The sequence below is a fragment of the Streptomyces sp. NPDC056835 genome (assembly GCF_042789485.1).
Lineage (GTDB): Bacteria > Actinomycetota > Actinomycetes > Streptomycetales > Streptomycetaceae > Streptomyces.
The window spans coordinates 1-57,671 of record NZ_JBHUBB010000032.1 but is presented as its reverse complement, the minus strand read 5'-3'; the positions used below and the strand labels follow the sequence as shown (position 1 = coordinate 57,671).

At 71.2% G+C, this 57,671-nt stretch carries 36 protein-coding genes (1 of these 36 running past the window's edge); 24 read left to right on the top strand and 12 right to left on the bottom strand.

Annotation, left to right across the window (positions count from 1 at the left end):
* Together ACFRMN_RS30185 and ACFRMN_RS30180 are read left to right on the top strand one after the other, a co-directional pair.
* Nucleotides 1–659: the 3' portion of a response regulator transcription factor gene (locus tag ACFRMN_RS30185; RefSeq protein WP_383025304.1), read on the top strand. 55 nt of this gene lie to the left of the window's left edge; 659 of the gene's 714 nt are visible here — the last part of the coding sequence; its start codon lies off the left edge, out of view; the stop codon is at nucleotides 657–659.
* A 6-nt stretch (nucleotides 660–665) separates the two neighbouring features.
* Nucleotides 666–2,057 carry a sensor histidine kinase gene (locus ACFRMN_RS30180; RefSeq protein ID WP_383025301.1) on the top strand — a complete coding sequence of 464 codons (1,392 nt, stop codon included), beginning with the start codon at nucleotides 666–668 and terminating at the stop codon, nucleotides 2,055–2,057.
* Between the two features lie 24 nt (nucleotides 2,058–2,081).
* On the opposite strand, the gene ACFRMN_RS30175 is transcribed toward ACFRMN_RS30180, so the two are convergent.
* Complete coding sequence (locus ACFRMN_RS30175) at nucleotides 2,082–3,083, bottom strand: TAXI family TRAP transporter solute-binding subunit (RefSeq protein WP_383025298.1); 1,002 nt, start codon at nucleotides 3,081–3,083, stop codon at nucleotides 2,082–2,084.
* A 136-nt stretch (nucleotides 3,084–3,219) separates the two neighbouring features.
* Between ACFRMN_RS30175 and miaB the strand changes: the two genes are divergently transcribed.
* Complete coding sequence (miaB, locus tag ACFRMN_RS30170; protein ID WP_383025295.1) at nucleotides 3,220–4,707, top strand: tRNA (N6-isopentenyl adenosine(37)-C2)-methylthiotransferase MiaB; 1,488 nt, start codon at nucleotides 3,220–3,222, stop codon at nucleotides 4,705–4,707.
* Nucleotides 4,708–4,804: 97 nt separating this feature from the next.
* Entirely contained in the window at nucleotides 4,805–5,539 is a 735-nt protein-coding gene (locus ACFRMN_RS30165; protein ID WP_383025291.1) for a hypothetical protein, read from the top strand.
* 150 nt (nucleotides 5,540–5,689) lie between these two features.
* Here the strand turns inward: ACFRMN_RS30165 and ACFRMN_RS30160 are convergent, their stop codons facing one another.
* Both ACFRMN_RS30160 and ACFRMN_RS30155 read right to left on the bottom strand, forming a co-directional pair.
* Nucleotides 5,690–5,935, bottom strand: a complete 246-nt coding sequence (locus ACFRMN_RS30160; RefSeq protein ID WP_365751150.1) for an antitoxin — start codon at nucleotides 5,933–5,935, stop codon at nucleotides 5,690–5,692.
* A gap of 41 nt (nucleotides 5,936–5,976) precedes the next feature.
* Nucleotides 5,977–6,138, bottom strand: a complete 162-nt coding sequence (locus ACFRMN_RS30155) for a gliding motility protein (protein ID WP_383025288.1) — start codon at nucleotides 6,136–6,138, stop codon at nucleotides 5,977–5,979.
* A 293-nt stretch (nucleotides 6,139–6,431) separates the two neighbouring features.
* Here ACFRMN_RS30155 and miaA point away from each other — a divergent pair, with 293 nt between their 5' ends.
* The 6 genes from miaA to hflX all read left to right on the top strand — a co-directional run bounded on the left by miaA (nucleotide 6,432) and on the right by hflX (nucleotide 14,461).
* The gene (miaA, locus tag ACFRMN_RS30150) at nucleotides 6,432–7,370 is read left to right on the top strand and encodes a tRNA (adenosine(37)-N6)-dimethylallyltransferase MiaA (RefSeq protein WP_383025285.1); all 939 of its coding nucleotides are present in this window, start codon (nucleotides 6,432–6,434) and stop codon (nucleotides 7,368–7,370) included.
* Between the two features lie 125 nt (nucleotides 7,371–7,495).
* On the top strand, nucleotides 7,496–7,933 hold the full coding sequence (locus ACFRMN_RS30145; protein ID WP_383025369.1) for a hypothetical protein: 438 nt from the start codon (nucleotides 7,496–7,498) through the stop codon (nucleotides 7,931–7,933).
* A gap of 34 nt (nucleotides 7,934–7,967) precedes the next feature.
* Entirely contained in the window at nucleotides 7,968–8,900 is a 933-nt protein-coding gene (gene dapF, locus ACFRMN_RS30140) for a diaminopimelate epimerase (RefSeq protein WP_383025282.1), read from the top strand.
* Between the two features lie 136 nt (nucleotides 8,901–9,036).
* Entirely contained in the window at nucleotides 9,037–11,187 is a 2,151-nt protein-coding gene (locus ACFRMN_RS30135; RefSeq protein WP_383025279.1) for a RelA/SpoT family protein, read from the top strand.
* Nucleotides 11,188–11,322: 135 nt separating this feature from the next.
* Nucleotides 11,323–12,858 carry a M1 family metallopeptidase gene (locus tag ACFRMN_RS30130; RefSeq protein WP_383025277.1) on the top strand — a complete coding sequence of 512 codons (1,536 nt, stop codon included), beginning with the start codon at nucleotides 11,323–11,325 and terminating at the stop codon, nucleotides 12,856–12,858.
* Between the two features lie 112 nt (nucleotides 12,859–12,970).
* The gene (gene hflX / locus ACFRMN_RS30125; protein ID WP_383025274.1) at nucleotides 12,971–14,461 is read left to right on the top strand and encodes a GTPase HflX; all 1,491 of its coding nucleotides are present in this window, start codon (nucleotides 12,971–12,973) and stop codon (nucleotides 14,459–14,461) included.
* Between the two features lie 117 nt (nucleotides 14,462–14,578).
* Here the strand turns inward: hflX and ACFRMN_RS30120 are convergent, their stop codons facing one another.
* Entirely contained in the window at nucleotides 14,579–15,805 is a 1,227-nt protein-coding gene (locus tag ACFRMN_RS30120) for a trypsin-like serine peptidase (RefSeq protein WP_383025272.1), read from the bottom strand.
* A 314-nt stretch (nucleotides 15,806–16,119) separates the two neighbouring features.
* Between ACFRMN_RS30120 and ACFRMN_RS30115 the strand changes: the two genes are divergently transcribed.
* From ACFRMN_RS30115 to ACFRMN_RS30095, 5 genes are all read left to right on the top strand, one after another.
* Nucleotides 16,120–17,478, top strand: a complete 1,359-nt coding sequence (locus ACFRMN_RS30115; protein WP_383025269.1) for a diaminobutyrate--2-oxoglutarate transaminase family protein — start codon at nucleotides 16,120–16,122, stop codon at nucleotides 17,476–17,478.
* Between the two features lie 38 nt (nucleotides 17,479–17,516).
* Entirely contained in the window at nucleotides 17,517–19,430 is a 1,914-nt protein-coding gene (locus ACFRMN_RS30110; RefSeq protein WP_383025266.1) for an IucA/IucC family protein, read from the top strand.
* Between the two features lie 41 nt (nucleotides 19,431–19,471).
* Nucleotides 19,472–20,209 (top strand): GNAT family N-acetyltransferase, encoded by a 738-nt coding sequence (locus ACFRMN_RS30105; protein ID WP_383025263.1) that lies wholly within the window; start codon nucleotides 19,472–19,474, stop codon nucleotides 20,207–20,209.
* 85 nt (nucleotides 20,210–20,294) lie between these two features.
* Nucleotides 20,295–22,199: an IucA/IucC family protein gene (locus tag ACFRMN_RS30100; protein WP_383025261.1), complete on the top strand. Its 1,905-nt coding sequence runs from the start codon at nucleotides 20,295–20,297 to the stop codon at nucleotides 22,197–22,199.
* 38 nt (nucleotides 22,200–22,237) lie between these two features.
* The gene (locus ACFRMN_RS30095) at nucleotides 22,238–24,208 is read left to right on the top strand and encodes an ATP-dependent DNA helicase (protein ID WP_383025258.1); all 1,971 of its coding nucleotides are present in this window, start codon (nucleotides 22,238–22,240) and stop codon (nucleotides 24,206–24,208) included.
* Nucleotides 24,209–24,351: 143 nt separating this feature from the next.
* Here ACFRMN_RS30095 and lexA read toward each other — a convergent pair whose 3' ends face one another.
* Nucleotides 24,352–25,140: a transcriptional repressor LexA gene (gene lexA / locus ACFRMN_RS30090; protein ID WP_383025256.1), complete on the bottom strand. Its 789-nt coding sequence runs from the start codon at nucleotides 25,138–25,140 to the stop codon at nucleotides 24,352–24,354.
* Between the two features lie 501 nt (nucleotides 25,141–25,641).
* On the opposite strand from lexA, the gene nrdR reads away from it, so the two are divergent.
* Both nrdR and ACFRMN_RS30080 read left to right on the top strand, forming a co-directional pair.
* Nucleotides 25,642–26,151 (top strand): transcriptional regulator NrdR, encoded by a 510-nt coding sequence (gene nrdR, locus ACFRMN_RS30085; protein ID WP_383025254.1) that lies wholly within the window; start codon nucleotides 25,642–25,644, stop codon nucleotides 26,149–26,151.
* 146 nt (nucleotides 26,152–26,297) lie between these two features.
* Nucleotides 26,298–29,195, top strand: a complete 2,898-nt coding sequence (locus ACFRMN_RS30080) for a vitamin B12-dependent ribonucleotide reductase (protein WP_383025251.1) — start codon at nucleotides 26,298–26,300, stop codon at nucleotides 29,193–29,195.
* 117 nt (nucleotides 29,196–29,312) lie between these two features.
* On the opposite strand, the gene ACFRMN_RS30075 is transcribed toward ACFRMN_RS30080, so the two are convergent.
* Complete coding sequence (locus ACFRMN_RS30075) at nucleotides 29,313–29,837, bottom strand: TerD family protein (protein WP_383025249.1); 525 nt, start codon at nucleotides 29,835–29,837, stop codon at nucleotides 29,313–29,315.
* Between the two features lie 202 nt (nucleotides 29,838–30,039).
* On the opposite strand from ACFRMN_RS30075, the gene ACFRMN_RS30070 reads away from it, so the two are divergent.
* The 6 genes from ACFRMN_RS30070 (at nucleotide 30,040) to ACFRMN_RS30045 (ending at nucleotide 35,800) form a co-directional block, all read left to right on the top strand.
* Entirely contained in the window at nucleotides 30,040–30,645 is a 606-nt protein-coding gene (locus tag ACFRMN_RS30070) for a YdbC family protein (RefSeq protein ID WP_030350129.1), read from the top strand.
* Nucleotides 30,646–30,725: 80 nt separating this feature from the next.
* Nucleotides 30,726–31,385 carry a histidine phosphatase family protein gene (locus ACFRMN_RS30065; protein ID WP_383025246.1) on the top strand — a complete coding sequence of 220 codons (660 nt, stop codon included), beginning with the start codon at nucleotides 30,726–30,728 and terminating at the stop codon, nucleotides 31,383–31,385.
* A 12-nt stretch (nucleotides 31,386–31,397) separates the two neighbouring features.
* Nucleotides 31,398–32,375, top strand: a complete 978-nt coding sequence (locus ACFRMN_RS30060) for an ADP-ribosylglycohydrolase family protein (protein ID WP_383025243.1) — start codon at nucleotides 31,398–31,400, stop codon at nucleotides 32,373–32,375.
* Between the two features lie 170 nt (nucleotides 32,376–32,545).
* Nucleotides 32,546–34,222 carry a DUF4153 domain-containing protein gene (locus tag ACFRMN_RS30055; RefSeq protein WP_383025240.1) on the top strand — a complete coding sequence of 559 codons (1,677 nt, stop codon included), beginning with the start codon at nucleotides 32,546–32,548 and terminating at the stop codon, nucleotides 34,220–34,222.
* Between the two features lie 91 nt (nucleotides 34,223–34,313).
* Nucleotides 34,314–35,024, top strand: coding sequence for a ribonuclease HII (locus tag ACFRMN_RS30050; RefSeq protein ID WP_383025237.1), 711 nt, complete (start codon nucleotides 34,314–34,316; stop codon nucleotides 35,022–35,024).
* 137 nt (nucleotides 35,025–35,161) lie between these two features.
* A complete protein-coding gene (locus ACFRMN_RS30045) occupies nucleotides 35,162–35,800 on the top strand; it encodes a hypothetical protein (RefSeq protein ID WP_383025235.1) in 639 nt (212 codons plus the stop codon).
* A 95-nt stretch (nucleotides 35,801–35,895) separates the two neighbouring features.
* Here ACFRMN_RS30045 and ACFRMN_RS30040 read toward each other — a convergent pair whose 3' ends face one another.
* The gene (locus ACFRMN_RS30040; RefSeq protein WP_383025232.1) at nucleotides 35,896–36,525 is read right to left on the bottom strand and encodes a hypothetical protein; all 630 of its coding nucleotides are present in this window, start codon (nucleotides 36,523–36,525) and stop codon (nucleotides 35,896–35,898) included.
* A 372-nt stretch (nucleotides 36,526–36,897) separates the two neighbouring features.
* Here ACFRMN_RS30040 and ACFRMN_RS30035 point away from each other — a divergent pair, with 372 nt between their 5' ends.
* A complete protein-coding gene (locus ACFRMN_RS30035) occupies nucleotides 36,898–39,057 on the top strand; it encodes a DEAD/DEAH box helicase (protein ID WP_383025229.1) in 2,160 nt (719 codons plus the stop codon).
* A 12-nt stretch (nucleotides 39,058–39,069) separates the two neighbouring features.
* Here the strand turns inward: ACFRMN_RS30035 and ACFRMN_RS30030 are convergent, their stop codons facing one another.
* From ACFRMN_RS30030 to ACFRMN_RS30010, 5 genes are all read right to left on the bottom strand, one after another.
* Nucleotides 39,070–40,530 (bottom strand): MFS transporter, encoded by a 1,461-nt coding sequence (locus tag ACFRMN_RS30030; protein WP_383025226.1) that lies wholly within the window; start codon nucleotides 40,528–40,530, stop codon nucleotides 39,070–39,072.
* Nucleotides 40,531–40,570: 40 nt separating this feature from the next.
* Nucleotides 40,571–41,668 (bottom strand): alpha/beta fold hydrolase, encoded by a 1,098-nt coding sequence (locus ACFRMN_RS30025; RefSeq protein WP_383025224.1) that lies wholly within the window; start codon nucleotides 41,666–41,668, stop codon nucleotides 40,571–40,573.
* A complete protein-coding gene (locus ACFRMN_RS30020; RefSeq protein WP_383025221.1) occupies nucleotides 41,665–44,043 on the bottom strand; it encodes a thioester reductase domain-containing protein in 2,379 nt (792 codons plus the stop codon). The genes ACFRMN_RS30025 and ACFRMN_RS30020 overlap by 4 nt, the downstream gene beginning before the upstream one ends.
* Nucleotides 44,036–52,255, bottom strand: a complete 8,220-nt coding sequence (locus ACFRMN_RS30015; RefSeq protein ID WP_383025218.1) for an HAD-IIIC family phosphatase — start codon at nucleotides 52,253–52,255, stop codon at nucleotides 44,036–44,038. Before ACFRMN_RS30015 ends, ACFRMN_RS30020 begins: the two co-directional genes overlap by 8 nt.
* Nucleotides 52,256–52,265: 10 nt before the next feature.
* Nucleotides 52,266–57,671, bottom strand: a 5,406-nt coding sequence (locus tag ACFRMN_RS30010) for an SDR family NAD(P)-dependent oxidoreductase (RefSeq protein WP_383025215.1), incomplete at its 5' end; no start/stop codon positions are given.

Sequence of the window (57,671 nt, the reverse complement as noted above, 5' to 3'; positions counted from 1 at the left end):
TGCTCGCCAAGCATGGATTCCAGGTCGTACATGCCCGCAGCGGTGAGGAGGCGCTTCAGGCGGTGCTGCCCGCGGCCAACGTGGGCAAGGTGCCGTTCTCGGTCGTCCTGCTCGACCTCGGTCTGCCCGACCAGGACGGCTACCAGGTCTGCGGCAAGATCCGCAGGATCACCTCGACCCCGGTGATCATGGTGACCGCGCGGGCCGATGTCCGCTCCCGGATCCATGGCCTCAACCTCGGCGCCGACGACTACGTGGTCAAGCCGTACGACACCGGCGAACTGCTCGCCCGTATCCATGCCGTCAGCCGGCGCACCGTGAGCGGGGACGAGCCGGCCCCGGCCACCGGCGGTGCCCAGCGGCTCGGGCGCCTCAGCCTCGAACTGTCCACCCGGCGCGTGAGCGTGGACGGTACGGCCGTCCAGCTGACCCGCAAGGAGTTCGATCTGCTCGCCCTGCTCGCCCAGCGCCCCGGTGTGGTGTTCGGCCGCGAACAGATCATCAGCGAGGTCTGGCGCACCAGTTGGGAAGGTACGGGCCGCACGCTGGAGGTCCATGTGGCCTCCCTGCGCGGCAAGCTCGGCATGCCGGCGCTGATCGAGACCGTCCGGGGCGTCGGCTACCGCCTGGTCGTCCCCGGCGCACACCAGGGTCCGTAACGCCCCGTGCGCACCCGACTGCTTCCACTGCTCATCATCCTCATGGCGGGCGTTCTCCTCGCCCTGGGCTTCCCGCTCGCCGTGAGTCTCGCCGCCGCCGAGCAGCAGCGCGTCGTCGTCGACCGGATCGACGACACCGCGCGGGTCGCCGCTCTGGCCCAGTTCGTCTCCGAGAGCCGCTCGGGCACCCAGGAGCGGCGCGCGATGCTGGAGGCGGAACTGACCAGGTACTACGAGGTGTACGGGGTCAGGGCCGGCGTCTTCTACCGCGACAACGGCGTCATGGCCCGCGCCCCGGAGGGCTGGAGCGTCCCCGCGGAGGGCCCGGCCCGGCAGTCCTTCGAGGAGGCGCTGCTCGGCCGGCGCAGCGGCGACCCCGAGCAGGTCTGGCCCTGGCAGAACGGCCGGCTGATCGTCGACTCGCCGGTCGTACGGGACGGAGACGTCGTCGCCGTGGTGGTGACCGACTCACCGACCGGCCAGATGCGTTCGCGCATCCTCCACGGCTGGCTGATCATCGCCGCGGGTGAGGTGGCGGCCATGCTGCTCGCCGTCGGAGCCGCGATCCGGCTGACCGGGTGGGTGCTCCGTCCGGTACGGGTGCTGGACGCGGCCACCCACGACATCGCCACCGGCCGGATGAACTCCCGGGTCGCGGCGGCCGGCGGACCGCCCGAGCTGCGCCGGCTGGCCAGCTCCTTCAACGAGATGGCCGACAACGTCGAGGATGTGCTGGAGCAGCAGCGCGCCTTTGTCGCGGACGCCTCGCATCAGCTGCGCAATCCGCTCGCCGCCCTGCTGCTCCGTATCGAACTGCTCAGCCTCGAACTGCCCGAGGGGAACGAGGAGATCGCCTCCGTAAGGACGGAGGGCAAGCGCCTCGCGCAGGTCCTCGACGATCTGCTGGACCTGGCACTTGCCGAGCACGCCGCCGCGGATCTGCGGCTCACCGACATCGGTGAGGTGGCGGCCGAGCGGGTCGCCGCCTGGCGGGCCCTCGCCGAGGAGAAGGGCGTCAGGCTCACGGAGCACCGCGCGGCGGTCACGGCCTGGACCGACCCCATCGCGCTCTCCAGCGCCCTGGACGCCGTGATCGACAACGCGCTCAAGTTCACCCCGGCCGGCGAAGAGGTCACGGTCGCGGTGGCCCGCGACAGCACGACCTCGAAGATCGTCATCAACGACGGCGGCCCCGGTCTCACCGATGACGAGCTCGCCAGGATCGGGGACCGCTTCTGGCGCAGCAACCGTCACCAGAACATCAAGGGATCGGGCCTCGGCCTGTCGATCACCCGGGCCCTGCTCGCGGCCGGCGGCGGCTCGATCACCTACGGACACGGTGAACCGGGCGGACTCCGGGTCACGCTCAGCGTCCCGAGATCTTCCCCGACGTCCTGATCAGGAGCGTGCCCGGCCGACGGGTTATGGCTTCTCCGACCGGTAGTACCGCTTGGCGCCCTCATGCAGCGGCAGCGGGTCCGTATAAATAGCGGTCCGCAGATCCACCAGCTGCGCGGGATGCACCTCGTCGCCGATCCGGTCCCGGCTGTCGATCACCGTGCGGGTGAAGCCCTCCGTGAGCCCGGCGCTCATCCGGTCGGTGGTCACCAGCAGATTCGCCACCGCCACCGTCGGTACGGCCGTGCCGTTCTGCGCCTTGCCGTAGGCGTCGGCGGGTATCACCGCGGAGCGGTAGTAGCGGGACGCGGCCTCGCCCGAGGCATGCAGCCGGTCGACCAGCGTGGACTCCAGCGGCACCAGCCGTATGCCGAAGCGCTCCGACAGGTCCTGTACCGCGCCGGTGGGCAACCCGCCCGACCAGAAGAAGGCGTCCAGCTCGCCCCGTTCGAGAAGGCCCGGCATCGTGTCGATCCCGACCGAGAACGGAACGATGTCCTTCCGCGGGTCGAGATCCGCGGCGGCCAGCAGCCGGTCCGCTATCAGCCGCACCCCCGAACCCTCCTGGCCCACACCCACCTTCTTGCCACGCAGATCGGCGGTGGAGCGGATGTCCGAGTCCTTCGCGGCGACCAGCTGCACATAGTCGTCGTACAGCCGCGCGCACCCGCGCAGCCGGTCCGCGCCCGGCTTGTTGTCCTTCTGGTACTTGGCGACGGCGTCGGCGGTGGCGATCGTGAAATCGGCTTCGCCCGTGGCCACCCGCGCGAGGTTCTGCTGAGAGCCCTCGCTGGTACGGAGCTGTATCGACACCTCCGGCAGATCGCGGGCGAGATCCTGCTTCAGGAGCGTTCCGTACCGCTGGTAGACCCCGCTCGTCACGCCCGTGCTGAACGTGACCGACCCGCTCGGCGTGGACGTCCCGAACGGGAGCAGCCACCACAGCAGCAGCCCGAGCAGCACCAGCACCGCGGCGGCTCCCTGGAGGGCGCGACCGCGGCCGATACGGGACGTAGGGCCGAACATGCCACGATCCTGTCAGCTCACTCCCCGTAATGGCCAGGCCTTGTCTTCTGCCCGCCACGGTCTGTCTTCCGCCCGCACGGTCTCCGCGGAATCCCCGGGCAGCCGTCCCGGCCGACCCCGTACCCTGGTGGGCGAGATGAGCGAGAAGACTTACGAGGTACGCACCTACGGGTGCCAGATGAATGTCCACGACTCCGAGCGGCTGTCGGGTCTGCTGGAGGACGCCGGATACGTCCGCGCGCCCGAGGGCGCCGACGGCGACGCCGATGTCGTTGTCTTCAACACCTGCGCGGTGCGGGAGAACGCCGACAACAAGCTGTACGGCAACCTCGGCCGGCTCGCGCCGATGAAGACCAAGCGGCCGGGCATGCAGATCGCCGTCGGCGGCTGTCTCGCGCAGAAGGACCGCGACACCATCGTGAGGCGCGCCCCCTGGGTCGACGTCGTGTTCGGTACGCACAACATCGGCAAGCTGCCGGTGCTCCTGGAGCGCGTGCGGGTCCAGGAAGAGGCCCAGGTCGAGATCGCCGAGTCGCTGGAGGCCTTCCCCTCCACGCTGCCGACCCGCCGCGAGTCCGCCTACGCCGCGTGGGTGTCCATCTCCGTCGGCTGCAACAACACCTGCACCTTCTGCATCGTCCCCGCGCTGCGCGGCAAGGAGAAGGACCGCCGCCCCGGCGACATCCTGGCCGAGATCGAGGCGCTGGTCGCCGAAGGGGTCTCCGAGATCACGCTGCTTGGCCAGAACGTCAACGCGTACGGATCCGACATCGGTGACCGCGAGGCGTTCTCCAAGCTGCTGCGGGCCTGCGGCGCGATCGAGGGACTGGAGCGGGTCCGCTTCACCTCCCCGCACCCGCGCGACTTCACGGACGACGTGATCGCGGCGATGGCCGAGACGCCGAATGTGATGCCGCAGCTCCATATGCCGCTCCAGTCCGGCTCGGACACCATCCTGAAGGCGATGCGCCGCTCGTACCGGCAGGAGCGGTATCTCGGCATCATCGACAAGGTGCGCGCCGCCATCCCGCACGCCGCCATTTCCACCGACATCATCGTGGGCTTCCCGGGCGAGACCGAGGAGGACTTCGAGCAGACCATGCGGGTCGTGCGCGAGGCGCGCTTCGCGCAGGCGTTCACCTTCCAGTACTCCAAGCGCCCCGGGACCCCGGCCGCCGAGATGGAGGGGCAGATCCCCAAGGCGGTCGTCCAGGAGCGCTACATGCGGCTGTCCGCCCTTCAGGAGGAGATCTCCTGGGAGGAGAACAAGACGCAGGTCGGCAGGGTGCTGGAGATCATGGTCGCGGAGGGCGAGGGGCGCAAGGACGGTGCCACCCACCGGCTCTCCGGACGCGCCCCCGACAACCGCCTCGTCCACTTCACCAAGCCGGACGAGGAGGTGCGTCCCGGCGATGTGGTCACCGTCGAGATCACCTACGCCGCGCCACACCATCTGCTCGCCGAGGGACCGACGCGGAAGGTACGCCGTACCCGCGCCGGAGACGCCTGGGACCGGCGGAACGCCACGGAGGCGGCGAAGCCCGCGGGTGTGCTGCTGGGTCTGCCCACGGTCGGGGTGCCGGCCCCGCTGCCGGTGGTGACGGGCGGCTGCTCCGTCGAGTGAGGGGGCGCGGCCGGGCGGGACGCGGCGTCGGACAGGCCCCAGGTCCTGTCCGGCCGGGCAGACGGGACTCCGGAATGACTCGTCTAGGCTGCGGATCATGCTCGTAGCCGCCGCCGTCTGTCCCAGCCCGCCCCTGCTCGTACCCGCCGTGGCCGCCGGAGCAGCCCCCGAGCTCGATGCCGCGCGCGCCGCGTGTGCCGATGCCCTCGGGGTGCTGGCGGCCGCTGGGCCTGAGCGGCTGATCGTCGTCGGCCCCGCCGAGCGGGACCGCCGGGGAGAGCACCCCGCGGGGACCGCCGGGTCTTTCCGCGGCTTCGGCGTGGACCTCGATGTCGTCCTGGGCGCCGGCACGGCCGCCGCGCGCGCCGGGGCCGACGAAAGCCCCGGACGGGAGCTGCCGGGGTCCCTGGCGGTGGCCGCCTGGCTCCTCGAACAGGCCCATTGGGCCGCCGCCCCCGTCAGCGGACTGGGCGTGGGGGAACCCCTCGACACCGAGCGGTGTCTTCGGACGGGACGGGAGCTCGCGGCGCGGGCCGGCCGGGTGGCGCTGCTGGTGATGGGCGACGCCAGCGCGTGCCGCTCCCTGAAGGCGCCGGGATATCTGGACGAACGGGCGGCCGGATTCGACGAGGAGGCGGCCCGGGCCCTGCGTACGGCGGACGTGGCGGCACTGAAGGCGCTGGACGCGGAGCTGGCGTACGCACTCAAGGCGGCGGGCCGGGCGCCCTGGCAGGTGCTCGCGGGCGCCGCCGAGGGGGCCGGCCTGGGCGGCGAGCTGCTGTACGAGGACGCGCCCTACGGCGTGGGCTATCTCGTCGCGGCCTGGTCCTAGAGGTCGCGCGGGACTTTCAGGATCCTCGCGGACAGGCCCTGGTGCCTGTCCGCGCGCACACCGCAGGCACAAAAAAGCGACGGCCGCGAAGCGCTGCGAAGCGCCTCACGGCCGTCCTGGCCGGTGTGCCCGGCCACTGTGCGCCGAGGATCAGGAAGCGGGCGGTGGCGGCGGGGGAGTGCCGTCATCCTTGTGAGCGAGCTTGCCCAGGGCGTCCTTGGCTTTGCCCGTCCCGCTGTCGATCTTGTCGCTGTACTTGCCCTTGGTCTTCTGATCGACCGTGCGGGCGGCCTTCTCCAGCCCGTGCTCGATCTTGTCCCCGTGCTGCTGCGCGAGGTCAGCGACCTTGTTCTTGGCCGGGCCGATCTTGGCCTTCAATGAATCCAGGAAGCTCATGGGCCACCTTCCCTCGGAGAGGACAACAGCCTACTTGCAGCCTACTTGCGGGTGCTTTTCCCGGCCTCGTTGTCCGCCGCGGCCTCCGCCGACTGCTGCTTCGGGATCTCCACGCCCTCGGCCGCCGCCGTCTCGGGCCCGGCACTCTCGGCAGGCTCGGCCGTCGCCGTTCCGGTCTCCCCGGATCCGGCCTCCGCCGCCACGACAGCGTTGTCGGCAGCGGGATCGGCCGTTGGGGTGGTGGCCTGTGCCGCTGCGATTGACGCCTCGGACGCGGCTACCGACTTCCGGCGAAACCGTGAAAAAACACCCATAACTTCTCCATACATTACTCGTGAGGGCGAAATTCCGCGCCGCCCGGAGCGTCCCATTGCGCCGCCCAGGGGCACCGGCCAGAAAACCGGCGGCGGGAACCTCGCAACAGGCAACGAAGCCGATCGTGTGCCGTCACGTAACTCATTCGGGTAGCGGCCTGTGTGTTTGCGAGACTGGGGCGGTGAGAAGCGCAGCTACCGCACCGCGGGTCATCGCCGTCGTCGGTCCCACCGCGGCCGGCAAGTCCGATCTGGGCGTTCATCTCGCCCGGCAACTCGACGGTGAGGTCGTCAATGCCGACTCCATGCAGCTCTACCGGGGGATGGATATCGGGACCGCCAAGCTGACGACCGAGGAGCGTGCCGGCGTCCCGCATCACCTCCTGGACATCTGGGAGGTCACCGAGGCGGCCAGCGTCGCCGAGTACCAGCGGCTCGCCAGGGCGGAGATCGACCGGCTGCTCGCCGCGGGCCGTACCCCAGTCCTGGTGGGCGGCTCGGGACTGTACGTACGCGGTGCCATCGACGCCCTCGACTTCCCCGGCACGGATCCCGAGGTGCGCTCCCGGCTGGAGGGCGAGCTCACCCTGCGCGGGTCCGGCGCCCTGCACGCCCGGCTGTCCGCCGCGGACCCCCAGGCCGGGCGCGCGATCCTGCCGAGCAACGGCCGCCGTATCGTCCGGGCGCTTGAGGTGATCGAGATCACCGGCAAGCCCTTCACCGCCAATCTGCCGGGCCACGACTCGGTCTACGACACCGTGCAGATCGGCGTCGATGTCGCCCGCCCCGAGCTGGACGAGCGGATCACGCGGCGCGTGGACCGGATGTGGGACGCGGGGCTGGTGGACGAGGTGCGGGGCCTGGAGGCCCGGGGCCTGCGCGAGGGACGTACCGCCTCGCGCGCCCTCGGCTACCAGCAGGTGCTCGCGGCGCTCGCGGGGGAGTGCACCGATGACGAGGCGCGCTCCGAGACCGTCCGCGCCACCAAACGCTTCGCGCGCCGGCAGGACTCCTGGTTCCGCCGCGACGCGCGGGTCCACTGGCTGGGCGGCGGATCGGAGCACCGGGAGGAACTGCCGCACCGGGCCCTGGCGTTGGTCGAACGAGCGGTCACAGCCTGATCACGTGATGGCATCGGGACGCTCTGTGCGCCCTTGCGGTACCTCCGGGCGTGCCATCATCGAGCATCGATCGACCATCGGGCATCGATCGACCAGTGAAGTCCGATTGGGGAGGGCGCGTGGCGATGGAGGCCGGCCCTCGCGACAGAGAACCCACGGCACCGGACATCCCGGATGCCTCCCCGGGGCTGAGCCCTGACGGGCCGGAGGACGAGACCACGACCCCCGAGGTCGAGGTCGAACTGCGTCCCCAGCGCCGGATGCGGATCTGGCAGCTCGCCCCGATCGTGGGGCTGGCCGCGATCGGCTCCCTGATGTTCGCCTTCCCCCTCGCCTTCGGCACCGGCGACGGCGGCGCGGTCGTCGCCATGCTGGGGCTGCTGATCAGCTGCTGCGCGGCGGGCTGGGGCATGATGGCCGCCCGCCGGGTCGGCCACACCTGGCCGGGGCTGCCGACCCGCGCCTCCGGCGAACGCCCCGACTGGCGGGTCATCGCCCTGTACCTCTCCGTGGCCGCGGCCCTGGTCGCCCTCGCCGTCTGGCGGGTCGCCCGGCTGCGCTGACCGCGCGGTGGTGATGTCGGTCCCTGCTCGTACGATGGACCCCGTGAGCACCTCCCAAACCGCGCCGGTCGCCTACCTCAAGGGACACGGGACCGAGAACGACTTCGTGATCATCCCCGACCCGGACAACGCCATCGACCTGCCTGCCCGCGCCGTCGCCGCCCTGTGCGACCGCAGGGCCGGCATCGGCGGCGACGGGCTGCTGCATGTCGTACGGTCCGCCGCGCACCCCGAGGCGCGCGCGATGGCCGGCGAGGCGGAGTGGTTCATGGACTACCGCAACGCGGACGGATCCGTCGCCGAGATGTGCGGCAACGGCGTGCGGGTCTTCGCCCGCTATCTCCAGCGGGCCGGCCATGTGACGGCGGGCGATCTGGCGGTGGCCACGCGCGGCGGGGTGAAGCGCGTACACCTCGCCAAGAGCGCGGGCCGCCCGGTGACCGGGGCCGAGGACGGCGACATCACGGTCCGTATGGGGCGTGCCGCGCTCCCCGACGACGGGGTGACCGTGGCCGTCGGCGGCCGGGAGTGGCCCGCACGGAACGTCAACATGGGCAATCCGCACGCGGTCGCGTTCGTGGAGGAGCTGGCGCACGCCGGGAATCTGTACGCCGAGCCGCCCGTCAGCCCCGCGTCCGTCTACCCGGACGGCGTGAACGTCGAATTCGTCGTCGACCGCGGCCCGCGCCATGTCGCCATGCGCGTTCATGAGCGCGGCTCGGGCGAGACCCGCTCCTGCGGTACGGGCGCCTGCGCCGTGGCGGTCGCCGCGGCCCGCAGGGACGGCATCGACCCCGCGGTGACCGGAGCACCCGTCGCCTACACCGTGGATCTGCCCGGCGGACGGCTCGTCATCACGGAGCACCCGGACGGCGAGATCGAGATGACCGGACCCGCCGTCATCGTCGCGGAGGGGTACCTCGATCCGGCCTGGCTCGAAACGGCCTTCGCGACACGCACACCCTGAAGCTCGCTCGAATGGGTGATCCGTTTCACGCCGGGCGGGAGCGGGACTGCTCCACGTGGTGGGCTCGATAGCATCAAGCACCGGCCCGGAGGGCGCCCTTGCTCTTCACCGCCGGTCGAAGCTGCCGGAGGTGCCCATGAGTGCAGAGGCCACCAACCCTGGTGCCCAGATCAGTCGCAGACGCGGCCTTCCCCGGATCGACCTTCGCAGAATCGGCCGGGCCGCGTTACTCGGTCCCACTTCCAGGGGCAGGCTGCCCGACGCCATGGGCCATGTCGCGGACGCCCACCGCGCGCACCATCCGGACGCGGACCTCGGCGTGCTGCACAAGGCGTATGTCCTCGCCGAGGCCTCGCACCGCGGGCAGTTCCGCAAGAGCGGCGAGCCGTACATCACGCATCCGCTGGCCGTGACCCTGATCCTGGCCGAACTGGGCGCCGAGACCACGACCTTGACGGCCTCTCTCCTCCACGACACCGTGGAGGACACCGAAGTGACGCTCGACCAGGTGCGCGCGGAGTTCGGTGACGAGGTCTGCTATCTGGTCGACGGGGTCACCAAACTGGAGAAGGTCGACTACGGCGCCGCCGCCGAGCCCGAGACCTTCCGCAAGATGCTCGTCGCCACTGGCAACGATGTCCGAGTCATGTCGATCAAGCTCGCGGACCGGCTGCACAACATGCGGACCCTCGGTGTGATGCGCCCCGAGAAACAGGCCCGTATCGCCAAGGTCACCCGGGACGTCCTCATCCCGCTCGCCGAACGCCTCGGTGTGCAGGCCCTCAAGACCGAGCTGGAGGATCTGGTCTTCGCGATCCTCCATCCCGAGGAGTACGCGCACACCCGTGCCCTGATCGCCGACAACGCCACCGCGGGCGACGCGCTCGCGGCCATCTCCGAGGACGTCAGGGGGGTGCTGCGCGAGGCGGGCATCGCCGCGGAAGTCCTCGTACGGCCACGGCACTTCGTCTCCGTACACCGGTCCGGGCTGAAACGCGGCGAACTGCGCGACACGGATTTCGGCCGGCTGCTGGTGCTCGTCGGTGAGGACGCCGACTGTTACGCGGTCCTGGGCGAGCTGCACACCTGTTTCACCCCGGTCATCTCCGAGTTCAAGGACTTCATCGCCGCGCCCAAGTTCAACCTGTACCAGTCCCTGCACACCGCGGTCGCGGGCCCTGACGGGGCGGTCGCCGAAGTCCTCATCCGTACGCACCAGATGCACAAGGTCGCCGAGGCCGGGGTGGTCGCCCTCGGCAATCCGTACGCGTCCGTCGAGAGCGGCGGAACGCAGGACGGTACGGGGTCCTCCGCCGGGACCACCGCCCCCGCCGGTGGCGCGCCGGAGTCCGCCGGGGACCCGCAGGACGGTGAGCGCGCCGACCCGACCAGGCCCGGCTGGCTCTCCCGGCTCCTGGAGTGGCAGCAGGCGGCGCCCGACCCGGACACCTTCTGGACGACGCTCCGCGCCGACCTCGCTCAGGACCGGGAGATCACCGTCTTCCGCGCCGAGGGCGGCATGCTCGGACTGCCTGCCGGGGCGACCTGCGTGGACGCCGCGTACGCGCAGTACGGCGAGGCCGCCCACGGCTGCCTCGGGGCGCGCGTCAACGGCCGGCTGGCGACGCTCAGCACGGTCCTCAGCGACGGCGACACGGTCCAGCTGCTGCTCGACAAGGACGCCGTCTCGGGGCCCTCCCCGGAGTGGCTGAGCCACGCCCGTACCGCCGCTGCCCGGATCGCGATCACGGGATGGCTCGCGGCGCACCCGGAAACGGTCGGACTCCCCGCCGCCACGCCCCGCGCGGCCCTCGCCGTCAGCGCGGGCCGGCGGGACGTCGCCAACGCCGTGGTGGATCTGCCGGGCGCGACGGTCCGGCTGGCGGGCTGCTGTACGCCCGTACCGCCGGACGCGGTCACCGGCTTCGCGGTCCGCGGCGGTGTCGTCACCGTCCACCGGGAGGAGTGCCGGGCGGTGGAACGGATGCGCGCCCTCGACCGTGCCCCCGTCGCGGTGAGCTGGGGAGACGCCCCGGAGTGCCGGGTCACGCTGTACGCCGAGTCCTTCGGGCGTCCACGGCTGCTCGCCGATCTCACGGAGGCCATCGCCACGGCGGGCGCCGCGATCGTCGCCGCCACCGTGGAGCCGCCCAGCGAGCAGCGGGTACGGCACACGTACACGCTGGAGCTGCCGGACGCGGCGGGCCTGCCCGGTCTGATGCGGGCGATGCGCGACGTACCGGGGGTGTACGACGTCAGCCGCGCCCAGCATCCGGCGACGGCCTGATCGCTCCGCCGGGCGGCTTCGTCAACCGCGCGCCGCTCGGCATCCGGCCCGTGTCCGCGCTCTGACCTGCCCCTTTCGGGTGGGTACGGAGCGCGCCGTCGCGGTGCGCCGGGGAGGCGCTGGTAGCCGTGGATCATGCTGCTCACCAACCGCCGACTGCGCGCCGCCCTGCTGGCCGCCGCCTCGGTCACCCTCGTCGCCGCGACCCTGCCCGCCCCCGAGCCGCTCGGCATCGGCGATCCGCTCTTCCCGAGTCTCGGCAACCCCGGCTACGACGTACTCACCTACGACCTCGACTTCACCTATGGCGGCGACAACCGCAAACCGCTGGACGCCGTCACCAAGATCGACGCACAGGCGACCCAGCGGCTGGAGCGGATCAACCTCGACTTCACCCACGGAAAGGTCCGCTCGGTCCAGGTGAACGGCGCGACGGCGCGCTTCGCGACAGCCGGCGAGGACCTGGTGATCACCCCCGCCACGCCGGTCGAGGACGGCTCGCGGATGCGGATCACCGTCAGCCACACCAGCGACCCCACGGGCGACCGCGGCGGCTGGGTACGGACCACCGACGGACTGGCGATGACCAACCAGGCCGACGCCGCGCACCGCGTCTTCCCCGGCAACGACCACCCCGCCGACAAGGCCTACTTCACCTTCCGGATCACCGCGCCCGCACGGCTGACCGCCGTGGCCAACGGCGTACAGGAAGGCAGGGCGCGCGCGGGCGCGATCACCACCTGGACCTACCGCACCCACCACCCCATGGCCACCGAACTGGCCCAGGTCTCCATCGGCGACTCGGCCGTGGTGCGCCGCCAGGGTCCCGGCGGACTGCCCATGCGGGACGTGGTGCCTGCCGCGGACCGCCAGAAGCTGGAGCCCTGGCTCAAGAAGACACCGGGCCAGATCGGCTGGATGGAGCGGCAGGTCGGGCCGTACCCCTTCGAGACCTACGGTGTGCTTGTCGCGGGCGCCGACACCGGCTTCGAACTGGAGACACAGACCCTCTCGCTCTTCGAGCGGGCCCTGTTCACCGAGCCCGGATACCCGGAGTGGTACGTCGACTCGGTCATGGTCCATGAGCTGGCCCACCAGTGGTTCGGCGACAGCGTCTCCCCGCGCAGGTGGTCCGACCTCTGGCTGAACGAGGGGCACGCCACCTGGTACGAGATGCGCTACGCGCAGGAGCACGCCGGGAAGTCGATGGAGACCCGGATGCGAGAGGCGTACCAGCAGTCCGACGGCTGGCGGGCGGCGGGCGGCCCCCCGGCGGCCCCGAAACCGCCGGTGGAGGGGCAGCCGATCAGTCTGTTCCGGCCGGTGATGTACGACGGCAGCGCCCTGGTGCTCTACGCGCTGCGGCACGAGATCGGCGAGGAAGCCTTCGCGCGCCTGGAACGGGACTGGGTACGGATCCACCGGGACGGCACGGCGACCACGACGGACTTCATCGAGCTGGCGTCGTCCACCACGGGGCGTGATCTCTCCGCGTTCTTCAAGGCGTGGCTGTACCGGCAGAAGACTCCGCCGATGCCCGGCCACCCCGACTGGCGCTCCGAATCACCGGCCCGGAACCAGAACGCCCCGCGGAACCGGTACGCCGCACCGCACGGGATGCCCCGCGGCACCGGGGACACCGTCCGGGAACAGAGCGTGAAACCCGAGTGACGGCCGGACCGAACCGTGTCACCATCGACGTGTCGGCGACGCGGCCGGGAATCATTTCCCGCCGTCACGCGTTGTGACCGACGTATCAGAGTTCCCTAGACGTAAGGATCCAATGACCTCCTCTTCCTCCCCTTCCCAGGACGCGCAGCGCTTCGCGGACCACCGCACGGAAAGCCTTCGGGCCGATGCCCTGATGGAAGAGGACGTCGCCTGGAGCCAAGAGATCGACGGAGACCGGGACGGCGATCAGTTCGACCGCTCCGAGCGCGCGGCCCTACGGCGTGTGGTGGGCCTCTCCACCGAGCTCGAAGACGTTACCGAGGTCGAGTACCGGCAGCTGCGCCTGGAGCGCGTGGTGCTGGTCGGCGTATGGACCTCGGGGACCGTGCAGGACGCCGAGAACTCCCTCGCGGAGCTGGCGGCGCTCGCGGAGACGGCGGGCGCGCTCGTGCTCGACGGCGTGATCCAGCGCCGTGACAAGCCCGATCCGGCCACCTACATCGGCTCCGGCAAGGCGCAGGAGCTGCGGGACATCGTGCTGGAGAGCGGCGCCGACACCGTCGTCTGCGACGGTGAGCTGAGCCCCGGCCAGCTGATCCATCTCGAAGATGTCGTCAAGGTCAAGGTGGTCGACCGTACGGCCCTGATCCTGGACATCTTCGCCCAGCACGCCAAGTCCCGTGAGGGCAAGGCGCAGGTCGCGCTGGCGCAGATGCAGTACATGCTGCCGCGGCTGCGCGGCTGGGGTCAGTCGCTGTCCCGTCAGATGGGTGGCGGCGGCGGTGGCGGTATGGCCACCCGCGGTCCCGGTGAGACCAAGATCGAGACAGACCGGCGGCGTATCCGCGAGAAGATGGCGAAGATGCGCCGGGAGATCGCGGACATGAAGACCGGCCGCGAGATCAAGCGGCAGGAGCGGCGGCGCAACAAGGTGCCGTCGGTCGCGATCGCCGGATACACCAACGCGGGCAAGTCCTCACTGCTCAACCGGCTCACCGGCGCGGGCGTGCTGGTGGAGAACGCGCTGTTCGCCACCCTCGACCCGACCGTGCGCCGGGCCGAGACCCCGAGCGGCCGGATCTACACCCTGGCCGACACGGTCGGATTCGTCCGGCATCTGCCGCATCACCTCGTCGAAGCGTTCCGCTCCACGATGGAAGAGGTCGGTGACTCCGATCTGATCGTGCATGTGGTGGACGGTTCGCACCCCGCGCCGGAGGAGCAGCTGGCCGCCGTGCGCGAGGTGATCCGCGATGTGGGCGCGGTGGACGTACGCGAGATCGTGGTGATCAACAAGGCGGACGCGGCCGATCCGCTGGTGCTCCAGCGGCTGCTGCGCGCGGAGCGGTACGCGATCGCCGTCTCGGCGCGTACCGGCCAGGGGATCGGCGAACTGCTCGCACTCATCGACGAGGAACTGCCCCGGCCCGAGGTCGAGGTCGAGGCGCTTCTCCCGTACACCGAGGGCGCGCTCGTCTCCCGGATTCACGCCGAGGGCGAGGTGCTCTCCGAGGAACACACCCCGGAGGGCACGGTGGTCAAGGCGCGTGTCCACGAGGAGCTGGCCGCCGCGCTCAGTCCCTATGTGCCGGTGGCCCGCTGACCGTAAGGCCCCGGAAGCCCGGACAGGACGAGGGCCCGCCCCCCCCGCGAGGAGGGGGCGGGCCCTCGGCCGTACGGCCGCTGTCCGTGCCGCTGCCGGCCGTGACCGGCCCGTGCGTCACTGACCGGCGAACTTCTCGCTGACCCCGTCGTAGATGCCCTTGGCGATATCACCGAGACGCGGCCCGGCGAGCCAGCCGGCCGTGACCGGGCCGATGGAGGTGTTGGACACCAGCGCGGGCTTGCCGTCCGCGCCGTTCGCGACCCAGCCGCCACCGGACGAACCACCGGTCATGGTGCAGCCGACCCGGTACATCGTCGGGTCGTCGGCCGTCAGCGACAGCCGGCCCGGCTTGTCCTGGCACTGGAAGAGCTTCTGGCCGTCGAACGGCGGCCCAGCCGGGTAGCCGGTCGCCGTCATGGAGTCGATCTGCGGGGTGGCCGGAGCGTTGAACTCCACGGGCAGCGCCGAACCGACCGTCTCCTCAAGGGACTTGCCGGAGCCGCCCTTCTCCGGGGTGACATGGATGACCGCGAAGTCGTACGGCGCGCCCTGTCCGCCCTTCGAGGCGCCCTGCGCGATCCACTGCTCGGAGGTCTGCGCCCAGTCGGCCCACCACACGCCCTCCGGAGCGATCCGCTCCTTGGGAGCCGTCTCCAGTTCGGCCATCGACAGACCGCTGTTGTTGTACGAGGGGACGAAGGCGAGGTTGCGGTACCAGCCGCCGGTCTTGCCCGCGTGCACGCAGTGGCCCGCGGTCCACACCAGGTTGGACTTACCGGGGTGGGCCGGATCCTCGACCACGGTCGCGGAGCAGACCATCGAGCCCTCGGGGCCGTCGAAGAACAACTTGCCTGCCTCGGCGGCGTTCTCGCGGTACGGCGCGTTCACCGCCTGCGCGGCGACCGGCTCCGGAGTCGGGTCGGTCACGCCCGCGTCACCGGAGATGTCCTGATCGTCGACCGCCTTCTCCGGCGGCTTCTCCGCGTCCCGCATCCGGTCCGGGTCCCACAGGCCCTCGATGATCGGATTGATGTAGTCCTTGGCCTCACGCAGCCAGGTGTCCTTGTCCCAGTTCTTCCACTCGCCGTTCCTCCACTTGTCCAGATCGAATCCGTGCTCCTTGAGCCGGTCCTTGAGCTCGTCGGGTATCCGGATCTTGCCGTCGGACGAGGCGGTGGCGGCGTCGCTCGCCGGGGCGGTGGCGTTGTCCTCCTCCGGCCCGCAGGCCGTGGCCGTCAGTACGAGCGCCGCGGCCATCGCGGTCGCGGCGAGGACGGGGGAGGTTCTGCGCCGTGTGCTCCTTCCACGAGGTGCGGTGAGCGTGCGGCGAATGAGTCGCATGGTGTGTATCCCCCTGGGACTTCGGACAGTTCGGAACGGTGAAACGGCTGGCGCGTCCCGGCCGCGGTGCCGGAGCCGGGACAACGGCCCCCCACTATGCCGGTGCCGATGGGGACGGCGCGCGGCAGGGCCGTGGTTCCGCGGCCAAGGATCTTTCGACTGCCCGTGATCCCGGGCACTCTCCGTCGTTTGTACGTACGGGGCGGGCGCCCCGTCTCAAGCCGGCGTCCACCGCCGAACATTCGGCGGCCGGGCGCCGTACTGACAGACGACTGACTGTGACATGAAATGCGACAACGGGAGGACCGACAGCCGTGGCCGTGACCGAACCCCCTCCAGCGGCACCGACCGTCGCCCACGAGGGCATTCTCCGGCGCCAGTCCTTACGGGAATCGGCGGCCCGCACGTATGCGAGGTCCCTGCCCATCGTGCCCGTGCGCGCACGGGGGCTGACCATCGAAGGCGCCGACGGGCGGCGGTATTTGGACTGCCTGTCCGGCGCGGGCACGCTGGCCCTGGGGCACAACCATCCGGTCGTTCTCGACGCGATCAGGAAGGTCCTCGACTCCGGGGCCCCGCTCCATGTCCTCGACCTCGCCACACCCGTCAAGGACGCTTTCACCACCGAGCTGTTCGCCACCCTGCCACCGCGGTTCGCCGAGAACGCCCGGGTGCAGTTCTGCGGCCCCGCGGGCACCGACGCCGTCGAGGCCGCGCTCAAGCTCGTCCGCACCGCCACCGGCCGCGGCGGGCTCCTCGCCTTCACCGGCGCGTACCACGGGATGACGGCGGGCGCGCTCGCCGCCTCCGGAGGAGCCGAGGACGTACGGGTGACCCGGCTGCCCTATCCGTACGAGTACCGCTGCCCGTTCGGCATCGGCGGGGAGCGCGGCGCCGAACTCGCCGCGCGCTGGACCGAGAACCTGCTCGACGACCCCAAGGGCGGCCTGGCCGCCCCCGGCGGAATGATCCTCGAACCGGTGCAGGGCGAGGGCGGGGTGATCCCCGCCCCCGACAGCTGGCTGCGCAGGATGCGCGAGATCACCGCCGACCGTTCCATCCCGCTCATCGCCGACGAGGTACAGACCGGAGTCGGCAGGACCGGCACCTTCTGGGCCGTGGAGCACAGCGGGATCACCCCCGATGTGATGGTGATGTCCAAGGCCATCGGTGGCTCCCTTCCGCTGGCCGTGATCGTCTACCACTCGGATCTCGACTGCTGGCCGCCGGGCGCCCACGCGGGCACCTTCCGCGGCAACCAGCTCGCGATGGCGGCGGGCGCGGCCACCCTCGCCTACGTACGGGAGAACCACCTCGCCGACCGCGCCGCGATCCTCGGCGCGCGCATGCTGGGGCAGCTCCAGGGGCTGGCCGCCAACCATCCCTGTATCGGAGACGTACGGGGCCGTGGTCTCATGATCGGTGTGGAACTCGTCGCCCCGGAGGCCGGCGACCCGGCCCCGCCGGATCCGGCCCTCGCCACAGCCGTCCAGCGGGAGTGTCTGAGCCGCGGCCTCATCGTGGAACTCGGCGGACGCAGGGCCGCCGTCGTACGGCTGCTTCCGCCGCTCACACTCACCGACGAGCAGGCCGTCGCGGTCCTCGACCGCTTCGCCGACGCCCTGGCCGCCGCCGAGCGCGCCGCACTCCACCGTAAAGAAACCGGTCCCTAGAACCGCCCCCCGGACACCCTCACAAGGAAGCCCCCGCCGTGAACTCCACCCCCGCACCTGATGTGCCCGAGGCCACCGGCCGCCCCACCGCCCACCCCGGAGGACCTGACCGGGGGCAGGACGCGTCCCACGCCGCCGGTACCGTCGAGCCGACCACGGTGCCACGGCAGCCGACGGGCGGCTTCGACGGCCAACTCGCCACCGGTGCCGACGCGTTCGCCGGTGTCCCGGTGGCCGACCAGCTCGACCATCCCGACCCGCTGAAGGCGGCCGACGCGGCGGCCGTCGAGAACCTGCTGCGCTGCTGGGTCAGGGAGAACGATCTGCCACGCCCCGAGGGCCAGGTCCTCCGGATCCCCCTCCACGCCAGTGGCACCGCGCTCCTCGTCCCCGTCCGGTACTGGTCGGTGACGGGCTGGCACCGCTTCGGGATGCCGTTCCTGGAAAGCGCCCCCCGGGACGCCCCGGCCGCCGAGGCCGTCACCGTCGCCGCTCTCCTCGGCCGCGAATCGGGCCGCTACCAGGGCGGGGAACTGGTCGGCAGGGTCGCCAACTCCCTGCTCCACACGGCCGACTTCCTCGCCGACCGGCGGCGCCGCCCCGAAACCGCCCCCGACGCCGACCTGTTCCTCACCGCCGAGCAGTCACTCCTCCTCGGCCATCCGCTGCATCCCACGCCCAAGAGCCGGGAAGGGCTCTCCGAGGCCGAAGCCCGGCTCTACTCACCGGAGTCACGGGGCTCGTTCCCGCTGCACTGGATGGCCGTCGACCGGTCCGTACTCGCCACCGACTCCGCCTGGACCGAGCAGGGCCGCGTCCTGCCCGCCGGCACGCTCACGGCACGCCTCCTCGGCGACGTCCCCCTTCCCGAGCACACCGTCGCCCTGCCCCTCCACCCCTGGCAGGCACGTGAGTTGAGGCACCGCCCCGCCGTGGCCCGCCTCCTCGACGCCGGTCTCCTCCATGACCTGGGCCCTCACGGCGCCCCCTGGCACCCCACTTCCTCGATCCGTACCGTCTACCGGCCCGGCGCCCCCGCCATGCTCAAGCTCTCCCTCGGGGTACGCATCACCAACTCCCGCCGCGAGAACCTGCGCAAGGAACTGCACCGCGGCGTCGAGGTCCAGCGGCTGCTGCGCAGCGGACTCACCAAGGAGTGGCAGGCCGCCCACCCCGGCTTCGACATCGTCCGCGATCCCGCCTGGCTCGCCGTCGACACCGAGGACGGCGAGGCCGTGACCGGACTCGACGTCATGCTGCGCCACAACCCGTTCACCGCCGGGGACGACGCCGTCTGCATCGCCGGACTCACCGCCGCGCGCCCCTGTCCCGGCCGTACCGGCATGCGGTCGCGGCTGGCCGAGATCGTCTCCACGCTCGCCGCCCGCACCGGCCGCACCGGCGGGGCCGTCGCCGCCGAGTGGTTCCTGCGCTATCTGGACCAGGTCGTACGCCCGGTGCTCTGGCTGGACGGTACGGCGGGCATCGCCCTGGAGGCGCACCAGCAGAACACGCTGGTACTCCTCGACGCCGCGGGCTGGCCCGTCGGCGGTCGCTACCGCGACAACCAGGGCTACTACTTCCGCGAATCCCATCGCGCCTCGCTGGAGCACCGGCTGCCCGGCATCGGTGCCGCCAGCGACACCTTCGTCTCCGACGACGTCACCGACGAACGCTTCGCCTACTACCTCGGCATCAACAACGTCCTCGGTCTGATCGGGGCGTTCGGCGCCCAGGGCCTCGCCGACGAAAGCGTCCTGATCGCCGCCTTCCGCCAGTTCCTCACCGGAGCGGCGCGCCTCGGCTCACCGCTGCCCGAGCGGCTGTTGGAGTCCCCCACCCTCCGCTGCAAGGCGAACCTGCTCACCCGGCTGCACGGCCTCGACGAACTGGTCGGGCCCGTCGACACCCAGTCCGTCTACGTCACCATCGCCAACCCCCTTCGCCATTGAAGGACCCGAACCGTCCGCACCGCCGAGAGGAGAGCGCCACCGTGTCTCCCACCGATGCCGGCACCGACACCGGAGCCGGCCCCACCCCGCATACCGGCGGGGGCCCCGATGACACCGTCGACATGCGGTTGTCCGACGAGCTCGTCGCACTGTTCGGGGAGGGCGATCCGGTGGCCCTGACCCCCTCGTACGACGACCTCCCGGCCGGTGATCTGCTCGACGCCCCCGCCGGATGGGGGCCCGCCGCCACCTCCGCGGGTGTCTTCCAGCTCGTGCCGGTACGCCTCACCCGCGATCTGGCGCTGATCAGCCGCTGGATGAACGACCCCGCCGTCGCCGCCTTCTGGGAGCTGGCGGGGCCCGACGAGATCACCGCCGGCCATCTGCGCCCACAGCTCGAAGGCGACGGCCGCAGCGCCCCCTGTCTCGGCGTGCTCGACGGAGTGCCGATGAGCTACTGGGAGATCTACCGCGCCGACCTCGACCCGCTCGCGCGGCACTACCCCGCACGCCCGCACGACACCGGGATCCACCTCCTGGTGGGAGGCGTCGCCAACCGTGGCCGCGGAGTCGGCACCACCCTCCTCAGAGCCGTCTCCGATCTCGTCCTCGACCACCGTCCGCGCTGCGGGCGCGTCATCGCCGAGCCCGACCTCCGTAACACGCCCTCCGTCGCCGCCTTCCTCAGCGCCGGGTTCCGGTTCTCCGCGGAAGTCGACCTGCCCGACAAACGAGCCGCCCTCATGGTCCGTGACCGTGCCCTGCGCGACCTGCTGTGAACGATCAGCTCCCCTGGCCACCCCGCGCGACGCCCACCCCGCACGATCCGCTCGTTCCCATCGGTTCCGTCCCCGAGGAGTCCACGTGCCGACGTCCCCCGCGACCCATGACTCCGCCGGTCCCACCGGCCCCATATCCCCCGGCCACTCCGCCGTTTCCAGCGAGCCGGCCGGGCTGTTCTCGCCACCCGAGCTGAACCAGCCGACCTGGGAGCGGGCCGCAGGCCGCCTCCTCGCCAAGCTGCTCGGTGAATTCGCGTACGAGGAGATCATCGAGCCGACGCCCGTGCCGGGGGCCCACGAGGCCGCCGACGGCCGGGCCGCCGCCACGGACGGTCTTCCGTACGCCCTCACGCTCGACGCCGGCGAGACGCTCACCTTCCGCGCGACACGCGGTGCCTACGACAGCTGGCGCGTCGATCCCGGCTCCCTCGCCTGCGACGGCCGGCCCTTCACCGATCCCCTCCGCTTTCTGCTGCTGTCCCGCCGGCTGCTCGCCCTCGACGGCGCGACCCTCGGCCATCTCGTCCGTGAGCTCACCACCACCATCGCCGCCGACGCCAAGCTTGAGCACACCGCGCTCGGCGCCGGACGCCTCGCCGACCTCGGCTACGCCGAACTCGAAGGACACCAGACCGGCCACCCCTGGATCGTCCTCAACAAGGGCCGGGGCGGCTTCTCCGCCACCGATACCGACCGCTGGGCGCCCGAGGCCCGCACACCGACCGAGCTCCCCTGGATCGCGGCCAGCACCTCACTCGCCACCTACCGGGGAGTCGGCTCGCTGGAGACGCCCGATCTGCTCTACGCGGGCGAACTCGACGCCGCCGTCCGCGAGCGCTTCGACTCCATACTCCGCGGCCGGGGGCTCGATCCCGCCGGCTATCTCTACCTCCCCGTACATCCCTGGCAGTGGGACGAGGTGCTGCTCCAGCTCTACGCCCCCGCCATAGCCGAGGGGGCGATCGTCCCGCTCCCCACCGACGGTGACCTCCGGCTGCCGCAGCAGTCCATCCGTACCTTCCTCAATCTCGGCCGGCCCGAGCGGCACACGGTCAAATTGCCGCTGTCCATCCTCAACACCCTTGTCTGGCGCGGCCTTCCCACGGAGCGCACGCTCGCCGCCCCCGCCGTCACCGCGTGGATGCACGGAGTGCGCGACGCGGACGCCTTCCTCCGCGACGAGTGCGGGGTGATCCTGCTCGGTGAAGTCGCCTCCGTAACGGTTGAACACCCCCTCTACGACCACCTCCCAGAGGTTCCGTACCAGTACAAGGAACTGCTCGGCGCGATCTGGCGCGAGCCCCTTCAGGCCCGGCTGGCATCCGGTGAGCGCGCCCGTACGCTCGCCTCGCTCATCCATACGGATCCGCACGGCCGGGCGTTCACCGCCGAACTCGTCGCGCGTTCGGGACTCATGCCCGCCGACTGGCTCCAGCGGCTCTTCTCCGCGCTGCTTCCGCCCCTGCTGCACTTCCTCTACCGCTACGGGACGGTCTTCTCCCCGCACGGCGAGAACGCCATCGTCGTCTTCGACGGCCAGGACGTGCCGGTACGGCTCGCGATCAAGGACTTCGTCGACGATGTGAACATCAGCGCGCGGCCGTTGCCCGAGCACGAATCGATGCCCGAGGACGTGAAGAGCGTTCTTCTGACGGAAGAGCCGTCCTTCCTCACCCAGTTCATCCATTCAGGGCTCTTCGTCGGCGTCTTCCGCTATCTCGCGCCGCTGTGCCAGGACCAACTGGGCGTGCCCGAGGACGAGTTCTGGTCCCTCGTACGGGCGGAGATCCTGCGCCACCAGGCCCGGTTCCCGGAGCTGAAGGAGCGGTTCGAGACCTTCGACCTGCTCACGCCCCGTATCCAGCGTCTCTGCCTCAACCGGAACCGGCTGCATCTCGACGGCTACCGGGACCGCTCCCACCGGCCGCACGCCGCCGTGCACGGTACGGTTCCCAACCCGCTCGCCGTCCGGCGGCCGGGCGAGTGACCTCCATTGTCAGCGACGCCCCGTAGGGTGGTCGGGCTATGACGAAGCCAACACTCCCCGAGCTCCTCCACGCCGCCGTCAGCTCCGTCGGCGGCGTGGAACGGCCAGGCCAGGTCACCATGGCCGAGGCCGTCGCCGAAGCCATCGACGCCCCGTCCCATCTGCTCGTCCAGGCCGGCACCGGTACCGGTAAGTCACTGGGCTATCTGGTGCCGGCCCTGGCCCATGGCGAACGGGTCGTGGTGGCGACGGCCACCCTGGCGTTGCAGCGCCAGCTCGTGGAGCGAGACCTTCCGCGTACGGTCGACGCGCTGCACCCCCTGCTGCGGCGGCGGCCCGAGTTCGCCATGCTCAAGGGACGCTCCAACTATCTCTGTCTGCACCGGCTGCATGAGGGGATGCCGCAGGACGAGGAGGACGGCCTCTTCGACCAGTTCGAGGCGGCCGCGCCCACCAGCAAGCTGGGCCAGGACCTGCTGCGGATGCGGGACTGGGCGGACGAGACCGAGACCGGCGACCGCGACGATCTGACGCCCGGTGTCTCCGACCGCGCCTGGGCCCAGATCTCCGTCTCGTCGCGGGAGTGCCTGGGGGCGACGAAGTGCGCCTATGGCGCGGAGTGCTTCGCCGAGTTGGCGCGTGAGCGCGCCAAGCTCGCCGAGGTCGTCGTCACCAACCACGCGCTCCTGGCGATCGACGCGATCGAGGGCGCCCCGGTCCTTCCCCAGCACGAGGTGCTGATCGTCGACGAGGCCCATGAGCTGGTCTCACGGGTCACCGGAGTGGCCACCGGTGAGCTGACCCCGGGGCAGGTCCAGCGGGCCGTGCGCCGCTCGGCGAAGCTGGTGAACGAGAAGGCCGCGGACGCCTTGCAGACGGCGGCCGAGACCTTCGAGCGGCTGATGGAGCTGGCCCTGCCCGGGCGGCTCGAAGAGATCCCCGAGGACCTGGGCTACGCGCTGATGGCGCTGCGCGACGCGGCCCGTACGGTCATCTCGGCGCTCGGCTCGACCCGTGACAAGTCCGTTCAGGACGAGGATGTCGTACGGAAGCAGGCGCTCGCCTCCGTCGAGTCCGTCCACAGTGTCGCCGAGCGGATCGCCAACGGTTCCGAGTGGGACGTCGTCTGGTACGAACGGCACGACCGGTTCGGCGCGTCGCTCCGCGTCGCTCCGCTCTCCGTGTCGGGACTGCTGCGGGAGAAGCTTTTCACCGACCGATCCGTCGTGCTCACCTCCGCGACACTGAAGCTCGGCGGCGACTTCAACGGCGTGGGCGCCTCGCTGGGCCTGGCGCCGGAAGGCACCGAGGGCGACGACGTCCCGCGGTGGAAGGGCATCGATGTCGGCTCGCCGTTCGACTACCGCAAGCAGGGCATCCTCTATGTCGCGCGCCATCTGGCCACACCGGGCCGGGAGGGCTCGCGCGGCGACATGATGGATGAGCTGGCGGAGCTGGTGGAGGCGGCGGGCGGCCGTACGCTCGGGCTCTTCTCCTCGATGCGGGCCGCCCAGGCGGCCGCCGAGGAGCTGCGGGGCAGGCTCGACGCCCCGATCCTGCTCCAGGGCGAGGAGACGCTCGGCGAGCTGATCAAGGCGTTCGCCGCCGATCCGAAGACCTGCCTGTTCGGCACGCTCTCCCTGTGGCAGGGCGTCGATGTGCCGGGCCCCAGCTCGCAGCTCGTGGTGATGGACCGGATTCCCTTCCCGCGTCCCGACGATCCGCTGATGAGCGCGCGGCAGAAGGCGGTCGAGGAGGCGGGCGGCAATGGGTTCATGGCCGTGGCGGCGACGCATGCCGCCCTGCTGATGGCCCAGGGCGCCGGACGTCTGGTGCGGGCGAGCGGGGACCGCGGCGTCGTGGCCGTACTGGACCCGAGGCTGGCCAACGCCCGGTACGGAAGCTTTCTGCGTGCGTCACTGCCCGACTTCTGGTACACCACGGACCGTAATCAGGTACGGCGCTCCCTCGCGTCGATCGACGCCGTCGCACAGGCCGATGGACGCTGATGAATGGACGCCAGTGAGGGGAGACAACCCCTCAAGGCGGGCATGAAGCGCGGGCATGAGGCGAGGGCATGAAGCGCGGGCATAAAGCAGGGCCCCGGAACCGGCGCAGGGGTTCCGGGGCCCGGTCGGAGCCGGTGGAGTACTCACACCCGGCGCAGGACCGCCACCACCTTGCCGAGGATCGTCGCGTCGTCACCGGGGATCGGTTGGTACGCCGCGTTGTGCGGGAGCAGCCAGACATGGCCGTCCTCGCGCCGGAAGCGCTTGACCGTCGCCTCGCCGTCCAGCATCGCGGCGACGATGTCGCCGTTCTCCGCGACCGGCTGGCGGCGGACCGTCACCCAGTCACCGTCGCAGATGGCGGCCTCGATCATCGAGTCACCGACGACCTTCAGCACGAACAGCTCTCCGTCACCCACCAGCTGGCGGGGGAGCGGGAAGACATCCTCGACGGACTCCTCCGCGAGGATCGGTCCGCCGGCGGCGATCCGCCCCACCAGCGGGACATACGAGGCGGCCGGCTTGCCGGTCGTGTCCGTCTGCTGGGTGCTCGGCTGGTCGGAGCCGCGCACCTCGTACGCCCTCGGCCGGTGCGGATCACGGCGCAGGAAGCCCTTGCGCTCCAGGGCCATCAGCTGATGGGCGACCGACGAGGTGCTGGAGAGGCCCACGGCCTGGCCGATCTCCCGCATGGAAGGCGGGTATCCGCGCCGCTGCACGGAGTCACGGATGACCTCGATGACCCTGCGCTGCCGGTCCGTGAGTCCGGAGCTGTCCGCCCTGATTCCTGGAGGTCGGCCGGGCAACGAACGCGTGGGCTTGGCGCCCTCCGGGTTCGTGAGTACGTCATTCATGGCATGCACCGGCTCATGTCGGCTCTGGGAGCGGTCCTGGGCAGTGATGATGGTGGCGCTGTCTGCGGTGGTGGTCACGTCGGCCCCTCTCGAAATGTTCTCCCTAGCTGGACAACGGTAGTAGCTTTCGAAAGGTTGCGCCAAACACACGTTCGAGTGAAAAATTGCGGAGAGTCCGCCTTGAGTATCTGACTGGGTGTATACGCAGGCTCGATGGCCGCGGTACGGGGCCGCTCGCCACCGTACCGTCCGGCTCCCGGTCGCCGCCTTCATGGCGGGGACCAGTGTTCCACCGGGCGGCCCGGAAGGCCGCTCGCCGCGCCCTTCCCGTACTCTCGTGGCCGGTCCGCGCGGGCCCGGGCGCTCGCCCGGGCACCCGCCTCGACACGCGACACGCGCCGGGGCATAGGATGCAGTCAAACCCCAGATCTAGTGGTTGGATTGTCGCGGCCACCCAGAAGTTGTGGTCCCCCCGCTTTTGGGGGTGAGGCCATCGCCTATGCTGGGGGTGCTTCGAGGGGCTCGTTTCCGGGCCCTGACGAGGCTATTCAGTCGCGCTGTGAAGGAGGGTAGGGAACCATGCACTGTCCCTTCTGCAGGCACCCCGACAGCCGTGTCGTCGACAGTCGCACCACCGACGACGGGACGTCGATCCGCCGCCGCCGTCAGTGCCCCGACTGCTCCCGCCGTTTCACCACGGTGGAGACCGCCTCACTGATGGTGATCAAGCGCAGCGGTGTGACCGAACCCTTCAGCCGTACCAAGGTCATCTCAGGCGTGCGCAAGGCGTGCCAGGGACGGCCGGTCACCGAGGACGCCCTCGCTCAGCTCGGCCAGCGGGTCGAGGAAGCGGTGCGCGCCACCGGGAGCGCCGAGCTGACCACCCACGACGTGGGGCTGGCCATACTCGGCCCACTGCGGGAACTCGACCTCGTCGCGTACCTGCGCTTCGCATCCGTGTACCGGGCGTTCAACTCGCTCGAAGACTTCGAGGCCGCCATCGCGGAACTGCGCGAGCGGCCCCCCTCAGAGGAAACCGGCGTCGACGGGGCCAGCGAGGTCCCCGTGCCCGCCACCGCCGCGGACTGACCGGCCGGCCCGATCCTGGCCGCTCCGCGGCGGCAAAAGACCTGTCACGGGTGCCCTGTGCGCACCCGAGGCATCAGACACACACGCCAGTGCCATGGGAAGAACTTGGCACTTCAGCGCGTTTTTGTACGTATATGGGAGGCGGCATGACAGAGACGGCGAGCGGCTCGGCACGAGGTTCCCGGGCCAAGGGGACCAAGGGCGGCAAGGGACTGCGTATCGAGCGCATTCATACGAGCCCCGGCGTGCACCCGTACGACGAGGTGGTCTGGGAGCGCCGTGACGTCGTGATGACCAATTGGCGCGACGGCTCGGTCAATTTCGAGCAGCGTGGCGTCGAGTTCCCCGACTTCTGGTCTCTGAACGCGGTCAACATCGTCACCAGCAAGTACTTCCGCGGGGCCGTCGGCACCCCGCAGCGCGAGACCGGTCTCAAGCAGCTCATCGACCGGATCGTGAAGACGTACCGCAAGGCCGGTGAGGAGTACCAGTACTTCGCCTCGCCCGCGGACGCCGAGATCTTCGAGCACGAGCTGGCCTACGCCCTCCTGCACCAGGTCTTCAGCTTCAACTCGCCGGTGTGGTTCAACGTCGGCACGCCTCAGCCGCAGCAGGTCTCCGCCTGCTTCATCCTGTCCGTCGACGACTCCATGGACTCGATCCTCGACTGGTACAAGGAAGAGGGGATGATCTTCAAGGGAGGCTCGGGCGCCGGTCTGAACCTCTCCCGGATCCGTTCCTCCAAGGAGCTGCTTTCCTCCGGGGGCAATGCCTCGGGCCCGGTCTCCTTCATGCGTGGTGCCGACGCCTCCGCCGGAACGATCAAGTCCGGTGGCGCCACCCGTCGCGCGGCCAAGATGGTCATCCTCGATGTCGACCACCCGGACATCGAGGACTTCATCCAGACCAAGGTCAAGGAAGAGGAGAAGATCCGCGCCCTGCGTGACGCGGGCTTCGACATGGACCTGGGCGGCGACGACATCACGTCCGTCCAGTACCAGAACGCCAACAACTCGGTCCGGGTGAACGACGAGTTCATGAAGGCCGTCGAGGCGGGCGGCAAGTTCGGCCTGCGCGCCCGGATGACGGGTGAGGTCATCGAAGAGGTCGAGGCGAAGTCCCTCTTCCGCAAGATGGCCGAGGCGGCCTGGGCCTGTGCCGACCCGGGCATCCAGTACGACGACACCATCAACCGCTGGCACACCTGCCCCGAGTCCGGCCGGATCAACGGCTCGAACCCGTGTAGTGAGTACATGCACCTGGACAACACCTCGTGCAACCTGGCCTCGCTGAACCTGATGAAGTTCCTCAAGGACGACGGCAAGGGCAACCAGTCCTTCGAGTCCGAGCGCTTCGCCAAGGTCGTCGAGCTGGTCATCACCGCGATGGACATCTCCATCTGCTTCGCGGACTTCCCGACGCAGAAGATCGGTGAGAACACCCGCGCCTTCCGTCAGCTCGGCATCGGTTACGCCAACCTCGGCGCCCTGCTGATGGCGACGGGTCACGCCTATGACTCCGACGGCGGCCGTTCGCTGGCCGGGGCCATCACCTCGCTGATGACCGGAACCTCGTACCGCCGCTCCGCCGAGCTGGCCGCGGTCGTCGGCCCGTACGACGGCTTCGCCCGCAACGCCGAGCCGCACAAGCGCGTCATGAAGCAGCACTCCGACGCCAACGCCACCGCGCCCCGGGTCGATGACCTGGACACCCCGGTCTGGGCCGCGGCCACGGAGGCCTGGCAGGACGTACTCCGGCTGGGCGAGAAGAACGGCTTCCGCAACGCGCAGGCCTCGGTCATCGCGCCCACCGGCACCATCGGTCTCGCGATGTCCTGCGACACCACCGGACTGGAGCCCGACCTCGCGCTGGTCAAGTTCAAGAAGCTGGTCGGCGGCGGCTCGATGCAGATCGTCAACGGCACCGTCCCGCAGGCCCTGCGCCGGCTGGGCTACCAGGAGGAGCAGATCGAGGCGATCGTCGCCCACATCGCCGAGAACGGCAATGTGATCAACGCGCCGAGCCTGAAGACCGAGCACTACGAGGTCTTCGACTGCGCGATGGGCGAGCGCTCCATCTCCGCCATGGGTCACGTCCGCATGATGGCGGCGATCCAGCCGTGGATCAGCGGCGCGCTGTCCAAGACGGTGAACCTGCCGGAGACCGCCACCGTCGAGGACGTCGAGGAGGTCTACTTCGAGGCGTGGAAGATGGGCGTCAAGGCGCTCGCCATCTACCGCGACAACTGCAAGGTCGGTCAGCCGCTCTCCGCGAAGAAGAAGGACGAGAAGGTCGCGGAGAAGGCCGAGGACACCATCCGCCAGGCGGTGGAGAAGGTCATTGAGTACCGCCCGGTCCGTAAGCGTCTCCCGAAGGGCCGTCCCGGCCTGACCACCTCCTTCACGGTGGGCGGCGCCGAGGGCTACATGACCGCCAACTCCTACCCCGACGACGGTCTCGGCGAGGTCTTCCTCAAGATGTCCAAGCAGGGCTCGACCCTCGCGGGCATGATGGACGCCTTCTCGATCGCGGTCTCGGTCGGTCTGCAGTACGGCGTCCCGCTGGAGACGTACGTATCGAAGTTCACCAACATGCGCTTCGAGCCGGCCGGTATGACGGACGACCCGGACGTACGGATGGCGCAGTCGATCGTCGACTACATCTTCCGCCGTCTCGCGCTGGACTTCCTTCCCTTCGAGACCCGCTCAGCGCTCGGCATCCACTCCGCCGAGGAGCGCCAGCGCCACCTGGACACCGGTTCGTACGAGCCGTCGATGGACGAGGACGCCATCGACATCGAGAACCTGGCCCAGTCGGCCCCGCGCAGGCAGGAGACGCTGAAGGCGGTGACCCCGACCCCCGCCGCGCCGGCGGCGGCCGTGGTCCCTGCGCCCAAGGAGGCGCACACCTCGGCCGAACTGGTGGAGATGCAGCTCGGCATCAGCGCCGACGCGCCGCTCTGCTTCTCCTGCGGTACGAAGATGCAGCGGGCCGGGTCCTGCTACATCTGCGAGGGATGCGGTTCCACCAGCGGCTGCAGCTGAGCCGTAGGGCGTGTCTTCAAAGTCCCCGAGGGGCGGTGGCCCGAACGGCCGCCGCCCCTCGGGGCCGTAGGCCACGCGCCGCCCACGCCGTAGATCACGCGCCGCCCATGCCGTAGGTCACGCGCCGCCCATCAGGGCGCCGAAGGACTGGAGGTCGGTGTCGAATCCGCGGACCACCGGGTGGAAGCGCCAGGCCCCCGAGGGGTCCCGGGCGAACTCCGCGAACGTCGCCGCCGTGGCGCCGGCCACCCCGGCGAAGTCGTAAGCGGCCAGCTCCGTATATCCCTCAAGGACGCGGGCCGAGGCATTGACTATGTCGCCGAACGTCCGCCGCCCGTCGCGCTGCTGAATGGCCACGCCCACCACCACGCGGGTATAGGACGATGCCAGCCGCACCAGCTCCAGCGTCATCTCCTCGTCGGAGCCGAAGCCCTGGCCCGTCCGGCTCTGCCGGTCCAGCGTGATCGTGCCGTCCGGTGAACGGCTGTCGAAATGGACCAGATAGGCGGGGGCGCCGCTCGGGGAGTCGGAGGTGTACGTCGCGGCGACCAGGTCGAGATCGTGCGGGGGCGCGCCCAGGGGACTGGGGTCCCATTTGAGCGTGACCTCGATCTTCTCCGCCCCTCTGGTGAGGTTGTTCATGAGTCTTCCCCCTCTTCCGAACCGGGCCGGATCTCCAAGCCGTGGACACAAGGCTAGTCCCGGGCACTGACAACCTGTCCCGCGATCAGTCCAGTTGACGCCACGTTGGCCGATACTCGCCTCGTCGGCTGTCCGTACCGTGTCTCTTTCCTGTCCACGACGGGCGTGACCGATGCCACGTTCCGCGCCGTACGATGGCGCGGTGCTGGTCAAGTGGATTCGCTGCACCGTGACCGACCGTCGAGGTTTCGAGCGCGGGCAGCGGAAATGGGCGGGGTTGCTCGGTGAGCCGGGGTTCAGGGGACAGAGCGGAGGATGGAGCAGAGCGAGGCCGGGCGTCGCGCATGTCTTCTCGTTCTGGGAGAGCCGCGCGTTCTACGACTCGTTCATGGCGCGCTCACACGACCGGCTCGCCGCCGCACAGGCGGGGACGCATCGTGACATCCAGGTCAAACTCTTCGACTACCGCTTCGATGTGAAGACCGGCTTCGAGCCGCGTTTCACCGACGCCGATGTGGTGCGGGTCGCGCACTGCAAGGTGCACGAGGACCGGGTCGAGCATTTCGCGCTGATGCAGGAGAAGGTCTGGAACCCCGCGATGGCGGGATCGCCCGGGATGGTGCGGGGACTGTTCGGGGAGGCGCCCGGTCATGAGTTCATAGTGCTGTCCATGTGGCAGTCGGCGGCCGAGCACGGAAAGTACCGGGTCGAACGGGTGGAGCGGCTGACCCTGCGCGCGCAGACGGCCGCGGACGTGGCGGCGCTGGCGGGAGACGTCGTCGACCTCGAATCGACCTGGACGGTCTGACCCTGCCCCTCAGAAGCGGCGTCGTTCGCCCGAAGGGCGGGGCAGACGGTACTTCGGACCTACTCGTCTAGGGTCGTGGCATGGCACGACCACGGCGCATCGTCCTCGTCCGGCACGGCGAGTCGGTAGGCAACGATGATGACACGGTGTACGAACGCGAGCCCGACCATGCCCTGAGGCTCACCGAGAAGGGCCGGCGGCAGGCCCTGGAGACCGGCGTACGGCTGCGTGAGCTGTTCGGCCGGGAGCCGGTCAGCGTCTTCGTCTCGCCCTATCGCCGCACCCACGAGACGTTCGAGGCGTTCGGCCTCGACCCGGAGCTGGTGCGGATACGGGAGGAGCCCCGGCTGCGTGAGCAGGACTGGGGGAACTGGCAGGACCGGGAGGACGTACGGCTACAGAAGGCCTACCGGGACGCGTACGGGCACTTCTTCTACCGTTTCGCGCAGGGCGAGTCGGGCGCCGATGTCTACGATCGGGTCGGCGCGTTCCTGGAGTCCCTCCACCGGAGCTTCGAGACGCCGGACTCGCCGGAGAACGTGCTGCTGGTGACCCATGGACTGACCATGCGGTTGTTCTGTATGCGGTGGTTCCACTGGTCGGTGGCGGAGTTCGAATCCCTGTCGAACCCGGGCAACGGGGAGACCAGAACCCTGATGCTCGGTGCGGACGGCAGATACACGCTGGACCGGCCGTTCGAGCGCTGGCGCACTCCCGAGCCCTACGGGCGTACTGGATAGAATGACCGTGCGATGACCGCTGATCCCACACCCGACGAACCCACGCCCACTGAATCCGCACCCACTGAGCCCGCGCCCAGTGAATCCGTGCCCGGCCGGCCCACCGATCCACGCTGTGAACGCGCCCTGGCGAGCCTGCGCGGGCTGGCCGTGGGGGACGCTCTGGGCTCCCAGTTCTTCGTCCCTTCGAACTATCCGATGCTGAAACGGCGCGAGCTGCCGCCAGGGCTCTGGCAGTGGACCGACGACACCGAGATGGCCGCGTCGGTACTGGCCGTACTGGCCGCGCATCACCGTATCGACCAGGACGCACTGGCCCGGTCCTTCGCCGCGCACCATGACTTCGACCGCGGCTACGGCCCGGCCGTGAACCGCATGCTCCGGTTGATCAGGGAGGGCGGCGACTGGCGTGAACTGGCCGCCGCGCTGTTCAACGGGCAGGGCTCGTGGGGCAATGGGGCCGCCATGCGGATCGCGCCGCTCGGCGCCTGGTACGCGGGCGATCCTGAGCAGGCCACGCATCAGGCCGAGATCTCCGCGTACACCACGCACCAGCACCGCGAGGCCGTGGTGGGCGCCATGGCGGTGGCGGCGGCAGCGGCTCTCGCCGCGGATCCCGCCGGGCCACCGGAGCCGGCGGCGCTGCTCGACGCGGTGGTGGCGCTGGTGCCGCGCAGCGCGGTCGGGGCGGGGCTGCGCCGGGCGCGGGACATGCTGGACTACGACGACGCGGGCACAGTGGCCGCGGTTCTCGGCTGTGGACGGCGTACCAGCGCGCATGACACGGTCCCGTTCGCCCTCTGGTCCGCGGCGCGGGCTCTCGGCGATTTCGAGCGGGGGTTCTGGACCACGGCCCAGGTGGGCGGCGATGTGGACACGACGTGCGCCATCGCGGGGGGAGTGATCTCCGCGGCGAGGACCGGGGCGCCGCCGGCGCGTTGGCTGGAGCGGACGGAAGCGCTGCCGGGCTGGCTGTCGTTGCCTCTGTAGTTGTCACGGTCCTGCCACACCTCCCCCCGAAAACGCGGAGGGGCGGAAGCACGTGGTTACTCTGTCGGCCACGCCGCCCCCGGTGATCTTCGAGGGGCGTGCGCCGACGAGACGCCGGGCCGTACGCGCCACTCCACTGCCGCGAAGGGACCCGGCCGGGAGGGGGTCCCGTGACAGATTCGGACAGAACGCGGAAATCCGACGGAGAACGGGGGCAGGAGCGGGAGCGGGCCGACAGCCAAGGGCAGGGCGGCGCTCGTGGGCCGGGGGACACCGCCCGTCTGTCCTCGGCCGGACCCGTACTCACCGAGCGGCGTCAGGGCGCGCCGCCCCCGCCCGACTGGCAGCAGTGGCAGCCGCGGCGTACCGAGCCGCCCCTCTGGCTCACCGAGATCCAGCCGCGCGCCGCCGCCCCGATCCGTGTCGCCACCCTCTGGTCGGTCCTGGCGTCCGCCGTGCTCAGCGCCCTGCTGCTGGGTGCCGGACTCGGCCTGAATCTGCTGATCGTGGCGGTGCCCGCGGCGCTCGCCGCCTGCTTCGCGGCCCGGGCCGCGGGCCGTCGGCCGCGCCCCTGGACGCTTGTCTGGGCTCTCGGTGGCATCGCTCTGCTCGCCGTCCCCGCACTGCGGGACGCCGGGCTGCCCACCTTCCTCGCGGTCGTCTCCGCACTGGCACTCGGCTCGCTCGCCCTGCACGGCTGCCGTACCTGGCCGGGGGTCGTGCTCGGCCCGCTGGGTCTGCTCGGTTCCGTCGGACCCGGCACGGTCTGGGGGTGGCACGGCCTGCGGGCACGCGCCGGGGGATCGCGCGATCGTGTGATGCCGGTCGTCCGTGCCGTCGCCGTCGCGGCAGCGCTGCTGATCGTGTTCGGCACCCTCTTCGCCAACGCGGACGCCGCGTTCGCGGATCTGCTCGGCCAGTTGAGCCCCGACGTCTCCGTCGGCGACGGGCCGTGGCGGTTCGTGCTGTTCGTGGTGGGGTTCGTCGGCGCGCTCGCCGCCGCCCACACCGCCGCGGCGCCGCTGCGCTGGGACCGGATCACCGTACGCCCCGGACGGGCCCGTGGCCGGATGGAGTGGGCGCTTCCGCTCATCGTCCTCAATCTGCTCTTCGCGGCCTTCATCACCATCCAGCTCGCCGTGCTCTTCGGCGGATACGACAAGATCCTGCGGGAGACCGGTCTGACCTACGCGGAGTACGCGCGCCAGGGCTTCTGGCAGTTGCTCTGGGCCACTCTGCTCGTCCTTGTCGTGATCGGACTGGCCCGGCGATGGGCCCCGCGCTCCGGAGCCCGTGACGCCACGCTGGTCCGGGCCGTGCTCGGTGTCCTCTGCGCGCTGACCCTGGTCGTGGTCGCCGCGGCGCTGCGCCGGATGGATCTGTATGTCGACGCCTACGGGCTCACCCGTCTGCGCGTCTCGGTGGCGGCCGTGGAGCTGTGGCTCGGTGTGGTGATCGTCCTGATCCTGGTGGCCGGGGCCATCGGCGGACGGTGGCTGCCGCGCGCCGTCGCCGCGAGCGCCGGTGCCGCCGTCCTGGCCTTCGGCCTGATCTCGCCGGACGCGCTGGTCGCGGAGCGGAACGTGCAGCGGTACGAACGCTCCCAAAAGATCGACATCGACTACTTCCAGGACCTCTCGGCCGATGCCGCGCCCGCGCTCGACCGGCTGCCCGAGCCGCTGCGTTCGTGTGCCCTGGCCGGCATCGACCGGAATCTGGGGGACGCGTCCGAGCCCTGGTACGCGACGAGCTGGTCGGAGAGCAGGGCCCGCGAGATCGTGGCGGCGCGGGAGATCGACCCGTCCTCCACCTGCTACGGGCTGGGGCGAGAACTCGACAGGCCATGAACGCCGGCGGGTACGGGACGACGCTCCGTCCGGCCACGGCCGGTACCCGGTCTGTCGCGCGGCGTTCGAGCGGCGTAACCTGGCTGGTGCCATGCCGTACGAACCACCCACGCACACCGTTGAGCGCTCGCTGCGCGCCACCACCGAAGCCAGGATCATCGCCGGCGTCGACGAGGTCGGGCGCGGAGCGTGGGCCGGTCCGGTCACGGTATGCGCGGCCGTCACGGGGTTGCGCAGACCTCCGGCCGGCCTCACCGACTCCAAGCTGATCAGCCCCAAGCGCCGTACGGAGCTGGCCGATGAGCTGGAGGGGTGGGTCACCTCGCACGCGCTGGGACACGCCTCCCCGGAGGAGATCGACGCCCTGGGGATGACCGCGGCGCTCAGGCTCGCCGCCGTACGCGCCCTGGAGGCGCTGCCGGTACGGCCCGACGCGGTGATCCTCGACGGCAAGCACGACTATCTCGGAGGATCCTGGCTGGTGCGTACGGTCATCAAGGGCGACCAGTCCTGTGTCTCGGTGGCTGCCGCTTCGGTACTCGCCAAGGTGCGGAGGGACGCCATCATGGCCGAACTCGGCGCGGCGGCCGAGGAGTACGTTCCCTACGCGTTCGGCGCCAACGCGGGCTACCCCTCACCGGTGCACAAAGCGGCACTGGAGGAGTGGGGGCCCACACCGCACCACCGGCTCTCGTGGGCCTATCTTGACGCGCTGCCCCAGTGGCGGCATCTCAAGAAGGTCCGGGTCTCCGCGGAGGCCGCCGCTATGGAAAGCGGGGGCCAACTCGGCTTCGACTTCTGAACCGCCGATTTCTGGAAGGTCCGATTTCCGGAACTTCCGGTGAACCTTACGTCTGGGTGGCTCGCGCCCGCAGACATGGGTACAAATATCCCCACCTGCCGATGCTTTTCGCACCGGTGTTTGATAGACATCCAGTCATGCCTCTCATCCCTCAGGAGCCTCAGATTCACGAGAGAGCCCAGGGTGCCAGCGCCACTCCGGCCACCGGCCGTACGGCGCCGACCCCTCGTCCTGTACCCGGTCCGCGTCCCGTCCCCGGGCCGCGCTCCGCGACGACGCCGCGGCCCGGACGTCCGGGCCCCGGTCCCGCGAGGCCCGCGCCGCCGGCGCAGCGCTCGCACAACTCCGCCGGGCAGCCCCAGGCTTCCGGCGCCACCACTCCTTCCGTCCCTCAGATCCAGCTGATTCCGGCTCCGGCCGGCGGTGCGCTCGACGCCGCCGAGGAGACGGTCGATCTGCTGCTCGACTCGGGGCGGGCGCCGGGCGACATCCTGGTGCTCACCACCGGGGAACAGCACCCGTGGGCCACCCATGAGCTGTCCTTCGGAGAAGCCGCCTACTGGGCTCAGCACGACGCCCGTGAGGACGTGTTCTTCGCGGACGGCGGCGCGGCGGCCCGTGCTCAGGCGCGGCCTGTCGTGGTCGTCGCCGTCAACGGGGGCGGTGACGACGTTCTCGCTCAGGTGCTTCCCCTGGCCAGGGAGCGAGCCGCCGCGCTGCTCGTCGTATGCGGTGACTCGAAGCGGATCAACACCGTGCTGGGCGCGGGCGTCTGAGCCGTACGACGCCGGTCCGGCCGTGACCCGGCTGCCCGTTCAGGGGGCGGCCGGGCCGCTGTGACGGACCCGGCGGGCGGCGGCCGCCCGGCTGCTCAGCGGGCAGCCGTGCGGCGCAGCACCTCCACCGCTCCGCCGCCACCGCGTACGGGCGACGGTTCCGGGTCGGTCGGTGTCTCGGCCAGAGCGGTGGGCGGGGACTCGGAGTTGGGCCGTCGGCCACCGCGGCCCTCGCCCAGCACCTGCCAGCCGCCGCGGGTCAGCGTGATGTACGCGCCACAGCGCAGTCCATGGAGGGTGCAGGCGTCCCGCAGCCCCCACATCCAGGCCCCGTCCTCCTGCGTCCAACGTTCGTCGCCCTCACGGCAGTAGAGCAGGACGGCGGTGCGTACGGGCGTACGGCGGCGCAGGTCGTGCGGGATGACGCGGCGCAGATGCGCCAGCAGCGCGTTGCGGAACTCCCAGCCGTCGACCGGCGCGGCACGCGGGGCGAACGAGGCGCTGGCGGCGAGCCGTTCCTCATGGTCGAGTACGGCCACCACAGCGGTCGACGGGATCGGCCGGTGCCTGCTGTGCAGACCGCTGACCACCTCACGGGGGTTGCGCAGCAGCGGAATGCCTGCTTCCGCCCATTCGGCGGGTTCGAGCATTCTGGCGAGGCGGCTGGCGGAATCGGCGGGTGTGCTGACCGAAGTGGCTGCGGACGGAGCGAATCCGAAGGTCACGTTCCTCCCTTCGCATACGCGCCCACAGTGCGGGCTGGGTCGGATGGGGGCGGCGCCGCGGCACGGCCTTGACGGGCCGCGTGGGGCTGTGCGGGGGCGGTTCCAATTCTCGCTGGCGTATCGGCGTGCGGCAACGAGCAATTGACGCCGTCGTCCGCAATGCGGGGGTATGACTGGCATATCCTTGCGAGAACTCGCCACCGGTGCGGCTCCCCGTCCCGTCCGAACAGCGAGGACCAGCGGAAACACCCCCTCCGCTCCGGCCCCGCGAGCGGCACGGGGCCGCCCGCGGAGGCCACCGCCCCGGCCCGGTGTCACGCTGGGTGACGTGGGCGATTGTCCATTGTCCTTGCCATCGGGTTGCATGGGGGCATGGACAACCTGGATCTCCGCGCTGAAGCCGACGTCATCCTCGCCGAGCTCGTCGGGGCCCCGAGCGGTTCGGCGCGGCTGCGGGAGGACCAGTGGCAGGCGGTGGCGGCTCTGGTGGAGGAGCGTCGTCGGGCGTTGGTGGTGCAGCGCACCGGCTGGGGCAAGTCGGCGGTGTACTTCGTGGCCACCGCTCTGCTGCGCCGGCGTGGCTCGGGGCCCACGGTGATCGTCTCGCCGCTGCTGGCGCTGATGCGCAACCAGGTCGAGTCGGCGGCGCGGGCCGGTATCCGGGCACGCACCATCAACTCGGCCAACCCGGAGGAATGGGACACCATTTACGGGGAGGTCGAGCGCGGCGAGACCGACGTTCTCCTGGTAAGTCCGGAACGCCTCAATTCTGTTGATTTCCGCGATCAGGTGCTGCCCAAGCTCGCGGCCACGACCGGTCTGCTCGTGGTCGACGAGGCGCACTGCATCTCCGACTGGGGCCACGACTTCCGGCCCGACTACCGCAGACTGCGGGCGATGCTCGCCGAGCTCGCGCCCGGCGTGCCGGTGCTGGCCACCACCGCGACCGCCAACGAGCGGGTAACGGCTGATGTGGCCGAGCAGTTGGGCACCGGTGCCGGCGAGGCCCTGGTGCTGCGCGGCCCGCTGGAGAGGGAAAGCCTGCGGCTGGGTGTGGTCCGGCTGCCGGACGCCGCGCACCGGCTGGCCTGGCTCGCCGAGCACCTGGACGAGCTGCCGGGCTCCGGGATCATCTACACCCTCACCGTCTCCGCCGCCGAGGAGGCCACCGCCTTCCTGCGGCAGCGCGGCTTCCGCGTGGCCTCGTACACCGGAAAGACGGAGAACGCCGACCGGCTGCAGGCCGAGGTCGACCTGCGGGAGAACCGGGTCAAGGCGCTGGTCGCGACGTCGGCGCTGGGTATGGGCTACGACAAGCCGGACTTGGGCTTCGTGCTCCATCTCGGCTCACCGTCCTCACCGATCGCCTACTACCAGCAGGTGGGGCGCGCGGGGCGCGGCGTGGCCCACGCCGATGTGCTGCTGCTGCCGGGCAAGGAGGACGAGGCGATCTGGCGCTACTTCGCCGATACCGCCTTCCCGCCCGAGGCACAGGTCCGCCAGACCCTCTCGGCCCTCGCCGACGCGGGTCGGCCGCTGTCCGTGCCGGCTCTGGAAGCGGCGGTGGACCTTCGGCGCAGCCGGCTGGAGACGATGCTCAAGGTGCTGGACGTCGACGGCGCGGTCAAGCGAGTCAAGGGCGGCTGGACGGCCACGGGAGCCGACTGGGTGTACGACGCCGAACGCTACGCGTGGGTGGCGCGGCAACGGGCCGCCGAGCAGCAGGCCATGCGCGATTACGTGAGCACGACGCGGTGCCGGATGGAGTTCCTGCGCCGGCAGCTGGACGACGAGGGGGCCACCCCGTGCGGCCGGTGCGACAACTGCGCGGGTGCCTGGGCCGATTCCGCGGTCTCGGCCGAGACATTGACAGGGGCGGCGAAGGAACTGGACCGTCCGGGAGCGGAAGTTGAGCCGCGGCGCATGTGGCCGACGGGGATGCCTGCCCTGGGCATCGACCTCAAGGGGCGTATCCCGGCCAAGGAGCAGTGCTCCACCGGGCGCGCCCTGGGGCGTCTCTCGGACATCGGCTGGGGCAACCGGCTGCGCCCGCTGCTGGCCGAGAACGCGCCCGACGGGCCGGTGCCCGACGATGTCCTCAGGGCCGCGGTGGCGGTCCTCGCCGACTGGGCGCGCTCTCCGGGCGGCTGGGCGTCGAACGTCCCGGACGCCTCCGCCAGGCCGGTGGGGGTCGTCGCCGTGCCCTCCCTGGCCCGGCCCCAGCTGGTCGGTTCCCTCGCCCGGGGAATCGCGGCCACCGGCCGCCTCCCCTTCCTGGGCACCCTGACGTACACCGGGCCGAGCGGCGCGGGAGCGGCACGCCGCAGCAACTCCGCCCAACGCCTCAGGGCGCTGTCCGGCACCTTCAGCGTCTCCGGGGAACTGGCTGCTGACCTGGCCCGCTCTCCCGGGCCCGTCCTGCTCGTCGACGACTACACCGATTCCGGCTGGACCCTCGCGGTCGCCGCCCGCCTGCTCCGCCGGGCAGGCGGCGGAGAGGTCCTTCCGCTGGTCCTCGCCGCGGCGGGCTGAGCTTCGGCTCTGTCATCGGACTCCCGTGTCCGCCGGGTCCGCCGCCGGACGCGTCCGGCTTTCCGGTGGCGTTTCACCGTGCCGGCCCCGGCGCAGGAGAACTATCGCCAGGACACCGATCACCGCCGCGAACAAGGTGGAGCCGATCGTGATGACCGCGAATCCCTGACGGGAGGCGTGGGCGGCGCTGCCCACAAAACTGGCGAACAGCGAGCCGAACAGCGAGACCGCGATGGCCTCGCTCCCGAGCCGAACGGTATTGATCCATCCGGCCGCCATGCCCGCCTCCTTCTCGGGCACCTGCGCCAATGCCTCACCGTCGATCAGACCGGCCTGCAACCCGAATCCGGCGCCGACGATCACCATCGGAAGAGCGATCCACGCGAGGCCCTGCTCGGCTCCCACGCCGGTGGCCACCAAGCCCACCACCAACAACGCGATGCTCCAGACAAGGATCTTGTCCGCGGCCGTCCCGCCGGCGGCCAGACGTCCGGCGATCAGCGGGGCGACCAGCACGGGCATGGTCAGGAACATCAGGAACGCACCACTCGAACCCGGTGAGGCGCCGTAGGCGCCCTGGAAGAAGACCGGCATGTAGGCGACCGCGTTGGTGAAGGTGAAGGAGGCGACCGCGACCACCAGCGTCATTCCGGAGAAACGCCGGTTTCGCAGAGTGCGCAGGCTCAGCAGTGGGCTCGGCGCGGTGGATTCCCGCCACGCGAAAAGTCCGTAACAGGCGATCCCCGCAGTGGTGCACAGCAGGAAGGGGAGCGACACCCATCCCGTCGCCGAACCGAGCGCCAGCCCACCGAGCGTCAGGGAGATCGCCACGCAGAACAGCACCGCTCCCGCCACATCGATCCGGGCCGCGCGCCTCTTCTCGTGGTCGGCCGCTCGGCGGATCAGCGGCATGCCGAGGCACGCGATCACCAGACAGCCCAGCTGGAATCCGTAGACGAAGCGCCAGCCGACGACCTGGGTGAAGAGACCGCACAGAGACGGGCCGAAGGCCAAGGACAGACCCGCGACCGATCCCAGCAGGGCGAAAGCACGGGTTCGGCGTTCACCCTCGAAATTCGACGACACCACCGCCGTCCCCACCGAGAAGACGGCACCCGCGCCGGCCCCCGCCACCAGCCGGGCCAGGTCCAGCGTCAGGTAGTCCGTCGCGACCAGGCTGATCGCGGATCCGACGCCGAAGGTCAGCAATCCGATCATCAGGGCCCGCCATCGCCCGATGATGTCCGCGATGGAGCCCCAGACAAGAGTCGAACAGGCGAAGGTCAGGTTGTATCCGTTGAGAGCCCACTGCTCGCCCGTGGACGACGCCCCCAGGTCGTCGGAGATGTCGCCCAGGGACACGGCTGTTCCGGACACCGATAACGGGACCGTGAAGATGGTGAGCAGGATGATGGGCATCACCAGGCGCGTACCGGGGATCGCGGCACCCTGCTGCTTGCTGTCAGACGTCATGCTCTTCCTCTACCTAATTCCGCACGGCGGAATGCCGCCGTCACGCACCGGCGTTGACGGACCGGCACTCGTCGAGGAAGTCCACGATGTGGCCGAACACGTCCAGGGCCGCGTTGCGGCCGATGAACGTGTCGAGGTGGCCGTATCCCGGAACCTGTACATAGCGGACGTCCATCTCGGGGTACCGGCGTCTGAGGACGTCGTGGCAGAGCTCGTTGGAGTCGTACCAGAAGCGATTGTCGCTGCCGGACAGGAGCATCAGCGGCGCCTCGATCTTGCCCGCGTTGTCGAGTGCGTTCTTCGGCAACACGTCGTAACGGCCGTCGGCGTCGTTGTACCGCATCATCGTGTGGGCCAGTTCGATGCCGCGCAGATGAGGCAGGATCCACATCGGCACCGTGCCGTACAGGTCCGCCAGACGATCGTGGGTGACGTCATCGAGATTGTCGTGCTCGAAGAGCGAACCACCCACGCCCCACGAGTCGTTGTGCAGGATCTGGCAGTTGGGGTCCTTGCACTCGGCGCCCAGCGAGACCTCCGCGAAGATCAGCGAGTGCTTCGACCACAGGCCCACCTTCTTGAAGTCGGTGGGAATGTTGACGAGGCGGGACCGCAGCAGCTCCCCGCCGAAGTGCAGGCGCGCCCGCGTCTTCCAGGACATCTTCGGAGTGAGGAACACGCCCTGCGCGACGACGCCGGCCAGGCCAGGCACCAGGCCGGCCGCCATGCTCAGCGACAGGCACATCGCCCCGATGCAGTGCGCGACGACCAGCAGCTGACGGCCATCGATCCGCTCCTTGATCAGCGACACCGCCTCGGGGATGTCGTAGAGCGCCACGTCGTCGAAGGTGTAGCGGACCCGGCCCTCGTTGTACGGCAGCCGGCAACTGCCGCGCCAGTCGAGCAGCCAGGGCTCGTAGCCCGCGTCGAGCAGGACATCGACCAGGTTACGGGTCTCGGGCAGCGTGAACATGTCCGCCGAGGCGGTGAGACCGTGCAGGATCAGCACGGCCGGGCGGTCGGTGGAGCCGTCGTCGGGAACGACCCGGCACAGGCCGAGCTCCGTGCCGTCGGAGGCGGTGAAGGGGATCTCCTCGACCCGGTCCCCGAGTGCGTGGTGAAGGGGCCTCAGCGTCATCGGGTCTGCTCCCTTTTGATCATCAGCTTCCTGATCTTGCGTTGCAGCTTGTCCTTGTCCCGGTCGATCGCGTCCCTGCGCAGGTCCAGGAGTTCGGCGGCGACGCGCAGGGACGGCTCCGCCAGCCCCATGCCCACCTGCACGAAGAACCACGACAGCCAGGCCAGCTTGGCCAGCCGCTGTTCCTGCGACGACAGCCGCGGGTCGACCCGGATCCCGTCGATCTGGTCCGGGACATAGCTCTTGCCGGGCACCCTGACGACACCGGCCAGGCTCGCCGGCTCGCCCTCGCGCCCGATGGTGACCTCGATGGTCCGGGTCTGCTTCCAGAAGTCGCGGCTGGCCCGGGCCGTCTTCCAGCCCTCCAGCCACCAGCGCCCGCCGTCCCGGTCCACCAGGACCAGGCGGTAGCGCAGCAGCGGGTGGTCGCTGCCGTGCTGGAGGGGGACGCCCTCGTCGGGACGGACCCAGATCTCGCCCGCCTCCACCCTCAGCGGCTCCGGGTGCAGCCGCTCACAGGTCACCTGGCCCCGGACGTCGATCTTCCGGTGCCGTACGACCTGGTACATGCTCGCGATGGACAGCGTGAGCGCCATCCGGCACTTGGTGTCGCGGTCCTCCCCGATCGGGCCCACATGGCCCTTCGTCCGCTCGCGGAACGACAGGTAGGGCGGGTCCTCGCGGCTGGGCAGCCGCGCCACGCCGTCCTTCGCCATGCGCTCGAAGGCCTTCAACTGGGCCTGGGAACCGTACCGTTCGGCCATCGGCAGTCGGTGCCGCGTCACGAACATCTCGGTCCGTTCCGCCCCGGCCTCGGGGCCGAACATCAGCGCCTCGAACAGCTTCATCGCGGTGGGGCTGCGCAGGATCCGGACCAGGAAGTCGAGCTCGGGGACCGGCTCTGCCGCATGCCGCTGGAGCAGGTCGTCGCGCCAGTCCCGCCAGTTGGCCACGCGTACGTTCATGCCGGCCAGCTTCATGTCCTTGACCAGTTCCGGCAGCGTCTCCGCGCGGCCGGTCAGGTTGTAGTTCTGGCCCCACGCCTTGGGATCGAACACCACGGCGGCCGCCACCTTGCTGATCCAGTCCACCGGTGCCAGGTTCATGAACTTGAACGCGGGGACGGTCCGGTACCGGGAGAACGCCCCGATCAGGCCGGTGCTGAGGTCGCGCGGGTTGTACACGCCGGTACGGGTGTGGCCGCCGATCGCGCCCGGACGCAGGAAAGTCGCGGTCAGGCCGTGCTCGCGGGCCCGCCGCAGTACGGCTTCCGCGGCCCACTTCGACTTGTCGTAGCCCGCGAAGAGCCGGTCGATGTGGGCGACCGGGTCGTCCTCGCCCATCTTCTCGATGCCGACCTCGTTGAACACGGCGACCGACGAGATGTGGTGCAGCGGCTTGGGCCGTCCCGTCATCGCCAGCTCGGCGAGGACCAGCGGGCCGAGCACATTGGTCTGGCGCAGCGAGGGATAGCCGCGCAGGAAGTCGACCGCGGCGGCCACATTGACGATCGAGTCGATCTCCTGGGCCAGGCTCTCCCAGCCCTCGTCCGACAGGCCGAGGCGCGGCTGCCTGAGGTCCGCCGCGAGCACGGTGACCCGTCGCCGGACCTCGGCGGACCACGGCTGGTCGAAGCCGGCCAGGGCGTCGGCGAGACGGCGTTCGGCGGCGGCGTCGTCCGTCGCGCGCACCAGGCACACCACCTGGGCGTCCCCCTGCCGGAGCAGGTCGAGCAGAAGGTGGCTGCCGAGGTAGCCGGTGGCGCCGGTGAGCAGGATACGGCGCGGCGGCACCGGCTCGGCCTGGTGGCTGAACGGCAGCCGGTCGGCGAGCGCGAGGTCGGCCAGGATCATCTCCAGGTCCTCGTTCGCCTCGTCGGCCGACGCGCGCAGGAGTACCGGCGCGATCGCCGGCGAGCCGTTCGGCGACGGCGCGGCCGGCGCGGCCTCGGGCACCACGGTGGGCAGCCCCGCCGCCGCGGCCCATCGCTGCGCGAGGCGGCGTGGCCGCGCGTCCGCGAAGACGTCGTCCAGGCTCACCCGTACGTCCAGCTCCCGGGCCATGACCGCGACCAGCTCGACCGCGTTGACCGACGACAGACCGGCGTCGAACAGGTCCGTCTCCGCGTCGGCCGTGCTCCCCGGCAGGAAGCGGGCGGCCCGCGCGACGATGTCGGCGGTGACCTCCGCGACACCTCGGGTCCCCGCCCCGCCGGAAGGCGCCTGCGCAGGGGCGGCGGGCCCGGCCGTCTTCCGGAAGCGCGCGAGGAGATCGGAGGCCTGGGCGCGGCCCGGGCCGCGCCGCTCGATCACTTCCTCCTCGGGACGACGGTTGACCCCGCGGTTGCGGCTGGTACCACTACCCGCCTCAGGCATTGCTGACCTCCGCTGCGTTTTCGGATCCGAGGTCCCAGGAACGGAACTCCCGGAGTTGTGCCACCGCCACCGCCACCTCAAGGCGCGGTGCCTCGACGTCGCCGCCGCCCAGGCGGGAGACCAGGCGCCGTGCGGGAGTGTTGCGGGGCGTGTTGTCGGCGACGAGGCGCACCACGCCGCAGCCAAGGTCCTCGGCCCGGTCGGCCAGCCACCGCAGCAGCCGGTCCTCCACCCCGCGGCCGAGCACACGGCAGCTCATCATCCAGGCGACCACTTCGAGCGCGTCCCCGTCGGCTGTGACGGCCAGCACGCCGATCTGCCCGTACGCGCCGAAGCGGTCGCGTGCGGTCGCCGTCCACACCTCGCCGTCCTTCTGGAGCCGCGCCAGTTCGGCGGCATCCAGTGGACGGGGGCGCAGATTGAACTGGTTGGTGCGCCTGCTCAGTTGGATGGTGCGCTCGGCCGTCTCCTCGGACACGGGCTCGATGTCGAGTTCGAGCTGAAGGTTCTCAAGGAACTCGGCGAAGCCCTGCTGCGCGCGCGCCTCGCCGCGCTCCTGCTCCTGCCGGTAGTAATCGGCCCTGGCGGAGTCCTCCGCCGTCGCGGCCCTCGGCACCATCGGCCACAGCCCCCGGACGAAGCCGTCGAGTTCGCCCGCGCTCGGGCAGGTGACGCACAGCACCTCGGGCAACTGGGCGCGCACCCCGGCGATTTCCACCGGATTGTCGTCCAGGAAGAGGAAGCTGTCGAGGCCCAGCCGCAGATCCTCGGCGATCTTCACGATCCGCGTCCACTTCGGCTCCCACGCCGCGGAGATCGCGGCGAAGTGCTCCCGGTGCAGCGGGCTGTCCGGCCGGTCGAGGACGCGGTGCACCGTCTCCTCGTCGTTGTTGGAGACCAGGGCGAGCAGTACTCCGGCCTCCCGCCACCGCAGCAGCCGCTGGGCGAGCAGGGCGCGCGGCCCGGTCAGGTCGACGTTGTCGGGACCGATCTCACCGGCCACGCCGCTCCACAGCGTCTCGTCCCCGTCGACGACGATCACCTTGGGCGCCGGGCGGCGGACCTTCCAGACGACGTCCGCGAGCCGCAGCGCCACCACCGCCTGGAACTCGTCCTGGAACGGCAGATGGGCCATCTCGTCGGTGTGCGCGTCGAACACGTCGTCCACCGGGTAGTCCTCGTCGTTCCACCCGTCCGAGGGCAGTACGGCGATACCCGGCAGATCGGCGAGGCGCGCCGTCACCTGCCGCTCCCACGCGCGCAGCCGTTCGTCGTCGGAGCGCTCCGGCAGGAAGGCCACGACGAGCGGGGCGCGGGTGCGGTCGGCGAGGGCGCGCAGCGCGGTCGGGTACTCGTCGGCGAGCTGGGCGAGCAGATCGCCGTCCGCGTCCGCGTCCGCGAAGCGCGTCAGATCGCCGGGGCGCAGCAGGACCAGTCCCGCGGCGGTCGACGTCTGGGCGAGGACGCTGCCCGGGTCGTGCAGGCTCGCCAGGACCTGGTGGTACGGGGCCTCGACCACATCGAAGGGCCCGCCGTCGACGTCGGCGTCCTCCAGGGCGACCGACAGCATGGCCGGGAGGTTGCCGAGGGCGAAGGTGGCCGCGACGGCGATCTGGCCCGCGGGACGGGAGTCGGCGGCCGTTGCGGGCTCGATGGCCATGGAGGGTCCTTCCGGTAGCGCGACGAGGGTGTCGGGGCCGTCGGCGATCTCCTCGGCGAGGGCGAGCCAGCCGCGGGCGAGGTCCGCGCAGCTCGCCGCGTCGAGGACGTCCGCGTTGTACTCAAGTCCGACCTTCCCGAGGCCCGGCATCACCGTGACCATCAGGTCGAGGTCGGAGTAGCCGGTGCCCGCCGGGATGATCCGCAGGCCCGCCGCGGCACCGGCCTGCGGCGGCATGTAGTTGAAGTAGACCTCGACGAGAGGCGCGTCCTCGCGGTACAGCCCCTCCTCGACGAGGGCGGACATCGCGTCGAAGAAGGTGACGCCGCGTTCCAGGACCCGGCTGAGCCGACTGTCGGTGCGCCGCAGTACGTCGGCGGCGGCCTCCCCCGCCTCCACCTGGGCGGCGAACGGGATCGGCAGACCGAAGTACCCGACCGCGTCGAGGGCGGACACATGCATACGGGTGTCCACGGGCACCGCGAGGACGAACCTGTTCCGCTCGCGCAGACGCGCGAGGTGCACCGTCAGGACACCGAGCCAGAAGGCGGCGGGCGTGATGCCGAGGCGGTTCGACCGGGCCGCCACCTTCTCGTGGAGGCTCTGCGGCAGGTCCGCCAGGTGCATGGCTGAGCGGAACGACCGCTCGGCGGGGCGCGGCGCGGCCAGCTCCAGGTCGAGGCGCCGGGCCCCCACGAAGTCCGCACGCCAGTCGGCCGAGGGGCCCTGCTGGTCCGCCGGGCGCGCGGCCTGGGCCCGCAGCAGCAGGTCGATGTCCCGGTTGGTGACGGCGGCGGGCGCCTCGGCGCCATCGAATCCGGCGCCGAGGCCGTGCGCGACCAGCATCAGCGAGGCCAGGTCGGAGACGGCGTGGTGCGCGCCGAACACGAGGACCTGCTCGCCGGACGGGTAGGCAAGCAGCTCGAACCGCCACAGCGGAGCGAGGGCCAGGTCGAACGGCGGCTCCATCAGCTCGCGCAGCCGCTCGTCCACGTCTGTGCCTTCGTCCACCGGTGACCAGCGCACCAGGTCGCCGTCGAGGGAACGCCGTACCTCCAGCTGCTGCCCGCCGTCCGCGTCCGGGACGATCGCGGTGCGCAACGCCGCGTGCCGGGCGGCGAGTGAGGCGATCACCTCGGTGAGGCGGCCCGGGGTCGTCGGGGCCGTCAGCCGCACGGCGAGGCCGATGTGGTGCGTGACGGCGGGCGTGCCGTGCTGCTCGGCGCGGAGCAGGCGTATGACGTCCCGTGTGGCGGGATGGCGTACGACCTCCGCGACGTCCTCGGACGCGTCAGGACCCGCCGCGTCGGCCCCGTCGATGACCTGCCCCGCGCCCTCGCCCGCGACCTCGCCCTCGCCCGCGACGAGCTGGTCGGCGATGCTCTCGACACTGGCGCCGTTGAACAGCGAGGCGATCGGCAGGGCCCGGCCGAAGTCCGACTCGATCAGGCTGCGGATCTGCATGGCCATCACGGAATCGAGGCCCTGGCCGACGAGCGGCGCGACGGTGTCGATCTCCGCGGTGTCGAACCCCATGGTGCCGGCGAACCGGTACCGCAGCCGGTCCACGACCGCCTCCCGCGAGCCGAGCGCCATGCGCCCGTCCGCTCCGGCCGCCAGACCCGCGCGGGCCACGGCGACGCGGCGGCGCGGCGGGAAAAGACCGGCGAGGAGAGGGGGCAGCAGACCCGGCTCAGTGGTGCGCAGGACAGGCTCGTTGAGGGCGGCCGCGAGGAGCAGCGCGTCGTCCGTGTCCCGGGTGAGCGCGGCGTCCAGGAGCCCGAGCCCCTGGGCGGTGCCGAGGGCGGCGATCCCGCCGCGGTTGATGCGCGCCAGGTCGGCCTCGCCGAGGTGCCCGGTCATACCGGTGGCCTCCGCCCACAGACCCCAGGCGAGGGAAAGGCCGGGCAGGCCCGTGCGGCGGCGCTGCTGCGTCAGCGCGTCGAGGAACGCGTTGGCGGCGGCGTAGCTGCCCTGCCCCGCCCCGCCGAGCACGCCCGCGAGCGAGGAGAAGACCACGAAGGCGGACAGCTCCGTCCCCGCGGTCAGTTCGTGCAGATGCCAGGCGGCGTCCGTCTTCGGCCGCAGCACCGCGTCCAGGCCGTCCGTGTCGATCGATTCGACGACGGCGTCGTGGAGCACGCCGGCGGCGTGGACGACGGCCGTCAGCGGATACGCGTCCGGCACGTCGCGCAGCGCCCGCCGCAGCTGGTCGCGGTCGGCCACGTCGCAGGCTCGTACGGTGACCCGCGCCCCGGAGGCGGTGAGTTCGTCGCGCAGTGCCTCGGCCCCCTCGGCTTCGGGGCCGCGCCGGGACAGGAGGAGCAGATGCCGGGCGCCGAGCCCGGCGGCGTGCCGGGCCACGTGCGCGCCGAGTCCGCTCGTCCCGCCGGTGATCAGGACGGTGCCCGTGCCGAAGGCCGCGGCCGTGCCGTCGGCCACCGCTGCCGTCTCCAGACGGTGCAGGGCGGGAACGTACAACTTCCCGTCCCGGAGCGCCAGTTCGGGCAGGTTTGTGCGCAGCGCGTCCCGGAGCGCGGCCTCGTCGAGACCGTCCAGGTCGCCGTCGGCGTCCACCAGGACGACACGGCCGGGGTTCTCCGCGCGAGCGGCCCTCGCCAGCCCCCACACGGGTGCGTGGGCGAGGTTGACGGCGGCGTCGGACTCCTCGGCGCCGGTGAGCACGGCGCGGCGCGTCAGCACGACCAGGCGCGCCGAGGCGGGCCGGTCCCGCGCCAGCCACTCCCGCACGCCGCGCAGGGTGTCCCGCAGCACCGCCCGCGCCCGAGCGGCCTCGTCACCGGCGTTGTCACCGGCCTCGTCACCGGCGTCGGGCTCGGGGTCCGCGGCCTTCAGAAGCGTCACATCCAACGCGCGCTCGTCGGCGTCCGCGGCCGAAGCGCCCTCGTCCGCCGCGTACGGCGACCACTTGACGGACAGCAGCGTTTCCGTGCCGCTGTCCGGGGTGGCGAGATCGCCTGCCGTCACCGGGCGTACGAGGAGCGAGTCGATCCGGGCCACCGGCGTACCGGACGGATCGGCCACCTCCACCGTGAAGGTGCCTCCTCCGGTGGGGGCGATGCGCACGCGCACCTCGCTCGCGCCGCGGCCGTGCAGGGTGACCGCTCCGAAGGAGAAGGGCAGCGGCGTACGGCCGTCAAGGCCGTCCACCGCCGCGGCCTGGAGCGCCGCGTCGAGGAGGGCGGGGTGCAGGGCGAACCTCCGCGCCTCCTCCGCCTGCCGGCCGGGCAGGGTGACACGCGCGAGGATCTCGCCGTCGAGCCGCCATACGTCGGACAGGCCCTGGAACGCCGGTCCGTACTCCAGACCCGCGTCGGCCATCGTGTCGTAGTGGGCTGCGGCGTCCAGGCGTTCCGCGCCGGCGGGCGGCCACGCGGCGCCGTACAGCGGTCCGTTGGCCTCAGAGGTGACGTCGTTCGTGCCGTCGCCCGCGACGAGTACGGCGCTCGCGTGCTGGGTCCACTCCGTCGTGCCGTCGTGCCGACGGGGCCGGGAGTAGATGTCCAGCGGGCGGCCGGTACCGTCCGCCGCCCCGACCTGCACCTGGAGGTCGATCTCGCCCTGCTCGGGGAGGGCCAGCGGAGCGAGCAGGGTCAGGTCCCGCAGCACGTCGCAGTCGACCTCGTCGCCGGCGCGGAGGGCCATTTCGACGAAGGCGGTTCCCGGGAGCAGTGGCGTGCCGAAGACGGTGTGGTCTTCGAGCCAGGGGTGGGTGGTGCGGGAGATTCGTCCGGTGAGCACGATGTCGTCGTTGCCTGCGAGGCGTATGGCGGCGCCGAGCAGTGGATGGCGCATCGGGTCGAGGCCGGCGGAGCCGACGTCGGCGGTCGTGGCGGCGGCCGGCTGCCAGTAGCGACGTCGCTGGAAGGCATAGGTCGGCAGCTCGATGAGCCGGCCGCCTGCCACCCACGACGACCAGTCGACGTCCACTCCGGCGGCGAACACCTCGGCCAGACCCCGCAGCAGGCGGGCGTTTTCGCCTTCGTTACGGCGGAGTGTGCCGACCGCCGTCACGCCGGTCGTATGACGGTGGTCGGCGTTCTGCGTGATGGCGCCGAGGAGGACGGGGTGGGGGCTGCTTTCGATGAAGACGCGGTGTCCGGTTTCCAGGAGGTTGTGCAGGGCGGTGTCGAAGCGGACGGTCTGGCGCAGGTTGGTGAACCAGTACTCGGCGTCCATCACCGCTGTGTCGATCGACTCACCGGACACGGTGGAGAAGAGGGGGGTGTGGCCGGTGCGTGGTTCGATGTCTGCCAGGACGTCGAGGAGTTCGGTTTTGAGGTCTTCGACCTGTGGTGAGTGGGAGGCGTAGTCCACGGCGATGCGACGGGCCTGTATGCCGTCGGCCTCGCATTCGGTGAGGAGTGCGTCCAGTTGATCGGGTGGTCCGGAGACCACTACCTGCTCGGGTCCGTTGACGACGGCGATCTGGAGTCCGTCGGTCAGGCGTCCCGTCACTTGTTCTTCGGGGGCGAGGACGGAGACCATGCCGCCGCGTCCGGACAGTCGCAGGATCGCCCGGCTGCGCAGGGCCACCACGCGGGCCGCGTCATCGAGGGACAGAGCACCCGCCACGCAAGCGGCGGCGATCTCTCCTTGTGAATGTCCGACGACGGCGGCGGGTCGTACTCCCAGGGACCGCCATAGCTCGGCCAGTGACACCATGACCGCGAAGAGGACGGGCTGTACCACGTCAACGCGTCGCAGTGCTTCCTCGTCGCCGTCACGTACCACGTCCAGCAGTGACCAGTCATCGACGTACGGTTCGAGTGCGGTGGCGCATTCGGTCATTCGTGTGGCGAAGACCGGTGAGGTGTCGAGGAGTTCGCGTGCCATGCCGACCCACTGTGAGCCCTGGCCGGGGAAGACGAACACCACACCACCGGAGGCCCCCGCACGCCCGGTGACGACATTCTTAGACGTGCGGCCGGCCGCCAACTCCTCCAGGCCGGAGGCAAGTTCAGTCACGTTGCCGCCGAGTACGACGGCCCGGTGGTCCAGTACGGCGCGTCCGGCGGTCAGGGTGAATCCCACGTCCCGGGGGTCGGGCTCGGCACCGTCGCCGAGCCGGGCGAGCAGCCGCGTCGCCTGCTCCGACAGCGCCGCCTCACCGCGCGCCGACAGCACCCACGGAATGACGCCGTGACGTTCCGGCCCGTTCTCTTCGGCCGGCTCCCGCTCCTCGTCCGGCGCGGCCTCCAGGATCACGTGCGCGTTCGTCCCGCTGTAGCCGAAGGACGACACACCGGCCCGGCGGGGACGGTCGTGCTCGGGCCACGGCCTGTTCTCCGTCAGGAGTTTGACCTGACCCTCGCTCCAGTCGACGTGGTGCGAGGGTTCGTCCACGTGCAGGGTGCGCGGCATGACGCCGTTGCGCATCGCCTGCACCATCTTGATGATGCCGGCGACGCCCGCGGCGGCCTGGGTGTGCCCGATGTTGGACTTCACCGAACCCAGCCACAACGGCTGGTCCTCGTCGCGTCCTTGGCCGTACGTCGCCAGCAGGGCCTGCGCCTCGATCGGGTCGCCGAGGGTCGTGCCCGTACCGTGCCCTTCGACAACGTCGACATCGGCGGAGGTCAGCCGCGCACTGGCCAGGGCGTCCTGGATCACCCGCTGCTGTGCGGGGCCGTTGGGCGCGGTCTGGCCGTTGGACGCGCCGTCCTGGTTGACCGCCGTGCCGCGTACGACCGCCAGGACCCGGTGTCCGTGACGCTCGGCGTCGGAGAGGCGTTCCAGGGCCAGCACGGCCACGCCCTCGCCCCAGCCGGTGCCGTCCGCGGCCGTGGCGTACGACTTGCAGCGGCCGTCGGCGGCGAGGCCGCGCTGACGGGAGAACTCGACGAAGACGCCCGGCGTGGACAGCACCGTCACACCACCGGCCAGCGCCAGGGTGCACTCGCCGTCGCGCAGCGACCGCACCGCCTGGTGCAGCGCGACCAGGGACGACGAGCAGGCCGTGTCGACCGTGACGGCGGGTCCCTGCAGTCCCAGTGCGTACGCGACGCGTCCGGAGACGAGGCTGCCGACGCTGCCGCCGCCGGGGTCGTAGTCGTGGTGGAAGGAGCCGGCGAAGACACCGGTGCGGGTGTCCTTGAGTGTCTGCGGATTGATGCCCGCGTTCTCCAGGGCCTGCCACGACGCCTCAAGCATCAGGCGTTGTTGCGGGTCCATTCCGTGCGCCTCGCGCGGGGTGATCCCGAAGAACGCCGGATCGAAGTCCGCCGCGTCATGCAGGAACCCACCGGAGCGGGTGTAGGTCTTGCCGGGGTTTCCCGGTTCGGGGTCGTACAGCGCGTCGATGTCCCAGCCGCGGTCGGCCGGGAACGCGCCGATCGCGTCCTCTCCCTTGACGACGACGTCCCACAGGTGATCCGGCGAGGACACGCCGCCGGGCAGCCGGCAGCTCATGCCGACGATCGCCACGGGTTCGCCGCGGCGGCTTTCGAGTGTCCGCAGCCGCCCGCGAGCGACATGCAGTTCCTCGGAAACCGCCTTGAGGTATTTCAGCAGCTCGTCTTCGGTGGGCATGAACTCACTCTCAACTCGGGTCGGTGGGCGATTCGTCGCCGGAGACGGAGATGCCGAGGCTGTTGGTGACGAAGTCGAGGACTTCCGCCGCGGTCGCGGATTCGAGGCCGGCCGACGCCGGTTCGTCGGCCTCCGCCGCGGACTCTCCCTGGGTCCACGGTTCCGCCAGGCCGCGGAAGGCCTCGGCGAGGGCTGCTTGTTGGGTGCCGGTGAGCTTCAGTGCGGCCAGGCTGTTCCCGACCCTGGTGAGATCGGCCATGACCCGCTCGTAGCTCGGCTCTTCGGCGTCCCGCGCCGTCGCGGGTGCCGCGGTGAGCCGGCCGAGGAGATGGTCGACCAGGGCGCGCGGGCTCGGGTGGTCGAACACCGCGGTCGCGGTCAGCTTCAGGCCGATACGGTCGCTGATCTTGTTGCGGAGTTCGACGGCGGTCAGTGAGTCGAAGCCCAGGTCGCGGAACGCTCCGTCGGCGGAGATGCCGCGCGGGTCGCTGTGCCCGAGTACCAGGGCGACGTCCTTGAGGACCAGGTCGAGCAGGAGGGCGGCGCGCTGCTCGACCGGAAGACCGCGCAGCCTGCTCCGCACCGACTCGGCCGGTGCCGTGGGGGCGCTCGCCGCGGCCCGCCGGTTCGCGACGGGCGCCAGCTCCCGAAGGAGCGGAGGAACGGTGTCCGCGCCGCGCAGCGCCGCCGTGTCGACGCGCACCGGGACGACGGTGGGCAGGGCGCCCACAAGCGCCCGGTCGAAGGCGGCGAGGCCGTCCTCCGTGGAGGTGGGCAGCAGCCCCGTACGGGCGATACGGCCGAGGTCGGCGGCGCCGAGACCGGCTGTCATCGTGCTGGTCCGCGTCCACATGCCCCAGGCGAGGGAGACCGCGGGCCGTCCCGTCGCATGCCGTCGGGCGGCGAACGCGTCCAGGAAGGCGTTGGCCGCGGCGTAGTTCGCCTGCCCCGGTGAGCCGAGGACACCGGCGACCGAGGAGAACACCACGAAGGCCGCCAGATCCGCATCGGCCGTCAGCTCGTGCAGCGCACGCACCGCGTCCGCCTTCGGCCGCAGTACGGTGTCGAGCCGCTCCGGCGTCAGGGCCTCAAGGACTCCGTCGTCGAGGACACCGGCCGTGTGCACCACGGCGGTCGGCGGATGCTCGGCGGGGATACCGGCGAGGGCCCTCGCGAGCTGCTCGCGGTCCGCCACGTCGCAGGTGACGGACCGCACCTGTACGCCGCTGTCCACCAGGTCCTGGGGTGCCTCGCCGCCACTCCGGCTGAGCAGCAGTACGTGGCGGACGCCGTGCTCGGAGACGAGCCGCCGCAGGACGAGCTGCCCCAGCGTGCCGCTCGCGCCGGTGAGGACGACCGTGCCGTCCGGATCGAGCGGGCGCGGGATCGTCAGGACCACCTTGCCGGTGTGCGGGTCCTCGTCCAGACGGCGGTAGGCCTCGGCAGCCGATCGTATGTCGTAGGCCGTGACCGGCAGGGGGCGCAGCACGCCGGTGTCGAACAGGTCGGCGAGTTCAGCGAGGACGGCCCGCTGCCCGGCGGCGTCGACGGCCGTGGACCGGCCTTCGGAGGTGGCCACGAACCTGCCCCCGTCGGCGAGCGGGAGAGCGGCCGGCGCCTCGGCGCCCGCGCTCCCTCGCGCGTCCAGGACCACGTCGAGGCCCGTCGGCATGTTCTTCGCGACGTCACCGGCCTCCGGCTCGGTGAGGTGGTCCTCGGTGAGGTGGGCCTCGTCGACGCCCAGGCCGCGCAGGACGTCCCGGGCACCGAGGGGCGCGGTGGCGAACACCTCGGCACCCAGGTGCCGGGCGATCTGGACCGCCGCGAGGCCGACGTCGCCGGCGCCCACGTGGATCAGCACCCGCTCCCCGGCCCGCACCGCGGCCTCGTCCACCAGGGCGTGCCAGGCGGTACGGAACGCCGTCGGAGCCGCCGCGGCCTCGGCGAAGGCCAGAGCTCGTGGCATCCGGGCGACCGACCGGTGGTCGGTGACCGCCGTACGGCCCAGGGCGCCGCCGTCCGGGAAGATGCCCCAGACGCGGTCGCCCACGGCCACGCCGGTGACCTCCGTACCGACCTCCGTCACGACACCGGCGCCTTCGGTGCCGGGCGCTCCGGCCCCGTCCGTCAGTTCGCCGCGGCCGATCCCGGCGGCCCGCATCGACACCCGGACCTCCTCCGGGCCCAGCGGCGCGGCGGGTGACGGGACGAGGGCGAGGCCGTCGGGGCCGCCGTCACCGGCCGCTTCGAGGCGCCACTCCGGCGCGTCGGGCATCGGCAGCACCGGCGGCGCGGAGCGGACGAGCCGGGGTACGAAGACCTGCCCGTCGCGGACGGCGACCTGGGGCTCGCCGCAGGCGACGGCCGCGGCGACGGCGTCGTCCGACCGCGTGTCCACGTCGATGAGCAGCAGCCGTCCGGGGTGTTCGGCCTGGGCCGAGCGCAGCAGGCCCCACACGGCTGCGGTGGCCGGATCGGGCTGCTCCATCATGGTGCCCCGGGTGACCACGGCGAGCCGCGCTTCGCCGTCCTCCGACTCGGCGAGGAAGCGCCGCACGCGCTCAAGCACCTCGGTCAGACGGGTGTGTACGTCGCCGGGCTCGACATGGGCGACGGAGACCGCCGGATGCCCCTCGGCCGGTTCCGCCGCCGCTACGGCACGCCAGCGCAGATGGAGTCCGCTGTCCCGGTCCGGTGCCGCGGCCGCGGACATCGGCCGGAGCACCAGCGCGTCCACGGTGACGACGGGCTGGCCGGCGGTGTCGACGGCGGCCAGGGACACGGCGCCGTCTCCGGCGGCGGTGAGCCGGACCCGTATCGCCGCCGCGCCGGACGCCTCCATCGTGACGCCCGTCCAGGAGAACGGCAGCAGGGGCTGGGTGCCGTCGGTGCCCGAGAGGGACGGCACACCGAGGGTGACGGCGTGCAGGGCGGCGTCGAGCAGCGCCGGGTGGATGCCGAACGCCCCGGGCCGGGTGGGCAGTTCGACTTCCGCGTACAGCGCGTCCGCCGTGCGCCAGGCGGCGCGCAGCCCCTGGAACACGGGGCCGTAGCCGTAGCCGCGCCCGGCCAGGTCGTCGTAGAGACCGTCGACCGCTACCGGCTCGGCGTCGGCGGGCGGCCAGGTCCATGAGTCGGCCGCCTGCGGGGACGCTGTCGACAGCGTGCCCGTCGCGTGCCGGACCAGCGGCTCGGCACCGGAGGCGGTGGTGGGCGAGGAGTAGACGGTGACGGACCGGCGGCCCGTCTCGTCCGGGGCGCCGACGGCGACCTGGAGGTTCACGGCGGTGTCGGCCGACAGGACCAGAGGTGTCTGGAGTGTCAGTTCCTCGACGAGGGGGCAGCCCACCTCGTCACCCGCGTGCAGGGCCAGATCGAGGAAGGCGGTGCCGGGAAGCAGCACCGTGCCGCCCACCGCGTGGTCGGCGAGCCAAGGGTGCGCGCCGGGCAGCACCCGGCCGGTGAGCACCGCCTGACCGTCGGCCAGGCGCACGGCCGCGCCGAGCAGCGGATGCCGGGTGGTGTTCAGACCGGCGGCCCGGATGCCGGCCGTCGACTCGGACGCGTCCTGCCAGTAGCGCTGTCCCGCGAACGGGTAGCCCGGCAGTTCGGTGCGGCGTCCGCCGGACAGCAGCCGCTCCCACGCCATCGGAGTGCCGGCCACGAACATCTCGGCGAGCGCCCGGGTGAGCGCGAGGGCTTCCGGCCGGCCGGACTTGAGCGTCGCCACGGCGACGTACCCGCCGTTCCCGTCGTACCCCTCGTCCCCGTTGTCCCCCTCGTCCCCGTCGTCGCCGAGGGGCGCGTCGAGGGTGGCGTGCACCATCGGGGTCACCACGGCCTCGGGTCCGACCTCCAGGTAGGAGGTGACCCCCTGGTCGGCGAGGCTCCGCACACCGTCGGCGAACCGGACGGCCCGGCGGACGTGCTCCACCCAGTACCGCGGGGTGCACAGGCGCTCCGCCTCGATCGGACCGCCGGTGACGTTCGACACCATGGGGATGCGCGGTGCCCGGAACGTCAGTCCGGCGAGCACGTCGGCGAACTCGTCGAGCATCGCGTCCATGCGGTGCGAGTGGAACGCGTGCGAGACGGAGAGCCGGCGCACCCGGTGCCCGGCGGCGCGGAAGTGCTCGGCGACGGCTATCGCGGCGGCCTCGTCGCCCGAGACGACCACGGCCCGCGGCCCGTTGACCGCGGCGATCCCGACGGCGTCCGTCAGGGACGCCTCCGCGATGTACGCCTCGGCCTCCTGCTCGTCGACCGCGATCGCCACCATCGCCCCGCCCTCCGGCAGGCCCTGCATCAGGCGGCCGCGCGCCGCCACAAGGGCGCACGCGTCGGCCAGCGAGAGCACATCCGCCGCGTACGCCGCGGTGATCTCACCCAGGGAGTGGCCCATGACGTGGTCAGGGGTCACGCCCCATGCCCTGAGCAGTTCGAGGAGCGCGACCTCCAGCGCGAACAGGCCGGTCTGCGTGTACACGCTCCGATGCAGCAGCGGGGCCAGCGGGGAGTCGTCGGGGGCGAACACGACGTCACGCAGCGGGTGTTCGGCGTACCCGGCGAGGTGCCCGTCCACGGCGGCGCACACGGCGTCGAACGCCTCGGCGAAGACCGGGTACCGCTCGTACAGCTCCCGGCCCATGCCGGCCCGCTGCGAGCCCTGGCCGGAGAAGACCAGCGCGAGCCCGCCCGCTCCGGGGGCGGCGGAACCCGCCACGGCGGCGGGCACCTCCTCGCCCTGGGCGAGGGCTGTCAGCGCGTCGGTCAGCTCCTCGCGCCCCGCGCCCAGGACCACGGCCCGGTGCTCCATCAGGGCCCGGCCCGTGGCCAGGGTGTATCCGACGTCCAGCGGGTCGATGCCGGGGTCTTCGGCGATCCGCGCGAGCAGCCGCGCGGCCTGCCGCCGCACCCCGGTGGAGGTCTTCGCCGACAGCGTCCAGGGGATCATCGGCGCTCGCGCCGCCGGGTCGGGGTCCGGAGTCGTGGTGTCCTCGGGCGCCGCTTCCAGGATCACGTGCGCGTTCGTGCCGCTGATGCCGAAGGACGACACGGCCGAGCGGCGCGGTCGCTCCAGCTCCGGCCACTCCTGGTGCGACGTCAGCAGGCTGACGGCACCGGACTCCCAGTCGACGTGGTGGGAGGGGGTGGTCGCGTGCAGGGTGCGCGGCATGACGCCGTCGCGCATCGCGTGGACCATTTTGATGATGCCGGCGACGCCTGCGGCGGCCTGCGTGTGGCCGATGTTGGACTTGATGGAGCCGAGCCACAGGGGTTGGTTCTTGTCGCGTCCTTGGCCGTATGTCGCCAGGAGGGCTTGTGCTTCGATGGGGTCGCCCAGTGTGGTGCCTGTGCCGTGTGCCTCGACGGTGTCGACGTCGGCGGGGGTGAGTTGTGCGCTGGCGAGGGCGTC

What these genes read in the sequence shown, in the direction of transcription:
- ACFRMN_RS30130 (WP_383025277.1), top strand. Translation starts at nt 11,323, where the DNA reads ATGCTGCTCACCAACCGCCGACTGCGCGCCGCCCTGCTGGCCGCCGCC.
- ACFRMN_RS30175 (WP_383025298.1), bottom strand. Translation starts at nt 3,083, where the DNA reads ATGTTCGGCCCTACGTCCCGTATCGGCCGCGGTCGCGCCCTCCAGGGA.
- ACFRMN_RS30045 (WP_383025235.1), top strand. Translation starts at nt 35,162, where the DNA reads ATGCCTCTCATCCCTCAGGAGCCTCAGATTCACGAGAGAGCCCAGGGT.
- ACFRMN_RS30120 (WP_383025272.1), bottom strand. Translation starts at nt 15,805, where the DNA reads ATGCGACTCATTCGCCGCACGCTCACCGCACCTCGTGGAAGGAGCACA.
- ACFRMN_RS30035 (WP_383025229.1), top strand. Translation starts at nt 36,898, where the DNA reads ATGGACAACCTGGATCTCCGCGCTGAAGCCGACGTCATCCTCGCCGAG.
- dapF (WP_383025282.1), top strand. Translation starts at nt 7,968, where the DNA reads ATGGACCCCGTGAGCACCTCCCAAACCGCGCCGGTCGCCTACCTCAAG.
- ACFRMN_RS30080 (WP_383025251.1), top strand. Translation starts at nt 26,298, where the DNA reads ATGACAGAGACGGCGAGCGGCTCGGCACGAGGTTCCCGGGCCAAGGGG.
- ACFRMN_RS30165 (WP_383025291.1), top strand. Translation starts at nt 4,805, where the DNA reads ATGCTCGTAGCCGCCGCCGTCTGTCCCAGCCCGCCCCTGCTCGTACCC.
- ACFRMN_RS30075 (WP_383025249.1), bottom strand. Translation starts at nt 29,837, where the DNA reads ATGAACAACCTCACCAGAGGGGCGGAGAAGATCGAGGTCACGCTCAAA.
- hflX (WP_383025274.1), top strand. Translation starts at nt 12,971, where the DNA reads ATGACCTCCTCTTCCTCCCCTTCCCAGGACGCGCAGCGCTTCGCGGAC.
- ACFRMN_RS30060 (WP_383025243.1), top strand. Translation starts at nt 31,398, where the DNA reads ATGACCGCTGATCCCACACCCGACGAACCCACGCCCACTGAATCCGCA.
- ACFRMN_RS30145 (WP_383025369.1), top strand. Translation starts at nt 7,496, where the DNA reads ATGGAGGCCGGCCCTCGCGACAGAGAACCCACGGCACCGGACATCCCG.
- ACFRMN_RS30015 (WP_383025218.1), bottom strand. Translation starts at nt 52,255, where the DNA reads ATGCCCACCGAAGACGAGCTGCTGAAATACCTCAAGGCGGTTTCCGAG.
- ACFRMN_RS30065 (WP_383025246.1), top strand. Translation starts at nt 30,726, where the DNA reads ATGGCACGACCACGGCGCATCGTCCTCGTCCGGCACGGCGAGTCGGTA.
- ACFRMN_RS30020 (WP_383025221.1), bottom strand. Translation starts at nt 44,043, where the DNA reads ATGCCTGAGGCGGGTAGTGGTACCAGCCGCAACCGCGGGGTCAACCGT.
- ACFRMN_RS30030 (WP_383025226.1), bottom strand. Translation starts at nt 40,530, where the DNA reads ATGACGTCTGACAGCAAGCAGCAGGGTGCCGCGATCCCCGGTACGCGC.
- ACFRMN_RS30095 (WP_383025258.1), top strand. Translation starts at nt 22,238, where the DNA reads ATGACGAAGCCAACACTCCCCGAGCTCCTCCACGCCGCCGTCAGCTCC.
- ACFRMN_RS30025 (WP_383025224.1), bottom strand. Translation starts at nt 41,668, where the DNA reads ATGACGCTGAGGCCCCTTCACCACGCACTCGGGGACCGGGTCGAGGAG.
- miaB (WP_383025295.1), top strand. Translation starts at nt 3,220, where the DNA reads ATGAGCGAGAAGACTTACGAGGTACGCACCTACGGGTGCCAGATGAAT.
- ACFRMN_RS30050 (WP_383025237.1), top strand. Translation starts at nt 34,314, where the DNA reads ATGCCGTACGAACCACCCACGCACACCGTTGAGCGCTCGCTGCGCGCC.
- ACFRMN_RS30135 (WP_383025279.1), top strand. Translation starts at nt 9,037, where the DNA reads ATGAGTGCAGAGGCCACCAACCCTGGTGCCCAGATCAGTCGCAGACGC.
- ACFRMN_RS30160 (WP_365751150.1), bottom strand. Translation starts at nt 5,935, where the DNA reads ATGAGCTTCCTGGATTCATTGAAGGCCAAGATCGGCCCGGCCAAGAAC.
- nrdR (WP_383025254.1), top strand. Translation starts at nt 25,642, where the DNA reads ATGCACTGTCCCTTCTGCAGGCACCCCGACAGCCGTGTCGTCGACAGT.